Source organism: Arthrobacter sp. PsM3 (genome assembly GCF_030433895.1).
Lineage (GTDB): Bacteria > Actinomycetota > Actinomycetes > Actinomycetales > Micrococcaceae > Arthrobacter.
The window spans coordinates 1-56,362 of sequence record NZ_JARUXE010000031.1 but is presented as its reverse complement, the minus strand read 5'-3'; the positions used below and the strand labels follow the sequence as shown (position 1 = coordinate 56,362).

The window sequence follows — 56,362 nt, the reverse complement described above, 5'->3', positions numbered from 1 at the left end:
GGCCCGGGCGACCTGGGATATGCGGGGACCGCCGCGACATCCGAGCTGCGGGAGTTTTACCGCTGACCAGCGACGAGGTTCACCCAGCCAAGACTTAGCTGGCGGGGTCGTATTGGAAAGCGCGCACCTCCTGCGGGCAGCGGCAGGCGACCGCGATCTTCGCGGCCCACTCCAGTGCTGCATCGTACGAGGGCAATTCCAGCACTGAGTAGCCGCCTTCGAGCTGCGCCGTCTGCGGGTAGGTGCCCGGGCGCACAGTACCGTCGCCGTCGACTACGACGGGCGGGACGCTCTCATCGATGCCGCCGCCGAAAACCCAGACGCCGGCGTCCTTCGCCTCCTGAACAACCGCGTGCGCCGCATCCGAAACGGCCTGCAGGTCTTCTTCCGGGAAGACCATGGCGGCACTCGGAAACGAGATCAGATACTTGGTCATCGCGTCGACTCCTTCTTCGCAGCACGGGTTCATCAAGGCACGGGGATCGCATTATCCTCGCCGATGCCATCGTGCCGCGCAAGATCTCGGCGGTCCCGCCGATCACAGAACACCGCCACGAAACGCTGCACTCCGAACCACACTCCCCAGGCCCCCGGGAGCCTTTACGGGCCTTCCAGCAACCCTTGAACCTGTAGAAGGAACTTCCGTCCGCCGTCGGTCAGGTTCGCTGCTTCACCGAACGTACGCTCCGGGACTTTCAGCTGCAGGCAGTCCAACATCCAGCGCACGTCCGAATAGAGGGCCTGGGCGGCGTCCAGGGGCACAGGTTTGCCGCCCTCCACCCGGAAACCCGCCGCATTCAGCGTGTCCGCGATCACCCGTCGCCGCGGTTCCCAGTCCGGGGTGGACCCCTCAAACAGCCAGTGGATCACCATGCGGGTCACAACGGCTGTCGCCTGATCCGCCGGGAAGGCCACCGCTTTGGCGAGGTAGTCCCACAGGGGACGGCCGCCGTCGCACATCTTGCGTCCGGCCGGCGGTAGGCCCAGCCGAGTTCGCGGACGGCCTGGCTGACCAGGGCAGGCTTGAGGTAGCCGTCCTGGGTTAATTGCAGTCCGTCTGTGCCCGCCTGGTCCAGCAGCCACTGCACGTGTGCCCTGGATGCTGACGCGGAGGTCGTAGGCGGGGACGGTGGCGGCGGGTTGCATAGTGGCAATCTTGCCAGAAGCACCTCAACAGACGCTCGCGACACCGGGCCGACCACGGCCGGGGGGTCGGTGCGCTCGTTGCACCAGAACCGTTCCACTGACTAGGGTTCTTGCTAAGCATGCTTAGCATGTGCGCGGCGTGCAAGCACCCGCGCTAAGAGACAAGTTGCTGAGAACCCACCGTCCGGAGGAGCACCATGACTGACCAGTACACGTTCAAGAACCCGGTGACAGCGTACGAGAACATCACTCCGCCCAAGCAGAGCCAGCCGGAACCCGGGCTGGATACCGAGCTAACGCCGAAGGCGGACCTGGGCGAGAACACCTACCGAGGCACCGGCCGGCTGGAAGGCCGCAAGGCGCTCGTGACCGGAGCGGATTCCGGCATCGGCGCCGCCACGGCCATCGCATTCGCACGCGAGGGGGCCGACGTCGTCATGTCCTACCTGCCGGAAGAGGAGGAGGACGCCGCCCGGATCGCCAACCTGATCGAGAAGGCCGGCCGCAAGGCCGTCAAGGTTCCCGGGGATCTCAAGGACTCTGCAATGTGCCGCCAGCTAGTCGAGACCGCGGTACGGGAACTCAGCGGTCTGGACATCCTGGTGAACAACGCCGGCAAGCAGGTGGCGCAGGAGGCGCTCGGCGACATCACCGACATTGAGTTCGACCATTCATACAAGACCAACGTGTACGCCATGTTCTGGCTCACCAAGGAGGCCGTGCCGCACCTGCCGGCCGGGTCGAGCATCATCAACACCACCTCCATCCAGGCCTACAGCCCCTCGGCGACCCTGGTGGACTACGCCTCCACCAAGGGTGCGATCAACAACTTCACCAAGGGCCTGGCCCAGCAGCTCGCGCCCAAGGGCATCCGGGTCAACGCGGTGGCGCCCGGTCCCATCTGGACGCCGCTCCAGGCAAGCGGCGGCCAGCCCACCGAGGACCTGCCCGAGTTCGGCAAGGAGACGCCGCTGGGCCGGGCCGGCCAGCCGGCCGAGCTGGCTCCGGCGTACGTGTTCCTAGCCTCAGCCGAATCCAGCTACGTGATCGGTGAGACCCTCAACGTCAACGGCGGCATGCCGACGCCGTAGTCCAGTTTGCAGTCCGACTCCGGCGCAGATTTGACTCGAGCGGGCCCTTTCCCGGTACGGTCCTTTGCCCCGGGGAGGGGTCCGCTTTGCTGTCCGTTTCTTCCGCTCCCCTGCGGCTGTTCTCCTGGCGCGGCCGCACTGCTACCTTGGCTGGATGGAACGATCTCTGGTTAGGCCCACCAACGGCAAGATCATCGCGGGCGTGTGCGCAGGCCTCGCTGACCGCTTCGGTATCTCCCGGACGCTGGTCCGGATCGGCTTTGTGCTCTTCGGCCTGTTCGGCGTCGGCGAGCTCGTCTATATCGCGCTGTGGATCATCGTGCCCAAGGCCCGGTAGCGGGCAGCGCGGGTGCCCGCTGTGCCCGGGCTACCCGCCCACGTGGTGGATGGTGAACGCGCTGAGGAATCCGACGGCGGCCACCAGCCCGGTGAGGTTGTGGTGTTCCTCGAACGCCTCCGGAATCATGGTGTCGGCCAGCATGGCCAGGATCCCGCCGGCGGCCACAGCCGTAATGAACGCCACCGCTTCCTCGGGAGCGTTCTCCAACGCCGTGAAACCGAGGAGTGACGCCCCGCCGGAGAGCAGGGCAATGCCGCCCCAGACGCTGAAGACGTATGCGGCGCTGCGGCCGGCTTTCTTCATGCCGGCCGTGCTGGAAAGCCCCTCGGGGACGTTGGAGATGAACACGGCCGCGAGCATGGCGGGGCTGACTGACCCGGCGGTGAGGAGCCCCACCCCAAGGACCACCGATTCCGGGATGCCGTCCAGCAGGGCGCCGACGGCGATGGCCGTGCCGCTTCCGGGACTGTCCTTTTCGGAGGGCTGCTTGCCGCCGGACCGCTTCCGGTGTTTGGCTCCGGAGCGGGCCAGCAGGGCGTTGGCGCTGACGTAGACCACGGCACCGGCCAGGAACCCCGCGACGGTGGGCCACAGCCCGCCGCCTTTTACTGCCTCGTCCACCAGTTCGAAGGCGAGGGCGGAGATGAGCACGCCGGCGCCGAATGCCATGATCGAGGAGACCAGCTTCGCGGGGATGGTCCACGTCCAGGACAGCCAGGAGCCGAGCACCAGCGCCCCGCCCGCCAGCGTTCCCCAGAACATCGCCTGCGCCCACATCGGCATGAGTCTTACCTTCCGCGGCCGCGAAGCCTGCTAGCTGGAAACTGAGAGGGTGTCCGGCGCCAAGCTGCCGGGCACCCCAGAATTCTTGCAGACCCAGGCGGTGAAGTGCCGCAGGAGCACGGTGGGGCTCGGGGGTGAAACGTCACCGCAACGAACTCCCCAGCCGCCCGCCAGCCCGGGTGCCGGACCCGGTGCGGGCGCGGCAAAATCCCCTTGAAACCTGCCGGGCCGGGCGTATCGTTTTTTCCATGGAACGCACTGCCCCTCCCCCGGAGGTGCCCGCGGACACCACCACGGGCCTACCCGGGGACATCACCGGAGAGGTGCACACCCTCGTCGTCGGCGCCGGCCAGGCGGGACTGGCCATGAGCTACTGGCTGAACCAGGCCGGCGTCGAGCACCAGGTACTGGAACGCCGACCCACCCTCGGCGGGGCCTGGCTTGACCGCTGGGACGGGTTCTGCCTGAACACCCCGAACTTCACCCTGCAGCTGCCGGGGATGCCCTACGCCGGCCCGGACCCGGACGCCTTTATGCCGCGCGATGACCTCATCGGCCACGTCCGGCACTACGGGGAAAGCATCGGCGCGCCCGTCCTCCCCGGCACGGAAGTCACCCGCATCGCACCTACGGACGACGGCGGGTTCCGGCTCGAGACAACACGGGGCAGCTGGCGGGCGCGCAACGTCGTGCTCGCCACGGGCGCTTACCAGCAACCGAAATCCCCCGCACTGTCCGCACGTCTGCCGGGGAACATCGAGCAGCGGCACGCCAATGACTACCGCAACCCGGGCCAGCTGCCGGACGGCGCCGTCCTGGTCGTGGGGACCGGCCAGTCCGGCGGGCAGATCGCCGAGGAGCTGCTCGCCGCCGGCCGGGAGGTACACCTGGCCGTGTCCGCCTGCCCGGAGGCGCCGCGCCGGTACCGCGGCAAGGACGCGATCCACTGGATGATCGAGATCGGCCTGCACGGCCCGGAATACGGGCTCAACGGCCTCGCCGTGGAGCAGCTGCCCTCCCCCGCGGCCAGGTTCATGTGCAACCCCCTGCTGTCCGGCGCGGACGGCGGCCACGACATCCACCTCCGGGACCTCGGCCGCCGCGGCGTCCGGCTGCACGGCCACCTGGAAGCCGCCGACGACGGCGACCTCGTCTTCAGCGACGACCTCCCGGCGCGCCTGGCCCAGGTGGAGGCCGGGTTCGGCCAGCGCCTGCAGCCGATGTTCGATGCCTACATTGCCGCGGCGGGCATCCGGGCCCCGGCGGCGGACCCGCCCCGGCAGGACGACTGGCTGCCGGCCGAGGCCCCGCGGCTGAACCCCGGCGCGGAGAACATCACGTCCGTCATCTGGGCAACCGGCTACCGGCTGGACTTCGGCTTCCTGGACATCCCGGTCCTGGACGAATGGAACTACCCGCGCCACCGTCACGGCGTCACGGAACACCCGGGCCTGTACGTGGTGGGACTGCCGTGGCTCAACGGGCACTGGTCGGCCATCGTCGCCGGGGTGGGCCGCGACGCCGCTTTTATTGCCGGGCACATCGCGGGGCGGTGAGCCTCCGGCCCACCGCCCCGCAAAACGTTCGCCGCCCCGATGGTGTTCACCGCTCGGGCGGCTGGGCCGATCGAAATCGGCGATTGGATCAGCAAGCCAGCGGTTACTGGACCTTGGCGCCCGGCCGGTACCAGGTCAGGGCCGACGTGTAGGGTTCGCTGGGCAGGTTCCCGGCGTACCAGGACTCCGTGGACCGCACCTCGGGGGTGTGGCCGTGGCCGTCCTTGAGCAGGGCTCGGACCGTGGCGGTGCCGGCGGTGATGACGAGTCCGAACAGCAGGACTACGAACAGTTCCATTTTTGGGTTCCTCGGGTGGAGTGCGGATTGGATGACTCCAGTGTCGGCAGCCGCCGTGTGAGCAACCGTGTGAATCCCCCGCGGCCGAATACCCAGGGCTGATTTTCCCAGCACGCTGGAGTGGCCCGCGGCGTAAAATTACTCCTATGGCCGAGACCTGGATCCGGCTGCTCGGTCCGCCCAGGATCGAGTCCTCCGGCGCCGCTCCACCACAGCCCAAGGGCCGAAAAGCCTGGGCCGTGCTGGCCTACCTCGCCCTGCAGCCGGACGGCATCAGCCGTTCCCGCACGGCCACCCTGCTGTTCCCGGACGCCGCGGATCCGCTGGGCGCCCTGCGCTGGAACCTCTCCGAGCTGCGCCGGACCCTGGCCGGCGTCCCCATTAGCGGCGACCCCCTGCGGCTGGCCCTCCTGCCGCCCTGGCGCTGCGATGCGCTGGAGCTGGTCGGCTCGGCCAACGGCAACGGCAACGGCAACGGCAACGGCAAGGATCCGCGGCAGTTCACCGGCCAGCTGCTGGAAGGACTCGCCTTCGCGGACAGCCCCATCTTTGACTCCTGGCTCGCGGACCAGCGCTACCGGCTCGAGAACTGCGTCCAGTCACTGCTCTATGAGGCGGCCCTGGCCGCCCTCGCCGCCGGCACCCCGGCGGACGCCGTCGAACTGGCCACCCTGGCACTGCGCCGGGATCCTTTCCACGCGGACTGCACCGCCGTCCTGGTCAAAGCACTCGCGGCCCTGGGCGAGCACCGGCGGGCCCGGGAGGAGGTCACCAAATGCGCGGACCTCTACCACCGGGAGCTGGGCCTGCCGCTGCCGGCGGAAGTCCGGCGTGCCCTGTCCGACTCGGTTCCGTCGGCCGACCCCGGAATGCCCCCCACCGCCGCCACCGTCCGGTCCTATCTCGACGCCGGCAGCGCCTCCCTGTCGGCGGGCGCCGTGGACCGCGGCCTGGACCAGCTGCGGCTCGCCGTCGTCCTGGCCCAGCGCGCTGGTCAACCAAACCCCGACCGCCACCTGGTGGCCGAGTCGCTGGTGACACTCGCTGGGGCGCTGATCCACCAGGCCGGCGGCCGCGGGGCCGAGGTCGCGGACTTCCTGCACCGCGCGCTGTCAGCGGAAGCGCCCGACGGCGTCTCCCGGACGGCCGCCGCGGCCTTCCGCGAGCTGGGCTACCTGTCCGTCCAGCGCGGTGTCCCGGACCGGGCGGCCGGCTGGCTCGAACGGGCGATGCAGGCCGCGCACGGAATCCCCGACGAGCAGGCACGGATCCTCGCGATCCAGGGCATGCTGGCCTCGGACACCGCGCACTACGGGGACGCGGTGGTTGCCTTCACCGAATCCGGGCTCCTCGCCAAGGCAGTCCGGAACCGGCGGCAGCAGGCCTTCAGCGAGGCACTGCTCGGGCGCGTCCACCTGCTCCGCGGGGACCTCGGGCTGGCGGCCGCGTCCCTGGACCGGGCGCTGGAGTGGATCGCGGAGGAGCACTGGACGGCGTTCGAGCCGTTTGTCGCCGGAGTCCGCGGCGAAACCTATCTGGCTGCCGGCCGGCTGGAGGATGCCGCCGCCCTGATTGACCGGTCCTGGGTGATGGCGGACCTGGCCGGCGACCACTGCTACATGGCCCTGGCCGCAGGGGCCGAAGCCCGGCTGTTCCTGGCGCACGGGGACCTCGCCGCCGCCGAGCACTGGATCGGCCGGGGCCTGGAACCGACCCCGTGGTACCTCTGGTACACGGCCCGGCTGCTGGATGCTGCGGCGGAAGTCACCATCGCCACGGGCTCGCCGCGGGCCTCAGCTTTCGTGGACCGGCTGGCCGCGCTGGCCAGCCGCAGCGGGATGCGGGAGTTCGTGGTCCGGGCGCAGTCGCACCGGGCGGTGCTCGGCGACGAGGCAGCAGCGCAGTCCGTGCCCTGGCTGGCGAAGGAGATCGACAACCCCGCGCTGGCCGCGTTCCTGGCCCGGCGCCACGGCGTCACCCTGTGATCCAGCTCCGGTTGAGCGGGTCCACGGCGACCGCGACTCGCGGGAACCCTCCGGGGCGGCGCGGTTGAGGATGCGGTATCTCGTCCACGACGCGCAAATTTCCTGGCGCACAGGGAATTCCGGTAGCGACAGGACATCCGCGCATCGCCGACCGCCAAGGGCATCGCCAGGACATCCGCGCATCGCCGACCGCCAAGGGCATCGCCAGGACGTCCGCGCATCGCCGCCCGCCTGGAGCATCCCAGGACTTTAGCGCATCGTTAGGCGCCGGCGTCAGGGCTTTGCGCGGCAACGTGGGCCAACGAAGCACATCCGGGTTAAACAAAAGCAGGGCCCGTCAAAGACGGACCCTGCTCGAAACCTGTAAGGTTCCGGACTCAGAAGAGTTAGCTGAAAGCTAAGTCTTAGAGAGCCTGGATGTTTACGGCCTGGGGACCCTTGGGGCCCTGCTCGGTTTCGAAGGAGACCTTCTGGTTCTCTTCGAGTGAGCGGAAGCCGGAAGAGGCGATCGCGGAGTAGTGTGCGAAGACGTCCTGTGAGGAGTCATCGGGGGAAATGAAGCCGAAGCCCTTTTCAGCGTTAAACCATTTGACGGTACCAGTAGCCATTATTTTTTGTCCTTCGTGAAGGTGGAGGAAAAGTCCCGACTTTCGGGTCCTCCTGTGTGGGGTGCTCAAAACCGCTGCTTCAGAAGAACAAGGTCTTGCAACCTTGCGTACTGCCTGAACTACGAACTGCATAAACACAACAACAGGATCAACAATACAGGAGATTTCCGGGGCGGATGACCACGGCGGTTCGCAGGGTGCCTCCGGCAGCTCATTTGGGCCCCTCCGCCGGGACGTGAGCGGATCTAGAATGGCCGCATGACACCACAGGAGCTGGCTAACCTGGCACACCTCCGCCGGGCCCGGGACCTGATCGACCGGGACTACGCCCGGCCCCTCGATGTGCCCACCATGGCCGCCGGCGCCCTGATGTCCCCGGCGCACTTCTCCCGCCAGTTCAAGGCAGCCTACGGCGAGACGCCCTACAACTATCTGATGACCCGGCGGATCGAACGGGCCATGGCGCTGCTGCGGGCCGGCGCCAGCGTGACCGATGCATGCATGGAGGTCGGCTGTACCTCGCTGGGATCGTTCAGCTCACGGTTCACCGAGATCGTCGGCATGCCGCCCAGCGAGTACCGCTCCCGGGAGCACCACGCGGTGAAGGCGATGCCGCCGTGCATTGCCCGGCTGCGCACACGGCCCGCCCGCAAACCGAGCAGGATTGAAGAAGCGCCCCCGCGAGCGCAGCAATAGCGTGGAAGACATGAACATTTCACTGCAGTATTCACAAATCACCGTCAATGACCTCGACGAGTCACTCGCCTTCTACCGGGACGTGCTCGGCCTGGAAGTGCGCAACGACGTCGGCTCGGACGGGCAGCGCTGGGTCACGCTCGGCAGCAAGGCCCAGCCGGATCTGGAGCTGGTGCTCTCCGAACCGCACGCCGGCCGTTCCCAGGACGACGGCGACGCCCTCCAGCAGCTGCTCGTCAAGGGCGCCCTCCCCATCCTCGTGTTCCGCACGGACGATCTCGACGCCACATTCGAGACGGTCCGGGCCTCCGGTGCGGAGGTCCTCCAGGAACCCATCACCCAGCCGTGGGGCCCGCGCGACTGCGCCTTCCGCGACCCGTCCGGGAACATGGTCCGCTTTAACCAGGGCTGAGGAACGAAGGCGTAGAACCACGTTGCCGGGCAGCTTGGGACGGCCCCGGCACCGGCTTGAATCAAGCCCTGAGCGTCAGTCCGGGCCGCACATCGGGGCGCTCGTTCACTACAGGGAGTGCCGTGTCGACGGAATGCCCTGACGAGATCTGCCGCTTGACCTGCTCAAGCTCATCTTTGAGCAGGTCAACGGTGGCACGGTATCTTTCAAAGTCTGCCGTCCGGCGCCTGGCCGCGGCGAAGCTGAGGCCGGCGGCGAGAATGGCAAGCGGGAAGGTCACCAGCAGGGCCCAGCCGGACGCGGCCAGGAAGTCCAGCGCTACGGGAAGTGTCTGCTTGAAGGCCAGGAACTCGTTCACCCCGCCGACCACTCCGTTCAGCGCGGAGTCCAGGGGACCCAGAAACTGCCCGACGACAGGCGTTCCGGAAAACGACGGAGCGCTCAGGGGCGGCTCTCCCCCTACTGACCAGCGCGAATCACCGAAATGGTTCAGGACGTAGATCCCGGCACCCGCATTGAGGGCCGCGAAGAGCATGACGGAACCCAGCGCAGTCCAGTGAAGCCTGCGGGGACGCCAGACGCCGGCCACAAGCGCGAAGACAGTGGCAGCAACCCAGGAAAAGGTGCGGAGTTCATCGCGGCCCATGCCGCCCAGTAGATCCAAGGAAATTCCCTGCCGCCTTCAGTTGGAGTCAATGCTTGTTCCGGTCGCAGGCGAGCCTATCCCAGTCACGGCCGGGCATGCCGCGGCCGGAACCTCACTCACCAAACGGACTTTCTGCGTGATTCGCGCAAAATCCTTGCGCCAAACACGCAATGGCTCTACGCTTTGGAGATCACCGAAGCCGGGCGGCTCGGTCCTTCCCACAACAATGAGGTTGCTAAATGTCTGTTCCAATCAAGGCCACCATGGAAAAAGTCCCTGGCGGCATGATGCTGATCCCGCTGCTCATTGGTGCTCTTCTCGCCACCTTCGCACCGGATTCCGCCAAATTCTTCGGTTCGTTCACGGGCGCACTCTTCACCGGTGGCACCACGATCCTCGCCGTGTTCTACGTGTGCATGGGCGCAAGCATCGACATCAAGGCCACCCCGTACATCCTGAAAAAGGGCGGCGTCCTTTTCGGCAGCAAAGTCTTGTTCGCCATCATCATCGGCGTCGTCGCAGGCAGGTTCCTGGGCGAACTTCCCATCGACGGCGGGCTGCTGGGGGGCTTGTCTGTCCTGGCCATCCTGGCAGCGCTCAATGACACTAACGGCGGAATGTACATGGCGCTCATGGGCCAGTACGGCAAGCCCAAGGACGTGGCTGCCTACTCCGTCATGACGCTGGAATCCGGCCCCTTCCTGACCATGCTGACCCTGGGCGTTGCCGGCTTGTCGGCCTTTCCGTGGCAAGCCCTGGTCGGGGCCATCATTCCCTTGGTCCTCGGAGCCGTGCTGGGCGCACTTGACCCGGCCATGCGCAAGTTCCTTTCCGCTGCGGCGCCCGTTCTCATTCCGTTCTTCGCCCTCGCTCTTGGCTTCGGCCTGAACCTGGAAAAGGTACTCAGTGCAGGGCTGCTGGGTGTTGGGCTTGGCCTGTTCGTTCTTATCGCCGGCGGTGCGGTGCTTTTCTTCGCCGACAAGCTGACCGGAGGCTCAGGCATTGCCGGTCTCGCGGCAGCCACCACGGCGGGCAACGCCGCCACGGTTCCCATGCTGGTGGCCGCTGCCAACCCTGCATACCTTCCCGCAGCGGGTCCTGCCACCGTACTGGTCGCCGCTTCCGTCGTTGTCACCGCCATCGGTTGCCCCCTTATGGTTGCGTGGTACGCCAAGCGCCTCAAAGCCAAGGAGGCCGCGGCAGCACCCGAGGTGGCACACGCAGTATGAACACCGACGGAATCAGGCGCTGGGCCATTGTCGCCGATGACCTGACGGGAGCGGCAGATGCAGCCGCCGCCTATGGCCCCACGCACACCAGTTCTGTAGTCCTTGACCTCGACGGCGCTTGGCCCGATGCCGAGATCCTTTCGATCAACACCGAGAGCCGCTATCTGGCCGAGGAGGACGCCGCCTCGGCCGTCACGTCGGCCGTCGGCCGCGCCCTGGGGCAGCAGCGCTGGGTCTTCAAGAAGATTGATTCGTTGCTGCGAGGCAATGTGGGCGTGGAAGTCGCGGCAACTTTGGCGCGGTTCAGCCAGGGGCGCCGCGGGATAGGTCTTGCTGTGGTGGCTCCGGCCTTTCCGGCCACGGGAAGGACCACATACGGCGGCATGGTCCACGTGGACGGCGTTCAGAACATTGAAGGTAAATACGGTGGGGACGTCGCCCGAGCACTGGCCGCCGGTGGTCTCACCGTCGAAGTGGTTGCCGGACATTCCGGACGTACACCGAAGGAACTGGCGTCGCTCCTGAGGCAAGTGCAGGAACGCGGGATCGACGCCGTCGTACTGGACGCCTCCTCCGACGAACATCTCGGATGCGTCGCGGCCGCGGCGGAGCTGTTGGAGTTTCCGACGCTCCTGGTGGGCTCGGGCGGACTGGCGGGGCACATCGCCGCAGGCAGAGACGGAGTGCAGGCCCGTGATTCACAGCTGCGGCACGTAAACCGGACCTTGACCGTGATCGGCAGCTACTCCACCCTGGCACGGCGGCAGATCCGGGAACTCGTCACGGCCGGCGTCGAACACATCAAGCTGGACCACTCGAAACTGGACGATGCAGCCGTTCAGCGCCAGGTTGCAGAGGCTTTGTCCCGGACGGACGTGGTGTTGACACCGGATCCGATGGGCACGGTGGACAAGTCACAGGCACTGGTTGTAGCCCAGGCCCTGGCCCGGGCCACCGCCGCGGGCATCGGGCACTGTGACGCCCTCGTCCTGACGGGCGGGGAGACGGCCACCGCAGTCCTGGAGGCACTCGGCGCGGGTAGCTTCACGGTGCTCGGCGAGATTGAGCCGGGCGTCGTCATGAGCCTCCTGCCCGCCCCACTCCCCCTTCTGGTCACCAAGGCCGGCGCCTTCGGCGATGCCGGAACGCTGGCCCGGACCAAACAATTTCTTACTGGCACAACGAATGAAATGAGTATCAAATAATGGGACGTCCGATTGTTGCCATCACCATGGGCGATGCAGCTGGCATTGGCCCGGAAATCATCGTCAAGGCCTTGGCTGACGCGGAGCTCCGCTCGAAAGCCCGCATGCTCGTCGTCGGGGACCTTCGCCGGCTGCAGCTGGCCGCGGACATCGTCTCCAGCCCGCTGACCCTTCGCAGAGTCTCGGAACCGTCGGAGGCCTTGTTCGAGGAGGGCACCATCGACGTCCTCGACATCGACTGCATCCCCACCGACCTTGCCTGGGGTGAACTCTCCGCCGCGGCCGGACACGGTTCATACCTCTTCATTGAGAAAGCCGTTGCCCTGGCAATGGACCGCCAGGTGGATGCGATCTGCACCGGGCCCCTGAATAAGGCGGCACTGCACGCTGCCGGCCACAAGTTCCCCGGACACACCGAACTCCTCGCCGAACTGACCGGCACCGAGGAGGTCTCGATGATGCTGACCGCCCCGAAGATGCGCGTCATCCACGTCACCACCCACATTGGCCTGATCGATGCGATCGCCAAGATCAACGGCGACCTGGTCTACCGCACCATCAAACGCGGGCACGAACTTCTGCTCGCCTCCGGCATTGAAAACCCGCGGATCGCCGTGTGTGCCATCAACCCGCACGCAGGCGAGGGCGGACTGTTCGGCTATGGCGAAGAGGCGGAAAAGATCCAGCCGGGCATCGAGAAGGCCCAGGCTGAGGGTATTGACGCAATCGGTCCGCTCCCGGCCGACACGCTGTTCTTCCTTGCCGGCCGCGGCGATTTCGATCTCGTGGTGGCCCAGTACCACGATCAGGGCCACGGCCCGGTCAAGGTCCTTGGTCTGGAGAACGGCGTCAACATCACCGTAGGTCTGCCCGTGGTGCGCACTTCGGTTGACCACGGCACGGCCTTCGACATCGCGGGCAAGAACATCGCTGACCACGAGTCACTTCTTGAGGCATTGCGGCAGGCGGTGGACTTGGCGCCGTCGCGCGGCGAGAATCTCTAGGTGAACGCAAAAGATAGACGACTCGAAATCGGGTCAGTACTTTCCGAACGGCCGGTCAGCGTGGAAGAGCTGGCCGGCCGCTACGGTGTTTCCCTGTCGACCATCCGGCGCGACCTCGAGATGCTGGCCAAATCCGGCCAAATCCTGCGGACCTATGGCGGTGCTCGTACTGCCGACGCCGGCGAGAAAAGTCTGCGCCAACGCCAACAAATTGCGACAAGCCAGAAGGCCGCGATCGGCCGGGTCGCGGCAACTTTCGTGGCACCGGGCTCGGTGAACATCCTGGACGCCGGAACCACTGCCGGCGCGCTGGCTGCCCGGATCGCGGACCGGGAGGGCATAACCGTGGTGACTAACGGGCTCACCACGACGCAGCTCCTGGAGGCCAGCGAAGGCATTGAACTCATCGTCATTGGCGGAACCCTGCGTCACGTCAGCTCGGGCATGGTGGGACCGCTCGCGGAACGGGTCATGTCCTCCATCACCGCAGATGCCGCGTTCCTCAGTGCCGACGGCGTGACCGCGGCACGTGGACTGTCGGAAGGAACACCCGAGCAGGCTGCGCTTAAACGTCTTATGGTGGATAACTCCCACCTGGTCTACGTTGTCGCTGACTCGACCAAGCTGGGCCTGGAATCCTCACACTGGTGGACCCCGCTGGAGCGGCCCTGGCACCTGATCACCGACGACGGAGCAACGGAAGAACAGCTCAAGCCCTTCCGGGACCTCGGAAACGTAGAGATCCACCTGACAAGGGTTGTGTAGGGCTGGAAGTTACCGGACCGCGTTGTTGGCGTTCACGCGGCCGTGTGCCCAGTAGGTGCCAGTCCCGGAAATGTTGTCGGCGGTTGATTCGATGTTCGCGCGGACTGACGTGTTCGTGGCGCCGGCGTGGGAACTCCAGGCAAGCGCGGCAGTTGCCGCAACGATGGGTGAGGACATGGAGGTTCCGTTGCCGACGTCGTAACCGAAGGAGCGATTGTTCTGCGTCCCGAGGACAAATGTGTGGTTCGGGAAGGTTGAGTAGACGTTGACTCCGGGTGCTGCGACGTCCACCCAGCTGGCCCCGTACGTGGAGAACGATGCTTTGGCGTCGGTGTTGTCGGTGGCGGCGACGGCAATGACGTTGGGGTATGCGCCCGGGTAGATCTTGGTCTGGTTACTGCCGTTGCCTGCTGCGGCAACTAGCACCACGCCCTTACTCCAGGCGTTGTTGATGGCAGTTTCGAGGGTGCGTGATGCCCGCACGCCGAGGCTCATATTGATAACCTTCGCGCCGTTATTGACGGCCCAGTTGATGCCGTTCGCCAGGCTCGAGCTGGAGCCAACCCCGCTGTCGTTGAGGACCTTGCCGTCCAGGATGGTGCATCCCGGACACACACCGGCAACCCCAACCGTGTTGTCGGCGGTGGCGGCGACAATACCGGCCACGTGCGTGCCGTGCCCGTAGTTGTCCTCACCGGTTGCCCCATTCGTGAAGTTGGCGCGGGCACCCACCTTTGGTGTGATGTCGGCATTGTCGCTGGCGACACCGGAATCGAGAACGGCGACTTTGATACCGGTCCCTCTCGTGACACCCCATGCCTCGACGGCGTCGACGTCGGCGTCTGCTGTGCCCCCGGCTACCGACAAAGTGCCGGCAGTGTTGGTGAACGATTGGCCAATGTTTTGCAGAGCGTACTGGCGAGGGAAATACTCGTCAGCCGTAGTGGCCGTAACAGTCTCGTCCGGCTCCGCGTATTCAATTGCCGGGTTCCGGCTCAATTCTTCTATGAGCTGGGCTTCCCTGTCGGCGGGTACCTTGACGAGCTGGGCGCCAGTGCTGCCGATACCGGCACCCTCCGTGAGGCCCTGCTGGCGCAGTAAGCCGGCTGCCGAGCCATTGTCGCGGAATTTGACCATGATGTGCCCCGCGATCGGTGCTGACGGGGTCGCCGCGCTGCTCGTGGTCACTGCATTGCTTGGGGCTGCCATGGCGATTGTGCCGCAGCCAATGACTAACGCCGCGAAGCCGGCTATAACGGTTCTTTTCATGCGGAGTATCTTGCTTCACTCTGCGCTGGCTGGATAGAGCCTGCCGGCACATTACGTGCTGGCTTCTCAAAGGCGTGGCCGGACTCCAGCAGTCGGCGCAAATTCAGGCGCCTGGGTAGCTCTCTATCCGCGGCGTCCCGACCCCGCCTCGACGAGGTCCCGGACGGGCGGGCTGTCCAGCCTGTCGGGGGCGGCCGGGGCGCCGGGAATGTCGGAAGCGTCGCTGCGGCTCCTGCGCCCCACCGCGCGCCCCACGGCCATCGAAAGCCGGTGGGCGGGCTGTTCCACGTAGCGGTAGAACAGCTCGGCGATCACGAAAGCGGCGGCCACGGAGACGGCGAGCGCCAACGGAAGCGAGACGGATCGCAGCAAGGTGACGCCGGCCAGGATGATCGGGAGGTGCACCAGGTAGAGGCTGAAGGACACTCGTCCCAGCCATTGCGCGATGGCAGTGTCGCCGAGCCTCTTGGCCGAGCGGCAGGACACGAACAGCAGGACGATCAGCGTCGCGCCCGCCGTGACAACGGCCTCGACGCCGCGGATCGGCTGCTCGGGGCTGATCCATTCAGCGTTGGCCAGGAAGAGTCCCGCGGCGGCCACGAAGAACCAGACGAAGCGGGGCCAGGACTGCGTCAGTTCACGGATCCGCTCGCGTTCGGCGCCGAGGACGGCCCCGATGGCGAAAATCGGGAGATAGGACAGCCAGTCCAGGTGCTGCAAGGCCCCCACCACGGCGAGCAGCAGCGCAAGGCCAATTTTCACGTACCAAAGGCGCCGCCAGCGGAGGGCGATGAAGATGTAGACCGGGAGCAGGAGGGAGAACAGGACTTCCCATTTGAGGGACCACAGCGGGGTGTTGATCGTGCTCGCGTTCAGCAGGAGCAGCCCGTCCTTGAGAACCTGGGCCACGCTGGGGTTGGTCACGTACATGTCCGCCCACGGGCTCTGCAGCGGCGACGCCGACCGGGGTACAGCGGTCATCAATACAACGGCCACCGCCAGGGAAGCCCACGCCGGCAGGTAGAGGCGGAAAAAGCGCTTGGCGTAGTACTGGGCCCACTTCCCGGCCGCGCCCGGCCGGGTGAACGGCAGGACCAGCACGAAGCCGGAGAGCACAAAGAAGACGTGGACAGCCGGTGTGCCGTTCCAGAGGACGTGCAGCGGCGAGAACACCGCCCACTCCCCCGCCGTGGTGAGCCCAGCGGAGCGGTCGCCCTCAACGACGCTCCCGATTCCCGGGAGTGTGGAGAGGACGTGGCAGGCAACAACCACCAGGGCAGCGAGCCCCCTGAGGCCATCCAGCTGCGTGACTCGTGTTTGACCGGAGTTAGAGCGCATTGACCCTATGTTACCAGTTCGTTACATTTCACCCTCGTTGTCGGACCCCTATTTAGGCAGGTATACCAAGGCCGTGCCGGTCGCCGGGAGGCCATTCCCGCCCGCGTCCATGGTTGCTACACTTGCTACGGAGGCAGCCATGACAACCATCCCGCACCGCGAACTGCGCAACCAGAGCAGCAAGATTCTTGAGCGCGTCAAAAACGGCGAAACCATCGATGTCACAAACAACGGCGAGGTCGCCGCCACCCTGATCCCCCCGTCATCCTCCCCCTTCGAACGTCTGCTGTTGGCGGGTCAGGTGCGGCCGGCTGCCGGTGTCGTTGACTTTCAGGCACTGCCGCGCGTCCGCCAGGCCGGGGGCACGGCGGAAATCCTGGCCGACCTCCGCGGGGACCGTTGATCATCTACGTGGACACATTGGCTGTCCTCAAACTGGTCGTGGAGGAAGAGGAATCATCCGCTGCCGCCACGTACCTCTCAGCAGCGGCGGGGCGCGGTGACATGCTGGTGGCGTCCATGCTGCTCTACACGGAACTGCACTGCGCGGCGCACCGGCGCGGTTTCCCCGGTCAGCTGGTCAATTCCGTGCTCGGCGGGATTAACCTGGTGGATCTGGCGCGCTCGGACCTGATGTACGCGGCGGCCTTGCCCGGCGGTTTGCGGAGCGCTGATGCCATCCACCTCGCCGCCGCCATCCGGCTGCAGTCCGACGTTCTGGTGGCCTACGACGCCGAACTGCTGGCCGCAGCGGTCGACGCCGGGCTCAACGTTCTGTCCCCGGGCCGCGCGAATTGATGCTCACCCGCACCGAACCCTGAACGGGCCGTGCGAGGCCCCGGCTCAGTTCCCGCGCAGCGGCCAGTGGACCGGAAGCGGGTGGCGGGTGTTCCTTCAACCCTGCTGGGGTCGCGGACCGGGGTGGTTTCCTTTTACAAATGGATGTCAACAACGGTGATGCTGCCTTCTGTTTCGGAGACCGCAGGCCGGGCGCCCCCCGCGCCTGCGCGGACTCGAGCCGCCCAGGACCGGATCTCTTCCGGGCGCGGGGGATCAATGCTTCGCATCTCGGCAGTAGCCACCATCCGGCCGTAAATATCGTCGGAAGGGGTGCCGATTACATTGGCGAATTTTACGAGAGCTTCCGGATCGTCGATGTCTTCTTCGCCGAGCAGGTTGGTCCACAAAATGGACATGGCCCCGTCCGGGCAGGATTCTTCGAGCCTACAGAGTCCTTTAAACCATTTCACTGTCTCTTCGGAGACTTTCAAGGTCTTCGCCCAGTCTTGCGCGCTGTCGGAACCGAACCTCTTGAGGAGGTCTGCGGGCGAGTGGATGCCTTGGGCTTCCAGCGCGGATGCATGAACTTTGAGAGCGTCCAAAGATTTGAGGCGTGGCCTCCTTGAAGCCATGGCAATAAAGGCTGGATTCGAGCGGAGGGTCCTAAACGACGGATCGGAAGCAGCGGACTCCTTCAGATCTTCTAAGCCGAACGCGATCTCGAGGTCGTGTAGAGCCCCCGAATGATCGCTCTGGTTCTCTTCAAGGGCGTTGCAGGCACGGCTGTAGAGGTAGCGGAGGGACCTGGTTTGGATGTCTCCGGTGTCCCATTCCCTGGCGAGGGAACTCAGGTCCTGGGCGTGTGCCACCAAGGGACCTTCCACCGCGTCCTGGAGCCGGTGTACGTGCAGGTAAAGCTGTGCAGCTACCGGCTGCATCCGAACGGCGAAATCGCTCACGCGAGTTCCGGCAAGGGATTGGTCTGAGCCCGCTTGTTGGACGGCTTGCATCAAGGCCGTAGCCGCTTCAAGCCCTTGATGGATCACCGCCGCCTGCATATCTCTACTTACCTTGAGCCTGAGGTTGTTATAGCCGGTTGTCAGGACTTTCAGGAGCCGGATGCGCAGTGCCATATCGAGGGACGTGTCGGCTTCTCCGTCGAGCGAATTCCTGAGTTCTTCCAGGGCGGCGGTCAAGGACTTCAGTGACTTTTCCGAGCCTCCGAATCGCCCGTTGACCAGGTATCCGAGCCATGCCGCCTTATTGCCAGGGTCTTCGTCCACCGCGTTGGCGAGGAGAGAGCGGCGACAGGCCGAATCGTTGGTCCATGGCGGCAACGAGGCCAAGACTTGACGTGTCACGCTCCGCCAACTCGTGGCCCCGGCGAGTCCGTCCCTTAGATCCGGATATGCACGCGTCAGCGTCATAAGCGTGAACGCGGCAACGCCGCTGAGCAGTACGCGCTTGGCATCTGCGCCCGTGGGCTCCTTCGGAGACGACGGGAGAAACGACGCGTAGTTAATGAGTTCCGTGTCAGCCTTACGCCCGTTTCTGGTGATGCGGACAGCGGCGGTGGCAGTGTTCGGCAGGGACACCTCAATCTGCCAAGGCGGCGGAAAGATCAATAGTCCGCGCGCTGCGTTCAAGATTGCGGAAAGCCACTTCGGCGCGTCGCTGGTCGCGCCGCTCGTGAGGACAGCGTCGACAAATGCGGAAGCGTCAGAACCATGCGGGTAGGACAGGCCACGCGGGCGGCCGGCGCCAATCTGCTCAATGGATGCAAGGACGTACTGGGAAGCGGCAGCATCGGAGTTGCCGTCAGACCCCCTAACTGTGACCTCAATCCGGAGCTGGCTGCCCAGCCCGAATGCCAGAAGGAGCGCACCCAGGACAGCCAACATCAGCGCGGACGGGGCGACCCAAGTACCAATATTGTCGCCGCCGGGAATACCGCCCCACGCCCACCACCCAGCGGAAAAAGCGGCAAAAGCTAGGCCCACCGCCCAGATCGCGGTGCTTTCTCGCCGAGCGGCCGGGTTCAGGACGAATTTGGGCCTAATGATCCAGTAGGCCAGCAATCGACTGACCCCAAGGATGATGGCAAAGGCAATGAAAAAGGCGACGATGCCGCGAAAGTCATTGAGCGACGAGAATAGATTCCCGAAATTCCGCATCGCGTTGGAAAAAAATTCAATCATGATCCCGAACAAAGATCCGATCAATTCCACCTTGACCCCCAAAGAACGAGAACTTAATTCTTCTTAGTAGGCGCGCTGCAGGCCGTCCCTTACAGGGGACTAAGCCCCTAATCGGGCACCCCGTCGAGAGGATGGAGATCAGCAGAGTCCGGCCCAATGGTTATAACCCGTCGTCCGGACCCCAGCGCCGAGTTTCAGGACTTTGGCGTGCACGACGCAGCGATGATGTAACTTGCCGGCATCCATACCTGCCCAGAGGCGCACCGCCTCCCCTGGGCCGCCGCGATCCTAATCCGCCCCCGGCACACCCCGCACTAAATAGGAAAGTCGACTTCTCCTCCACAGCATGTCTGTGGTCGCATGTACCTTAGGCCTTAACCTCAGCACGCACGCCGCATCAAGGACACGATGGACTACTACGCAATCAGTTCGCTGCGTGAAAACCACGCCGGATGGTCGCTGCTGCGCGCGCAGAACGCCCCGCTGGCGGTCTCCTTCTTCATCAAAGCCTTCACCGGGCCCAACCAGCGCGACATCGGCCGCCAGGAGCTGATCGACCACCTCGACGACGTCCTGTTCGGCCTGCGCGACGTCTTCGGCGAGGACAAGTTCCCCCGCCCGGCGTCGGAGTACCTCGACGACTGGGCGGCCCCGGAGCGGGCCTGGCTGCGCAAATACTACGTGCCCGGCCAGGACGAGCCCCGCTACGATCTCACCGCCGCGGCGGAGGACGTGGTGCACTGGGTCGAGAGCCTGCGCGGCCGGGACTTCGTGGCCACCCAGTCGCGGCTGACCAGCATCTTCGCCGTCCTCAAGGCCCTGGTCCAGCAGTCCGAAACAGACCCCGAAGTGCGGCTGGCCGAGCTCCAGCGCCAGCGCGACGGCATCGACGCGGAGATGCAGCGGATCCGGGACGGCAGCATCAGGGTCATGACCGCCCCGGAAGCCCTGGACCACTTCCAGCAGCTGACGTCGCTGGCCAAGGACCTGCTCTCCGACTTCCGCGAGGTCGAGCAGAACTTCCGGAAACTGGACCGCCAGGTCCGCGAACAGATCGCCACGTGGGACGGCAGCCAGGGCGAGCTCCTGGAAACCATCTTCGCCAACCAGCAGGACATCAGCAGCTCCCTGCAGGGCCGGACATTCCAGGGCTTTTGGGACTACCTGATGTCCCCGCAGCTGCGCACCGAGCTGAAGGACCTGCTGCAGCGCGCCACCCGGATCGAGACGCTGGCCGGCGCCGAGAACCTCCAGACCGTCACCAACCTCCACCAGGACTGGCTGCCCGCCGTCGAGCAGACCCAGGCGACGGTCCGCCAGCTGTCCCAGCAGATGCGCCGGCTCCTCGATGACAAGGTCTTCCTGGAGAACAAGCGGATCATGCGGCTGATCCGGAGCATCGAAACCGGGGCGCTGGGCACCCGGGACGCGCCGCCGTCGGGCGTCTTCATGGAGATCGCCGCGCCGTCCGTGGACGTGGCCGCGGCCCTGCCGTTCGAGCGGCCCCTCTATGAGCCCAGCCGGAAGGTGATGGTGGACGACGACGTCGTGGCCGCCGACGACGCGGATGTGGACGCCGGCGCCCTGTTCAGCCAGTTCCACGTGGACACGGAGCGGCTCAAATCCAGCGTCGACGACGTCCTGGCCGGCACCGAACAGGCCACCCTCGCCGAGATCACGGACGCCCATCCGCTGCAGCAGGGCCTCGCCGAGATCGTGGCCTACTACCAGCTGGCCAGCGAATCCGAGTGGGCCAGCATCCACCCCGAAACCACCCAGCAGCTCTCCTGGTCCCTGCCGGACGGCAGCATCCGCGAAGCGACCATCGACCAGATCATCTTTGTGAGGCCCGCATGAACCCCGCCGCATCCCCCGCCACGCACCCGGCGGAAACCCGGACACCCGAGGAACTTCCCGGCGTCGTGACCCGCCTGTTCCGGGGTGTGGTGTACGCCGAAGCGGACGAGAAGATCTGGCAGTCACTGACGGCGCTGGAGTCCCAGGCCCGCGACTACGTGGCCGTGCTGGGGCTGGACCTGATCCTGGATGAGTCGGAGGGCTATGCGTTCCTCAGGTCGCGGGAGGACCCGGAGGGCAACCTCCCCCGGCTCATCCAGCGGCGCCGGCTGACCTTCGACGTCAGCCTCCTGCTGGCCCTGCTGCGCGGCCGCATGCTCGAATTCGACACCAACAGCAGCGATCCCCGCCTCATCATGACCGAGCAGGAGATCATGGACATGGTGGCCGTTTTCCTGCCCGAATCCAGCAACCAGGCCAGGATCCTGGACAAGCTGGGCGCCAACATCAAGAAGGTGGTGGAGCTGGGCTTCCTCCGCCAGCTGCGCGGACAGCCCGGGACGTACGAGGTGGCCCGGATCCTGAAGGCCTACGTGGACGCCCAGTGGCTGGAGGAGTTCGACGCGCGGCTGGCGGACTACCGGGCCACCTTGGACGGTTCCCCGGGCCCCGCCACGGGCACCAGCCCGGACGAACCGGCCGCACGGGACATTAGCGAACAGGACAGCAGCGACGGGGAGCCCGCATGACCGCCGACCTGCAGGACAGCCTCTTCAGCCTGGACGAACCTCTCGAACAGACCACGGACGACGCCGGCACTCCCCCGGGTTACCGGCTGCACCGTCTGGAACTGCTCAACTGGGGCACCTTCCACCAGGGCGTCCGGACCTTCCGGCTGGACGGTGCCAACAGCCTGCTCACCGGCGACATCGGCTCCGGAAAGTCCACCGTGGTGGACGCGATCACCACCCTGCTGCTGCCGGCCAACAAGATCGAATACAACAAGGCCGCCGGGGCGCAGAAGAAGGAACGCACCCTGATGTCCTACGTGCGGGGCTTCCACAAGAGCACCCGCAGCACCGGCGGTGAATACTCCAAGCCGGTCTCGCTCCGCGGCACCGGCACCCTCACGGTGGTGCTGGCGGTCTTCCACAACGCGATGCTGGGAAAGTCGGTGACGCTCGCCATCACCCTCTGGGCGGTGCAGGAGGCCGGGCAGCCCAACCGTTTCTACTCGCTGGCGGAAACGGACCAGACCATTGCCGGGGACTTCTCTAACTTCGGCCAGGACCCCGCCAAGCTGAAGAAGAAGCTGAAAGCTGCGGGTGCAACTGTCCATGACACGTTCGAGCCCTACGCGGCTGCGTTCAAGCGGCAGTTCGGCATCAGCGGGAACCAGGCCATGGAGCTCTTCCACCGCACGGTCTCCATGAAGCAGGTGGAGAACATCACCCACTTTGTCCGCACCAACATGCTGGACGAGGACGATGTTGCCGCCCGGATCACCAACCTGATCCACCACTTCGATGACCTCAAGAAGGCCCACGGCGCCGTGCTGCGGGCCAAGGACCAGATCGCCCTGCTGGCACCCATCCGGGAGGGAGCCGCCCGGCACGCCGCTCTCACGGTGGAGGACGAGCTGGCCAGGGCCCAGCGGGACCAGCTGCACCCGTGGTTCACCAACCAGCGCCTCATCCTGAGCCTGGAACACGCGGCGGAGCTGGAGAGCACCGGGGTCCGGCTGCGCGAGGACAGCGCGTCGCTGACTACCAAGATCGCCGGACTCCGGCACGAGATCTCTGCGGTGGCCGAGGACATCCGCACCAACGGCGGCGGCCGTCTGGCAGCCATCGACGCCGACGTCGCGCGACTGGGCGCCGATGCGCACGCACAGCGGACCCGCTACCAGAGCTACGCCGCAGCGGCGGCGGAGCTCGGCCTGCGCGCCCCGGAGGACCGGGTGCTGTTCGACGCCAACCGGGACCGGCTGGCCGCCGTCGAATCCGGGCTGGCGGAGCAGCACAGCGAGCTGCAGGAACGCCGCACCGGGCTGACCGTCCAGCGCAAGGAGCTCACCGAAAGCTCCGCCGCGATCAAGGCCGAGCTGACCAGCCTCCAGTCCCGGCGCAACCTGCTGCCGCTGCGGCAGCTGGAGATCCGGCGTCGGCTGTGTGAGGGAACCGGTGTGGAGGAGAAGGAGCTGCCGTTCGCCGGGGAGCTGCTGCGCGTCCGCGAGGGCGAGGCCGCCTGGGAAGGCGCGGCGGAACGGACGCTGCACGGCTTCGCCGTGTCGCTGCTGGTCCCGTCGGAGCACTACGCGGCGGTCAGCAGCTGGGTGGACGCGAACAATCTCCGCGGCCGGCTGGTCTACCTGAAGGTCGGCGACGCGCACTCCCCCAGGGCCGCGGAGCCCGGGACGCTGGCCGCCAAGATCGCGATCAAGCAGGGCACCCCGTTCCGCGATTTCCTGCTGGATGAGCTCGCCAGCCGCTTCGACTACGTCTGCTGCGACTCGCTGGAGGACTTCCGCCGCTTCCCCAAGGCGCTCACCGCCAACGGCCAGCTCAAGGGCGGACGCGGCAGGCATGAGAAGGATGACCGGAACGAGCTGACGGACCGCCGGAACTACGTGCTGGGCTGGGACAACCAGGACAAGATCAACCGGTTCCTCGCCGAGCTGGACGAGGTCAAGGGCCAGCTCCAGGTCGCGGAGACGCAGCTGGCGAAGGTCGACGGGCAGCTCGGCGACATCGGGCGCCGGAACCAGCAGCTGGGCACCGTCCGTTCCGTGTCCGATTTCGGCGAGATCAGCTGGGAGCTCACGGCCCGGCGGATCCAGGAGATCAAGGAGGAGCGCCGGGCGCTGGAATCCGCCAGCGACATCCTGCAGGAGCTGGCAGCCCGGGAAGCCGCGCTGAACGCCGACCTCGACCGGCAGGTGAGCAAGGCGGACAAGATCCGCGAGCGGCTCGGCGGCAACAACGAAGAGGCGGAGAACCTGGCGGAGGCGGTCGACGAATGCCGGGCGCTGCTGCAGGAGCAGCCGCTGACGGACGACGCCGGCCTGCTGGCCTCCGTCGCCGGCCTCGCCGCGGCGGCGCCCGGGGAGAAGGTCCTCACCTACAAGAACACGGTGGCGGTGGAAAGCCTGGTGCGGTCCGAGCTGACCAAGTCCATTGATGCCCTGTCCAAGCGGCTGGCGACGGCGGAGGCCGGCACGGTGCGGCTGATGGCCGACTTCCGGAACAAATACCCGAACGAGACCACGGAAATCGACGCATCCCTGGACGCCGCCGGTGACTACGAACGGCTCCTGGACCAGCTGGAGAAGAACGACCTGCCCAAGTTCGAGGCGCACTTCAAGGAGTCCCTGAACCAGAACACCATCCACGAGGTGGTGGCCTTCAACGCGTTCCTGGACAGCCGCCGGCAGGACATCGTGAACCGGATCACCGAGATCAACCTGTCCCTGGCCACCATCGAGTACAACCGCGGCCGGCATATCCAGCTGGAACACCAGAACAGCAGCGACCAGGACATCCGCCAGTTCATGGCGGACCTCCGCGCCTGTTCGGAGGGCACCATCGGGGACGACGAGCAGTACTCCGAGCAGAAGTACCTGCAGGTGGAGAGCCTGATCGAGCGGTTCCGCGGCAGGGAGGGCCTGACCACCCTGGATGAGCGGTGGACGGCGAAGGTCACGGACGTGCGGAACTGGTTCACCTTCTCCGCCTCGGAGAAGTGGACCGAGACCGGCGAGGAGTTCGAGCACTTCACCGACTCGGGCGGCAAGTCCGGCGGGCAGAAGGAGAAGCTGGCGTACACCATCCTCGCCGCGGCGCTGGCGTTCCAGTTCGGGCTCGGGGCCGGGCAGGGCAGCACCGGGAGTGGAAGCGGCAGCGGCCGGAACGCCGGCAAGGGCCGCAGCTTCCGGTTCGTGGTGATCGACGAGGCCTTCGGCCGCGGCTCGGACGAGTCCGCGCGGTACGGCCTGGAACTGTTCCAGCGGATGAAGCTCCAACTGCTGATCGTCACGCCCCTGCAGAAGATCCATGTGATCGAACCGTTTGTGGCCCACGTGGGCTTCGTGGCCAACACCAACGGCAACGATTCGCAGCTGCGGAACATGACCATCCAGGAATACCGGGACGAGCGGGACCGCCGTGCCTAAGCGGCGTCCCGAGGGCCCCGAACCGAGCTTGCGAGGTTTGGGAAGGGACCTCCGCGCTGAGGCCTCCGCTGTGCGGGCCCAGGGCTGGACCACACTGGCGATGCTCCGCGCCCAGTCGCAGAAGGCCTGGGACAGCGGGACGCTGCTGCGCGAGCTGATGGACCCCAGTGGCGTCTATCCGCGACGCCGCCCGCTAAAACGCCCGACGGCGGCCACGCTCCGGAGTGACTACGCCGCGGCCCGGGCGTGGGCGGCGGAGTTGTTTGCTGCCGTAGGTCACTTCACCTTGGAGACCGCGGAGGTGGGCCGCAGCACCATCGGGTCCAACCTGCTGCCTGCCGCGGCGGTGTTTGGTTCTGCTGAGGATGAGATTGCGTTCGTGGGGAAGTCCAGGGACGCGGCGCGGTTCCGCGGGCTCGCCGACGAGTTGTCAGCGCTGGACCCTGCCTTCCGTACGTGGGCGCTGAGGCGGCCGCTTCGCCTGCTGGAACTCGGCGACGACGCGCTGACCGCCGCGCGGGTGGCCCTCTGGCTGCGGGACAACCCGGAACCCGGCGTCTACGTGCGGCAACTCAGCCTGCCCGGAGTGCACACCAAGTTCATCGAGAGCCACAGAGAAGTTATTGAGAAGATGGCCGCGGAGCTACAGGTCGGCCTGCCGGTTCCCGGGGACGCTGGGGACGACGATGCCGTTCCGGAGGCGCCTTCGGAGCCGGGGTCGTTGCTGGGGCAGGCGACGGTCCGGACGTCAGCGGCACGCTTCGCCGCGAGGCATGGTTTTCTGCATCCGCCCGAGCTCGTCAGGTTCCGGGCGCTGGATCCCGGCATGCCACTGCTGGGCGAGGCACGGGACCTGACCGTCACGGCAGAGGCGTTCAGCACGCTGAACCTCCCCGTCCAGAGTGTGATCATTACCGAGAACCTGGTGAACTTCCTCGCCCTGCCGAAGGCCCCCGGCACGCTGGCCCTGTTCGGCGGCGGATACGGTTTTTCGTCGCTGAGAGATGCCCGCTGGCTCCGCGACTGCGGGGTCCGGTACTGGGGCGATCAGGACACTCACGGCTTCCGCATCCTCGACCAGCTCCGGGCCGTGCACCCGCACGTGGTCAGCGTGCTGATGGACGAGGCAACGCTGCTGGCGCACCGTGACGCGTGGAGCAGCGAGCCGACGCCGTCCCGGGCTGCGCTGAGCAGGCTGACCACGGAAGAGTCTGCGCTCTATGAAGCCCTCGGCAATGACCAGTTCGGAAAATCCGTCAGACTGGAACAGGAGCTGATCCGCTGGGACTGGGCCTCGGAGAGACTGCCGGACGGATGCCGTCGGATTGCCCCGTCCCCCGTTCGCGACGCCGGTGGACCCAAAGTTGCCGGGAGGCGCCAAGATAATGACCAGCATCCAAGGTGAGATTGTCATCGGTCGACCACTGAGTGAAGTCTTCGACTTCGTCGCCGACGAACGGAACGAGCCCAGATACAACCCCCGCATCCTGCATGTCGAGAAAGTCACCGGCGGATCCATGAGAAACGGGACGCAGTTCAAAGTGACCACAAAGTCCAGGGGACGGCCACTGACCATGCTCCTGAAAACCACGGAGTACCAGCGCCCTACGCGGCTCGCGAACACGACAAGCATGTCCTCGGCCACTATCCGAGGGGTCCTCACCTTCGAGCCCGCTGCTGGGGGCACACTCCTGCGCTGGTCATGGGACATCCAGCCCCGAGGCGCGCTCAAGTTCCTCTCCCCGATCATCGGCCGAATCGGCAAACGCCAGGAAGCCGCCAACTGGGCAAGCCTGAAGCGCTATCTGGAATCACTGCCGGCAGCAGAAACGCCGGGAAGCGGGCCGGCGCTGACGTGAATCCCCGGGGTGCTGACGTTAGCGGCGGATCCCCGGACGTTGTGATCTCGGCGAGGCGCTTGAGACCCAAGGAAATCACCGAACAGTCAGCCGCCTAGTTCCCGTTGGTACCATCCAGCTCGAAGAATCCGTGCTGATGTCGTCAAAAAATCCTATCCGATGGTGACGGTTGCTGCCGCCCTGCCGCTATTGACGGTGGCGCCAATCTTGTCTTTTTTCTTGACCACGTAGTTGCTTGCCCCCCGTTCTGATGCCCGCCAATAGACGATGCCAAGAACAGCTGCGGCGGCCAAGGCCAAGATGAAAGCCACATTGCTGGCCCAGGGAACGACCGCAGTGGCAATGCTCATCAGCGAGGAGGCCGGCTTCGAACCCGGTTCGTTTGCCTTGTCGGCCGCGAGAATCAGCGGGACGCCGACGAGAGATGCCATGAGGCCTGCGAAGGTGACGCCTCCAGCGAACATGATCCAGCGCCGGACAGACCGGTAGAGCCAATGGCTAACTTCGTGTTGGCCAGGAACTGACATATATCCCAGGTAGCCAGTGGCCAGGGCGAGAAAGAATGACGCACCTTGAAAGTATGGGCCTGTCACCTCGCCAGGATCCGTAAAGGTCTGCAACTGTGATACGACGATCGCGTTGCCGCCCAGTATCAGGGCCGAGTTCAGCGCGGTCAGCATTGGCCCGAGTAAGACGTTCTGTGGGTCCAGCCCGAGCCAGAGTGCGTATCTAAGATGGGATCTCAGCCGTTCGGGAGGGTGATGCCCCTCGTAGCGGATGTAGATGTTGGCAACCCGAGGTGTTTTCCATCGTCGATCCGCGAGGCCGCCGTGCCTTTGCAATTCTGCGGCCCCAGGGGGCTTGCCAGGCGTCTCGGACCCCCGTGTATCGAGGCACGTGTCATGGATAATGCTGCCTTGAGGCGCCTGAATCTCGAAGTGGTAGGTTTCTGGGGTCTCTGCGCCAAGTAGGTCTAAACAGAACTTGATCGGTCTTCCCGCAGTCCAGAATCTCTCCAAGGCGTGGCGGGGGTCAGTGATCTGAAAGGGAGCCAGGTAGCTGTATCGGAGATCATGTCGCTCCAGGTATTCGCGCGGAAGTATCAGCAGCCTCAACGAATTCGGCAACTGTGACGCCAAGTGTGACCACGGGAGAGCGAGCTCTTCCAGGTCGGCTACCGCATCGATGATTTGTTTCGTCTGCTCGGTGGTGAGGATGCTGATATGTCGGTCTTCGAAATCCACGGCGTGTAGCCCTGCATAGGAGACGTTCTTAAGTCCGATAGGAATAAGAAGTGCTGGAAGGTGCCCGGTGAAAACCTCCTGCACGTAGTCGCCGTGATTTTCTGCGGTCAGGTCAATGTCAAGGCTCACATTTACGCGGGCGGTTTCGGCGTCGATGAATTCCATGTCGACGACCCGCCGTTTCAACCATCGTCTGGTGTTTTGTAAGAGTCCTATCAGATGGTGGCCATATTGCATGGCAAGTATTTCGGGAGGAGTGTTTTGCAGCATGATTCCACCACGATTCTAGAATTCCGATGTCGGGACACCCGTATTCGGCTTGGCGTCTCAAGTCTTGAGGGCCGTAACAGCCTATTTTTCCTGGGCGCACGATAGCAGGGCCAAAGTGCCCCTGCAGGCCTCTAAGCGGTTGATTCCCCAGAAGATTACGGCGAATCGCGTGGTGAATCAAGGCGATAAAGCCCGTCTGGCAATGGTTAGCTATCGGTTATGGGGAAAAATTAGGGGCTGTAACGCAGCGTTGGCTGAAGGCGGAAGGGCCGGCGACTAGGCCGTGCCGTGGATGTAGGCCCCTTGTGGGACTAAATGAGCGAATTCCTGCGCGATTCTGGAATTTCGCGGTATGAAATTCAGGATCCAATGGATATTCTGACAGATGGGTCGACATGGAACTGTCCTCCAGACCCCCAGCTACCTGACCGGAATGACCGGGCAGCAAAACAAAGCGTTCAACCCGACGCTTATCGCAGGCAGTACATAGTTCGCTTCCCCCGGGGTCACCGCCCTGGCAGAAAGCCTGGGTGAGGCAGAGTTCGGCGTCGAAGACCCCGCGCCGTACCAATGTGCCCGCCATTATCCAGTCCGCCATCGCGCGCGCTCAGTTCGAGACCATCCACCCGTTCAACGACGGCTACGGCCGCACCGTGCGGGAACTGCTGCACGTCATGCCGTTCTGCAGGCCGCGCACGCGATCGCACCGTGGCTGGTGGTGTGGGATGACCATGAGGTGGACAACAACTGGGCGGACGAGATCCCGGAGAACACCGACGCCGGGCAGCTGAACGACACCACCGAGCATTTCCGGCAGCGCCGCGCCGCCGCGTTCCAGGCGTACTACGAGAACATGCCGCTGCGGCCCTCGTCCGTGCCGGCCGGGTTCGACATGAAGATCTACCGCACCATCCAGTGGGGCCAGCTGGCCAACTTCCACATGATGGACACCCGGCAGTACCGGGACGACCAGCTGGCCGGCGACGGCTGGAAGAAGAACGTGGCCGAGCGCCTGGCCGAGGACCGCACCATCACCGGCGCGGAGCAGGAGAGGTGGCTGCTGGACGGCTTCAGGAACTCCACGCAGCGCTGGGACATCCTGGGCCAGCAGGTGTTCTTCGCCGAGCGCGACCGGAACCAGGCACCGGAGATCGACGACGTCTCGATGGACGGGTGGGACGGCTACGCCGCATCGCGCCGCCGCATCACGCAGGGCTGGGTGGACGCGAACGTGCGCAACGCCGTGGTCCTCACCGGCGACGTGCACCGCAACTGGGCAAACGACGTGAAGGTGGACTACAAGGATCCTGCGTCACCCGTGGTGGGGTCGGAGCTGGTGTGCACGTCGATCTCGTCCACCGGCAACGGCACAAGCTCCACGACGGACGCGGCCATGGCCTGGAACCCGCACCTGAAGTTCTACAACGACAACCGCGGCTACGTGAAAACGAAGATCACCAAGGACGCGATGACCGCTGACTTCCGGACGCTGGACTACGTCACGACGCCGGGTTCCGCGGTCAGCACGAAGGCGTCGTTCGCGATCCAGGACGGGGAGCCGGGGCTGCAGTAGCGGGGGTAGACGTCACTTAGGGAAAGCGGACGACGGCGGGCAGGCGCCCGCCGTCGTCGGCTTTCCCCTTCCGTAGGGCCCCGCGGCGCCACGGCGTCTAATCGTCTGCGAGGTACTTGACGATGTCTTCGAGCAGTTCCGCAGGACGCGGCTTTGGTCCAGGCGGCGCTGGCACTCCGCCACGCTGCTGTGGAGGAGCGGCTAGCCGGAATCAGCAAGCCCTAAGCTGGGTGCCATGGCCACTGCCCCGGTGAAACGCAACCCCCTCGGCTCCCGCGTCTCACAAGCGGTGCAGACGCTCACGCCGGGGTACTTCGCACTCACTTATGGCCAGCGGGATCATCTCGGTGGGTCTTGAGCTGGAAGGCTTCGACGCACTCTCGGCAGCACTCCTTGTGGTCTGTGCGGTCTCTTACGCCGTGATCCTGGTTCTCAGCCTGGTGCGGCTGGCCAGGTTCCGCGCCGACATGCGCCGCGACTTCCTGGACCCCGGCCGGGCGTTCGGATTCTTCACCTTCATCGCCGGTACGAATGTGCTCGGCGTGCGCCTGGGGATGGCGGGGTGGCCGGGGACGACGGCGGCGCTTTTCGCCGTCGCGGTACTCGCCTGGGTGGTGCTTGGCTACGTTGTGCCGTGGACCGCCGTGCTGGGCCGGGACGAACGCCCCGTGCTGAAGGACGCCAACGGCAGCTGGTTCATCTGGTGTGTGGCCAGCCAGTCCGTGGCGGTCGCGGCGGCGTCGCTGGAACCCCTCGCCGGGCCGGACCTGCGCGCGGTCCTGGCGCTGGCCGCCGTCGTCGCCTGGTCGGTGGGGCTCATCCTGTACGCCGCCGTGGGGATCTTCGTCTCGCTGCGGCTCATGACCTATCCCATCCGGGCCGAGGACCTGCGCCCGCCGTACTTCGTGGCCATGGGTGCCATGGCGATCAGTGTCCTCGCCGGCGCGCGGATCGTCGAAATGGCCGGCGCGCCGATGGTGGATGCGACACGGGGGCTCGTGGCCGGTTCCTCCGTCGTGTTCTGGGCCTTCGCCTCGTGGCTCTTCCCGGTCCTCCTCGCGGCCGGATGGTGGAGGCACGTGATCCACCGGGTGCCCCTGTCCTACGAACCGGGCCTCTGGAGCGTCATCTTCCCCCTGGGCATGTACGCCGTGGCCGGGATCTACCTGGGGCGCGCTGACCACCTTCCCCTGGTGGCGCTGATTGGCCGCACGGAGCTGTGGCTGGCTGTCGCCGCATTCCTCGCCACCCTCGCTGCGATGCTGTGGCACCTGTGGGCCACGCTCGTGCGCCCGGGCAGGCGAAGCCAGGGCTGACGCGGCCCTCTCGCCGGCCTGCCTCCGCCGGCCCGTCTCCTAAGAACGCACCAGCACCTTCACCGCAACGCTGTCAGTTCTCTTCCAGTTCGCCCCGGACGAGCCGCCGCGTGACGTCGGTGAGCAGCTCTACGCCGCGCAGTGCGTCCTCGTCGCGGGTGTATTCGGCCTCGTTGTGTGAGATGCCCTCCACGCTGGGAACGAAGAGCATCACGGTCGGAACCACATCCTTCATATTGGTCGAATCGTGCCCGGCGACGGTCATGACCTCCTTGTGGGTATAGCCCAGGCCGTCCGCGCTGGCTTTGCCCAGCGCCACTCCGTTGGGCTGGTAGGACAGCACCCCCCAGTTGTGCGTGAGGTCGAGGCGGATCTCCGTGCGGGAATCGTGCTCGGCGTCGACAATCCGCTTGCCCAGCCGCTCCATGGCGAGGGCCAGCACGGACTCGTCCGGGGAGCGGAGGTCCAGGTTCATCAGCACTTGCCGCGCGATCGTCACCGGCGAGTTCGGCAGGACGAGCAGCTCGGATACCGAGGTATGCAGTAATCCGGGTTCAAATTCCGCGGTCAGTTCACGTGCGGCGGCGATGACCAGTGCGGCGCCGTAAAGGGCGTCACGGCGGTCCCCCATGCGGGTCGCGCCTGTGTGGGACTGGGCTCCGTCCACGCTCACGCGGTACTTGCTGGCGGCCCAGGTGCGGTCCACGATCCCCACGTGGGTGCCGCTCTCCTCCAGGTCCCGGCCCTGCTCGATGTGGATTTCGGCGTAGCGGGCCACCTGGGCGAGGACCGGGGCCCTCCCGTCCGCGGCGCGGTGCCCTGTGGCCAGGGCTTCGGCTACGGTCGTGCCCGCCGGATCGGCCGTTGCCAGGGCGACGTCCAGCTCCAGCTTCCCGGTGAAGACCCCGCTTCCCATCATGCTGGGGCCGAAGCGGCTGCCTTCCTCGTTGAACCAGTTCACGACGGCCAGATTGTAGATGGGGTCCAGGTTCCCGGCCCGGGCCTCCGCCGCAAGGCGGGTGCCCGCGTGGGCCGCGGCGAGCACGCCGTAGGCCCCGTCGTAGCGGCCGGCCAGCGGCTGGGAGTCCAGGTGCGAGCCGACCAGCACGTACGGGGCGCCGGGCACCAGTTCCATGGTGCCGAACTGGTTGCCTGCCTCGTCTACGGTTTCGGTGTACCCGTGCTGTGCCAGCCACTGGCTGAACCACGTCCGGGTGGCATGGTCGGCCGCCGTGCCGGCCTGCCGTTCAACGCCGCCGCCGGGCGTCGCGCCGAAGCTGGACATCGTCGCGAAATCCGCGAGGAACTGCTCGTGTGTGGTGCTCATGGGGTTTCCTTCCCTATCAGTACTGCCTCAAGGTCTTCGCCGCGAACCCGCGACGGGAGATTTTCTTCGCCGAAACGGATCCGGCCGCCCACCATGGTGGCCAGGACGCGGGTGGCCCCGATCGCTGAGGGGCCGACGGCGGTCGGGTCCTGGTCGAGGAACACCAGGTCCGCCAGGTAGCCCGGCGCCAGACGCCCCTTGACGTGGCCGGTTCCCGTGGCGGCGGCCGAACCCGTGGTGTAGGCCGCCAGCGCCTCGGCTGCCGTGATCCTTTCCGCCGGGCCGTAGACCTCGCCGGACGGGGTCAGCCGCTCCACGAAGGACTGCATGACATCCAGCGGCCGGCCGTTGGAGACGGGACGGTCCGAGCTTCCCGGCAGCACCACGCCGCGGTTCAGCAGGGTCTTGGCCGGATAGGACCACGCCGTGCGCTTCGGCCCCAGCAGGCGGGCCATGCCGTCGCCGAATTCGGTGATGAAGTGCGGCTGCGGGACCAGCACGATGCCGGCCTCGGCAATCCGGTCCAGCTGGTCGGGGCGGACCACGCCGCCATGCTCGATCCGGTTGGGCTGTGAATTGGGACCGTAGCTTTCCTGCGCCTCGGTGATGATGTCGATCGCATGGTCAACGGCGTGGTCACCGATGGCGTGCATCGCAATCGCCCACCCTGCCCGGTACGCGCCAAGCGCCGATTCACGCAGCTTGTCTGCGTCCATTTGGAGGTAGCCGTGGTTGTGGGAGCAGCCGACATAGTCCTCGGTCATGTAGGCCGTACTGCCCAGGAGCGAGCCGTCACTGAAGATCTTCACCGGGCCCAGGCGGAGCCAGTCATCCCCCAGCCCGGTGCGGATTCCGGCGTCGAGACCTGCGAAGGCCCGGTCGTCCGCGTGGCCGGCCACGTCGTGGAGCGAGTCGATGACCATCATCGGCTGCATTCTGACGCTGAGCAGGCCTTTATCAGCCGCGTTCTGGTAAGCCGCGAATTCGCGGGGCGAGTAGCCGATCCAGCCCCCTGCAATGCCGGCATCGGTGACGCTTGTGATGCCTTCGGAGAGGTAGTGCGACGTGGCCAAATCCAGTGCGCGTTCGATCGTCTCCAGCGGGTAGGGAAGCAGGATGTCCTGCACCAGGCGCATGGCGTTTTCCTCCAGCAGCCCCGTGGGAGCGCCGTCATCACCCACGACGACGGCGCCGCCGTCGATCGGGGCGGTGAGGTCGGCGTTGGCGGCAACAAGGTCCAACGCCACGCCGTTGAGCGTGCATGCGTGGCCCGAGGAGTGTTTGATCCACACCGGGCGCCCCCCGGCGGCTGCATCCAGGCGGTCGCGGTCCGGCTGCTGCCCGCCGATCAGGAGCGGGCTGTAACCGGACGCCACCACCCATTCGCCCTCGGCCAGCCCGGCCGCGGCCCCGGCGATGATCTGGTACACCTCGTCCAGGCTTGCCACGGCCCCCAGGCTGGCCTCCATCAGCCCGAGGCCGAACCACACGCTGTGCGCATGGACGTCGTTGAACCCGGGAACGATCGTGGTTCCCGCAGCGTCGATGGTCCGGACGCCATGGCGGGCGAATTCTGGGTCCGGGTCCACGTCAAGGATTTTGCCGTCGTGGATGAGCAAGCTTGTCGCTGCGGGGCGGGATGCGTCCTGGGTCAGGATGCGGGCGTTGCGGATCAGCAAATCGACGGGCATAAATCCTCTTTGATGTGGTTCCGGGACCGTTCTGAGGCGCCGGGTTGGGCCTGGGAGTGGAGCTCCCCGTCCCATTCAACTCTGTAATATTGCTGCCTTCAATGGACATCCAACGCCGTTTCGTGGCTGAAATTTAGGCTTTTGCATAAAATCGGCTCATGACATCACCTGACGGCCGTACTGCCCGTTCCGCCGGGGCGCCTCCCCGGGAATTCCGTCCGGGCCGGCACGCCGAGCCAGAATGGACCGAGCTTCTGGAAAGCCTCTGGAAGGACCGCGACCAGCTGGTCAAAGACTTTCTGGAACGGTTCTCCGCCATTTCCTACGGTGAAGCACTCGTCCCCAAGGAAGACATCTACCAAACCGCCGCCGACACCATGGACATGTTCCTGTTTCAGATGGCGGGGCTGGAGCTTCCCCCTGATCTGCGGGCCCTTCCCCGCGAGGTGGCCGCGCGCCGGGCCCGCCAGGGGGTCCCCCTGGATGCGTTCCTCGAAGCGATCCGCAACGACTTTCGCGTCCTCTGGAAGGGGCTGGAGCGGGTCGCGCGGGACAAAGGAATCGGAGTCCTGGTGGCCAACATGGACCGGGTCCTCGACGCCGTCGAAGGCTATGTGAGCAGCATCCAGCAGGCGTATGCCGAGGAAGAGGCGCGGCTGGCCCGCAACAAGCAGCTCTACCGTCAGCGGCTGCTGTCCAGGCTCTTCAACGCGGAACTGGGCGCGCCCGGGGATGTCCAGGACCTTGCCGCGGCCCTCGGCGTGCAGGCCGCCGGGACCTTCGAAGTGCTGGCCGTTACCTCGGACGCCGTGGCGCAGGCCCAGCGGCAGGTCGAGTCCGAGCACCGCACCTATGCCTACGAGAACGCCGGTGTGCTGTACCTCTTCCGCCAACAGCGCAAGGGGCGGACCTGGTCCCAGGAAGGGCCGCCCTTCCCGGCCGGATATGTCCCCGGCGTCGAGGGGCTGGCTGCCGTCCCCGCGGCGGCCGCCTCGGCGCTTGCGCTGGCGCGGCACAAGCGCCGCGGCGCGGGCCTCGCTACGATGGAGGACACTTGGATGGGAATCGCCGGGGATCTCCTGGAGCAGAAATTCCCGGACTTTTCGGCCCCGCTTCGGCAGGCACTGGACAACTGCACGCCGCTTGAGCGCCAGCGCCTGCTGCAAGTGGCACGCAGCTACGGGCGTACCGGATCCATCAAGGAGACCTCGGAAGAGCTGTTCTGCCACCGCAATACCGTGGTGAACCGCCTGCACAGCCTGCACGAGGTCATCGGCCTGGACCTCACAGTGCCGGCCGAGGCCGCGAGGGCACTGGTCGCCCTCAGCAACTACAGCGACCCCGATGAGTAGTTTGTGAAAATGCCCAACCCGCGGGCGAAAACTGGGTGGATATTGTCATTGTTCAGGGCTTTATCACTCGCTTAGTCTCGAATAACCACCGCAGCTGCGCAGGCCTTCGCCTTCCGACTGCCGCGGGACCCGAGATGCACCCCTCCACCCGCTCGAAAGGGCCCACGCAGTGACGACCTCAAATTCGATCTCCCCCGCCACAGGTGCCCCTCCGGTCATCTCCGGCAAGGACGCGGGAAAAATTGCCCGCGCCGCCTTCGTCGGAACGGCACTGGAGTGGTACGACTACTACCTCTTCGGCACCGCCGCAGCCCTGGTGTTCAACCGGCTCTTCTTCACCAACATGGACCCCACCGCGGCCCTGCTGGCCTCCTTCGCCACCTTCGGCGTCGGCTTCGCTGCCCGTCCGATCGGCGCCGTCATCTTCGGCTATATCGGCGACCGTTACGGCCGCCGGCCGGCCCTGCTGATCACCATCGTCATGATCGGCGTAGCCACCGCCCTCATCGGCCTGCTGCCGGACTTCGGCAACATCGGATTGGCCGCGCCAATCATGCTCGCCGTACTGCGCCTGGTCCAGGGCCTGGCCGTCGGCGGCGAGTGGGGTGGCGCCGTGACCATGGCCGTGGAACATGCTCCGGTGGAAAAGCGGGGCCGGTACGCGGCAATGGTCCAGCTCGGTTCGCCGGTCGCGACGCTATTGGCCTCCGGCGCCTTCTCCTTGGTGCTGCTCTTCCCGTCCGAAGCCTTTGATGCCTGGGGCTGGCGAATACCGTTCCTCTTGGCCTTCCCGATGCTGGGCATCGCGCTCTGGATCCGCCTCAAGGTGGAGGAATCCCCCATCTTCAAAGACCTGCTCGCCCAGGGCGAAACCTCCAAGGTCCCGGCCCTGGACGTGTTCCGCCACGCCGGCGGCCGCCTGCTGGTGGCAGTCCTCGCCGCCCTGCTCGGCGTCGGCGGTTTCTACATGATCACCACCTTCGTGGTGAGCTACGGCGCCAACACCCTGAAGGTAGACCGGAACGTCATGGTCAACGCGACGCTGATTGCCGCCGTGGCGCAGATCGGTGTCACGTTCTTCATGGGCCGACTGGCCGAGAAGATCGGCCCGGGCAAGGTCACCATGTGGGGCGGCATCATCAGCGCCATCACGGCTTTCCCCCTCTTCGCGATGATCGACACCAAGTCCCCGCTCATGATCACGCTGGCCATCACCGTCGGGATCATGCTCATAGCAGTGGCCTACGCCGTCAACGGCGCTCTGCTGACCGAACTGTTCCCGCCGAAGCTGCGCTATTCCGGCGTGGCACTCGGGTACAACATTGCCGGCGCAACCAGCGGCTTCATGCCGCTGCTGGCCACGGCCATGCTGGGCATCTCCGGCAACCAGTCGTGGGGCGCCGCCCTGATCCTGGCGATCATCTCGCTGCTCACCGCCGTGGGAGGGTTCTTCGGCGAGCGCCTCCGGGTCCAGGACAAGAAACTCGTCGCCAGCAGCTAAGACGGACCGCTGCGGACCAGAGCCTCCGCCGCAATCCCATCGAATGCCCAACCACCCACAAGGGGGAGCCGTCCGCCGGACGGCTCCCCCTTTCGTTAGGAGACCACCATGCTCAGTGACGACCAAACCCGTCGCATCCTGGACGCCGTCGACGCCGGCTTCGACGCGCAGCTTTCCTTCACGCAGGACCTGGTCAAGCACCCGTCGCTGCGGACCCGGGAGGGCAGCGCCCAGGACCTGATGTTCGGGGCGATGTCCGGCCGCGGCCTGGAAATGGACCGCTGGGAGCTGGATGCCGAGGAGCTGTCCGCCCATGAGGGCTTCGGGCCGGTGACGGTGTCCTATGAAGGGATGACCAACGTGGTTGGCACGTACCGCCCGGGCACCGAACGCGGCCGTTCACTCATCCTCAACGGTCATATCGACGTCGTCCCCGAAGGCCCGTCCGAGGACTGGTCCCGCCACCCCTGGGACGCCCCCGTCATCGACGGGTGGATGTACGGCCGCGGCGCCGGCGACATGAAGGCCGGGCTCGCGGCCAACCTTTTTGCCTTCGACGCCGTGCGCGCCGCCGGGTTCGAGCCGGCCGGCCGCATCCACTTCCAGTCCGTCGTCGAGGAGGAATGCACCGGCAACGGCTCACTTTCCGCCCTGATGCGGAACTACCGCGCGGACGCCGTCATCATTCCCGAACCGGAGGAGGACATGCTGGTGCGCGCCAATGTGGGCGTGCTCTGGTTCAAGGTCAGGGTCACCGGCAACCCGACGCATCCGCGCGAGATGGGCACCGGCTTCAACGCCATCGACGCCGCCTACACGGCGATGTCAGCGCTGCGCGAGGTCGAGGAAAAGTGGAACGCGGACCGGGGACAGCACCGCTACTTCGAAGACCTGGACCACCCCATCAACTTCAACTTCGGCGGGATCGCCGGCGGGGACTGGCCCTCCAGCGTTCCGGCCTGGTGCGAGTTCGATGTGCGGGCGGCAATCTATCCGGGCATTACCGCCGAACATGCCTGGGCCGAACTCCAGGAGTGCCTCGCGCACCTGGGCCGCGGGCCGGCCCCCATCAAGGCTGTCGGCGTCAAGACCGGTTTCTTCTCGGAAGGCTACGTGCTGGAACCGGGCAGCGATGCTGAAGCCATGCTTGAGCGCACCCATGCCCAGGTGTTCGGCCGCAAGCTGGAAAGCTTCACCACACCCGGCTACCTCGACGGCCGGGTCTTCGCCCTGTACGCCGACACGCCGGCGCTGGTGTACGGCCCCGTCTCGGAGTCGATCCACGGGTTCGACGAGCGGGTCTCGGTCGAATCCATCCGCCGGATCACCAAGAGCATCGCCCTGTTTATCGCCGGCTGGTGCGGCATCGACGACCGGCCCGAGAACCCTGCGCAGGGTTAGCCGGACGACGGCGGCACGCGGCCGCCGTCGTCCGCCCGCTTTCCCGGGGTTGTTCTGCCCATGGCCGGACGCGGCGCAGGTGTGACAGCATTCCCAAGTGGGCCCGTCACCGGAGCCCGTCATCAGAACTGGGGGAAAATGAACGGCCGAACGCAACTGCACCTGCCCTCCAGTGTCCGGACGGTTCTCCTGATCCTTGGAACAACCCTGATGGCTGGCTGCGCGGCACCGCAGCAGCCCGCCGCGGTGACCAGCAGCGCCCCGCCGGTCACCCAGGCCCCCGCGCCGGTGGCGGAAAGCTTCGCCAGGTACGAGGCGTTGCGTGCAGAGATGATTGCGGCGCTGGAAGCGAAGATGCCGGAGATCAGCTGGACCGTGGACAAGCCGGCCACCCTGGCCGCGTCGAAGGACGGCAGATGCCTGCTCAGCCCGCAGACCATGAAGAGTAGCGCCGACGTGGTGGAGCCCTCCAGCCACTTCGCCGACATTTTCTCGGCCGGCGACCCGGTCCTGGCGCGGCACGGATTCCCTGCCTTCGGTGGAACGGATGCAGTTCCCGGCGGCTGGGTGGTGGCCCGCAGCACGGACGCCGCCGGCGCCACCCTGACGATCGAATCAAAGAGCCCGGCGTACCTGCGCATCAGCGTCCCGGTCGACTCCCCCACCTGCACCGCGGACGAGATCCCGCCGAAATGACGGTGTCGTAACTCCCGGGCGGGAGAACCGCGGCAGACAGAGAACCACCACAGCCTGACGTTATCGCAATGCGGACCAGCAGGGCCGGGCCAGCAAGGGAAGTCTCTGAGTCTGCAAGTTCAGGAAAGCCGGACTCTAATCCTCCCGGTGATCCGGGACCGCTGGACCCGGACGCCCCGAGGTAGGCTAGCCCGGGCAGAGCCCGCCCCACGTGACCCGAAAGGCACACAGTGACCAGCCCCGCCCCGTGGAACGAGCCCGACGGCTACTCTTACGCCGAGCCCCTCTCCCCCAACATGCTGCCCGTCTGGGCGAAGACATACCGGACCGTCCTTCTGGTGTTGGGCGGGATCGGGGTTGCGGCCCTCATCGGGATTACTGTCAGCTTTGCTCTCCCGGCCAGCATGTACGAACCGGGAGGGCTTCGTGGCGTCGGTTTTGGCATCATGCTGTCGCTGTTCTACGCGGTTGGGTCGATTCCCTATTTGATCGCCAACGTCGTCTACGCCATTCGCTGGGCGACCTCGCTGCGCGGCCACGGCTACAGCGTCTCCAGGCTCAGCTCCGCTTTCCTCGTAGCTGCACCGGCACTGGTCACCATCAGCATGGTCCGCGGCATTGCTTTGCTCTGGTGGACATAGCGGGCACGGCAGCGCACGCGTCCGCACACACGAGCTGCGTGGATGCCTACGAGCTCCCTGCCTTCGACATCAACCACCACGACAGCCCCTGGAGCAAACGGCTGCTCTAACACCGGTCGTAGGTGCGGGAGGAGCCGGGAAAAACACAGGAAGTGATAGCGGTTCAGCGTTCTGGCCCGGTGCTGGACGAATGGCACACCTCGCCAACTCGCGGCATTACCGAACACCCGGGCCTGTACGCGGTCGGGTTGCCGTGGCTGACCGCGCACGGCTCGTCCATCGCGGCGAGGCGTGGGCCGCGATGCCGAGTACATTGCGCAGCACATCGCCGGGAACATCGCGGCCCGGTGAAGGCGACCTTCCAGTGGCCGGACAGCTTGGCGGGTCTGGCCGCCATCCGCCGCGGCTACATCGTAGGTCCCCTCTCCAATGGCAACACCTCGCTGCTGGTGGACATGGCCAAAAACGCCGGCCTTCCGTGGGACGTGATCATCGGCTCGGACATGACGCGCACGTACAAACCGCTGCCGGCGGCCTACCTTCGGACCGCGGAGTTCCTCGACCTCAGGCCCGGTGCAGTGATGCTCGCGGCCGCCCACAACAACGACCTGCATGCTGCCCGGGAGGCCGGTCTGGCGACGGCGTTCATCGCCCGCCCCACCGAATACGGCCCGGACCAGATCGCGGACCTGACGCCGGAGAGCGATTGGGACCTCTCGGCGTCCAGCATCACCGAACTCGCTCAGGAGGTCGGAGCCTAAGCTGCTGCCCCCAGCGCTTCCGGGAGTTCCGCCAAGGACGCGACGGTGTAGTCGGGAGCGACGAAATAGTCCGGGTAGTGCGCCCCGGTCCGGTTGATCCACGCCGTGCCCAGACCGGCCCTGGCTGCGCCGTGGATGTCCCAGGGATGGACGGCCACCAGCAGCATCTCTCCGGGTTCCACGCCGCAGGCCCCGGAGGCGAAGTGGTAAGCGGTCCCTGCCGGCTTCCACCCTGGGGCATCCTCCACAGAAAGCAACCGTTCGAACTGGTCCCGGATCCCGGCAGGTGTGAGCAGTTTCTCCGCGACCTGGGTGGAGCCGTTGGACAGCGTGACCAGCCGGTATCCAGTTGCTCGCAGGGCCCGTACGCCCTCAGGGACGTCGGGATGCAGGCCGAGTCCTGCCATTCCCGCCATCACATGCACCACTGCGTGGTCAAGGTCCATCCCTATGTCCGAGGCGGCAAGCAGCCCGCGCAGGACCTCCGCGCCGATCTCGGCAAAGGCGCCGTTGCCGCCGGCCGCGGTGAGCGCGAAGCCGTCCCGCAGCAGCGTGGCAAACCAAAGTTTCGCCAACTGGGCCGGGGCGCCGACCTCGGCGAACCTCTCGCCCATCGGCGACATGTCCGAAAGTGTTTCGTTGACGTCGAAAACGATGACTGACCGTGCGGTGTTCATGGGTTCCCCTTCGTCGTCACGACCTTGTGGTTTACGAGGCGGAGCACGAGGGCCGCGAGATATCCGTACTTTAGGTCTGCCCGGATATTCCCAGCCCCTTCCGTCATGGTCCAGTATGGCGCCCCCAGGTGGGCCACCGGTCCACGCTCAGGCCTCCTTCCACGATATAGAAGTCCGGGCATATCCTGCAGGAAGACCTGTCTTGGTTATTAGTTCCGGAGGAGACCCATGGAAATGCCGAAAGCGTCCGACGCCGACAAGGAACACTTCCGCTCTGTGCTGCCCGACCATCCGGAGGTGATCGTCAAGCCGATGTTCGGAAACCTCGGCGCGTTCGTGAACGGCAACATGTTCGCCGGCCTGTTCGGACCCACCATCGGGGTAAAGCTGGCCGACGCGGACAAGGAGATGCTCGAGAGCACTGAGCGGACCGTTCCGTTCGGGCCGGCTGAGCGTCCCATGGGCGGCTACACCGGGCTTCCGAAGATCTGGAATGCCGAGGGCGACGGCGATGAGGCGCGGGCCAAGGCGTGGGTGGAGAAGGCATTCGAGCACGTGGCCGGGCTGCCGGCGAAGGAACCGAAGGCGCGCGCAAAGAAGAGCTGACTCCGCGCCGCCCTGGCCGTTCTCCTGACCCGCGCTGCCCGGGGCCGGACGCAGGCCTCAGCCCGGCAACGGACACTACATGCCAGCCCCATACTGCGGCCGCGATTCCAGCTCTCGCTGGAGTCGAGGCCGCAGTTGTACTCCACACCGGAAGGCGGGACAATCAGGGCCGCGCCACCGGCTACAGGTCAGGCGGAGGCAGTGGCGGAGCGGACCGCTTCGGCCAGGGACGTCGCGGGGCGTCCGATCAGTGTCCGCAGGTCTCCGGTGCTGACCAGGAGGTTACCCCGAGCAATCCCCAGGTCAGAGTCGGCCAGGATGTCCGCGAAGGCCTCCGGCACTCCAACGCCCGCCAGCATTCCGGCGTACTCCTGCGCGGGGAGGTCCTGGTAGGAGATTTCCCGCCCGGTCGCGGCGCTGATCTCCGCCGCGAGTTCAGCCATGGTGAACGGTTCGTCGCCGCCCAGCTCATAGATCTTGCCGCCCTGGTCCTCGGCAACCAGCACAGCAGCGGCAGCGTGGGCGTAGTCAGCTCGGGAAGCTGCGCTGACCCGGCCCTCCCCTGCGCTTCCGGCGATCCCGCCCTGCGCGAGCGTGCCGGGCAGCTGATCGGTGTAGTTCTCCAGGTACCAGCTATTGCGAAGCAGAACGAAAGGAACGCCCGCTTCCCGCAGGATGGCCTCGGTTTCCTGGTGCTCCCCTGCCAGCTTCATCTTCGTGGTGTCCGCGTTGGCGATGCTCGTGTAGGCGAGCAGTTCTACACCTGCTGCCTTCGCGGCCTCGATGACGGTTCGGTGCTGCTCCACACGCTGCCCCACCTCGCTGCCCGAAATGAGGAGCACTTTCTGCGCCCCTTCCAATGCCTCCGCCACGGAGGCGGGATCGGTGTAGTCCATGGCCTTAACCTGGACGCCGCGCGCGGCGAAGTCTGCGAGCTTTTCGATGGAGCGGCCCGTGGCCACAATGTCCTCTGCAGGAACGTTGCGCTCCAGCAGGGCCTCGACTACATGGCGGCCCAGCTGGCCGGTTGCGCCTGTGATTACGATGCTCATGGAATTCCTTTCGATTTGGGTTTCTCACCGATCACAACCAAGGAATCCTCGACTTACTTCCCGAAAGAGAGTACGCACTTTCGGGTAAGGTACTGGCATGGAAGTTAGTACCGCCGATGTAGCCCCCGCCATGCGCCTTCCCGTCGGCCTAGCCGGCGGCGTTTTCCCGGCGGGCTGCCCCAGCCGCACCGTGCTCGACCACATCACCAGCAAGTGGGGCGTGCTGATTCTGCTTGCTTTGTCCGAGGGCGAACAGCGCTGGAGTGAACTGCGACGGCGCGCCGAGGGTGTCAGCGAGAAGATGCTGGCCCAGACCCTGAAGACCCTTGAGCGCGACGGCTTGGTCAGCCGGAAAGCTCAGCCGGTCATTCCGCCGCGCGTGGACTACAGCCTCACGGAGCGCGGGTATGAGTTGAGCGCCCTGCTGGTTCCGCTGGTGGCCTGGGCGTTCGAGAACGCTGACGACATCATCAACGGGCAGCGCACCGACTAATTTAACAGGCATCAGCGGGCGCCTCAGCGAACCAGTACGCGCGGCTCGAAGGAGCGGGCAATGACTGCCGGCACAGCCTCCGCCTGCGACACCTGAGCCGCCGGGGCGTCCGGCCGCAGCGCAGCACCGGGGAAGATAGGACGACGGCATCTCCCGCCTTCGGCGGCGACCTCCCGGTCCGTCTGGCGCAGGCGGAGGCAGGGTTCGGACAGCGGATGAAGGTGATGCTGGATGCCCGCAAAGGCATGCGTGGCTAGGGCAACCGGTCCAGCCTTAGGAGTGCCTGCGGGGTGTGCCAGAGGACATTTTTCATCCATTGGCTTCCGAGTCCCCAGCCTTCGAGTACCTGAATCTGGTGGCTGCAGGAATAGGGAATCGAAGGAAGATCCGTGGCGACGACGACTTTGCACCGCGACTAAAGAGGGAGCGGAGCACCTGCTAGTATCCCCCGCATGACCCCATCCGAGCTCTTGCCGCAAGTCGAAGAGGCCATCTCCGCTCTCTCGGGCGAGCGTTGGCCCGTCGCACGGGCGAAGGGCCGCGTGCGACCCGTTCCCGGCCTGTACGCCATTTATGGCGACGCCGAGGCGTGGGCCGCCCTGGGCCTCGACCCAAAGCCGGGCTCCGCACTGTACATCGGCAAGAGCGAGGACGACCTTGTGAGTCGGGAACTCGACACCCACTTCGCGGCCAGCCCGACCAAGAAGCCACGTACGGGCAGTTCGACGGTACGGCGGTCGTTCGCCGCCCTGCTGCGCGACGCGCTCGACCTGCACGCGGTTCCCCGCAACCCCGATAAGCCAAGCCACTTTTCGAACTACGGGCTCACGCCGGTTGGAGATGTCCGGCTCACGGCCTGGATGCACGAGCGCCTGTCGCTCGCAGTGTGGGAGCGACCGCCGTTGCTCGCGCAGGCGCTCGGACAGGTTGAGGTCGCAGTCATCCACCGCTGGATGCCGCCGCTGAACATTATGCACAACCCCCGGCCGCTCCCTCGGCTGCGCCGGGCGCGCGAGGTGATGACCCGGGAGGCATCAGGCGCGCAAGTCGGGGAGGCGTCCGCGGTCGTGGCCTCCGTCCCCTCGCCCCGCCAGTCTGCCCCGGCCCCCGCCGCAGAAGCAGGCGGACTCACGCCGGCCGAGCTAGCATGCGAGGTCGGCAAGAGCCCCAAGACCATCCGGCAGGCACTGCGAGATAAGTACGGCAAGCTGCCGTTTGAGGGCGACCGCTGGGGCGCTCTCACACCCGAGCAAGAGGGTTACCTTCGCTCCCGCTTCCATTGATTGGAGCAGTGCTGGTCCCACTGCGTTAGGGCAACGGCAGTTGCCCTAACGGCGCTGGCGAGTCAAGAAACGGCAGCCAGTGCCCGCCGGATCTGGCCGGGCTTCGATATCAGACCGCTGCGAGGTAACTGATCGTGATTCTCACACACCGAACTTCTCGCTCGCGCTGGCCGGCATGCCGTATGACGGCCCCGCTCCGGAAGCATTCATGCTGCGGGATGACCTCATCGGCTATTTCCGTCACTATGCGGAGAGCATCGACGCTCCTGTCCGAACGGGTGCGAATGTCACGCGCATAGCGCCCGCGGAGGGCGGCGGCTTCAACGTGGCCACCACCCAGGGCAGCTGGCGGGCCCGGAACGTCGTGCTCGCTACCGGCGGCTACCAGGAGCCGAAAATCCCTGCACTGTCGGCGCAACTGCCCAGCCACATCCTCCAACTTCACACCGACAGCTACCGCAACCCGGGCCAACTGCCCGACGGTGCCGTGCTCATCGTGGGCACCAGCCAGTCCGGCGGCCAGATCGCCGAGGAACTGCTCGCCGCCGGCTGCGACATCCACCTGGCGGTGTCCACCTGCCCGGAAGCACCGCGCCGGTACCGCGGCCGGGACCTCCTCTATTGGATGATGCAGATTGCACAGTTCGGCCCCGGCTACGGACTGAACGGTCTCACCGTGGGGCAGCTGCCCTCCCCCGCGGCGGGGTTCGCCTTCAACCCGCTGGTGTCCGGCGCCGGCGGCGGCCACGACATCAACCTGCGGGACCTCGGTCGGCGCGGCGTCCGGCTGCACGGCCCTTGGAAGCAGCCGACGACGGCGACCTCGTCTTCAGCGATGACCTTCCGGAACGCCTGGGCCAGGTGGAGGAAGCGTTCTACCATCGGATGAAGCCGAAGTTCGACAGCTATATTGCCGCTACCGGCATGTCGGCACCGGAGCCGGAACCGCCGCGGAAAGACGATTGGCTTCCTACGGAGCCGGCACGGCTGAACCTCGACGCCGCCAACATCACCTCGGTCCTCTGGGCCACGGGCTACCGGCTGGACTTCAGCATCCTGGACATCCCGGTGCTGGACGAATGGAACTACCCCCGACACCATCGCGGCGTCACCGAACACCCGAGCCTGTACGCGGTCGGGTTGCCGTGGCTGACCGGCCACGGCTCGTCCATCGTGGCGGGCGTGGACCGCGATGCCGAATACATTGCGCAGCACATCGCGGCGAAAAATGCACAGGACATCGCTGGCCGGTGAAGACAGCGGTCCAGAAGGGTAGTTACACGGCGCAAGTACCGTCGAAGTCCGCTGGCTCGGCGAGGCCGGCCGAGCAGAACCATTCCCTGGCCCAGGCCTGGACCGAGGGTATGGCAAGTTGCTCGGCAACAAGCTCGGGCGGCCCGTCGAACACGGATTTGCCCTCCTCCAGGAGGTCCCCGGTGCCGATGCCGGCGAGGAGCCCGAAGAGGGCCGGCTGGTCGAGGAAGGGAAGCTTCCCGCCGTCGCCGTCAGTCAGCACGCCCCAGCGCGAGGCGAACAGCGGGAACTCCTCCGGACGTTCGCCGTGGTCCGCCACGAGCGGGCATCGTCCTGTTCACGAACTCGGCCACGGACAAGCCCGAGGCCCGCCGAGTGAAGCGCCCCACGTCCGCCAATGCAGCAGCCCGAGCAATGGGGCTGTAACCGTCTATAACCCGCGATGCCCCGTATCTCTCGCCCGGTACGGGGTTTCGTGGTGGATAGCCGCCATCACTATGCAATCGATCATCACGAGCGGGAACACTCCGACAGCGCCTGTAGATGTGCCAGCAGACGCCAACAGCTGCGCTCGCGTGTGATTGCTCGTAGGGGCGATCGTTGGACGCTCACAGACTCGCCTGGGCGATTCTGTCTCCCGAACGCACCGTCTCCGGTTTCGTTCCTAGTGTCGCTGCATGGGAACGATTGCATGGGAGAAGTGCCGGAGGTATATAGGCCACGGCGTGCGGCTGCTCAAGAGGCCCCGCTGCGAGCCAGCACGTCTGGTGGCCAAGTCATGAAGTGCCAGTTTTGCGGCGATCAGCTGTCCGGTACACAGATCAAATCCTGCTCAGCGCGGGCATGTGTTCTCGCCGCAAAACGGGCTCGTGGGCGGGCGCGGCTTGCGGCAGATCCAAGCATACGACTGAAACGTAAGCGGCATGACGATGACCGTTCCTGGGACTTTCCACCCGAGCTTGAGTACCTTGACCAAGACCCGGGCATCACCGTTGAGCAGATGGCCGCTGCCCGACGCGACCCAGTGTTGCGTCAGCACATCGTGCTTGGTCGTCTGGCGCGACAGGCGAGATTACGCGCAAGGTTGGGATGCGTGAAGTGGAGCTAATCCGCTGCCCAATGCTTACGGAACCGGGAGTCGGTGGGACCAACCAGAAGATAACTCAGCTCGAGCCCCAAGTCTTCGAAGTACTCCTTCGGGGCCTGATTCTTTTCGAGCCCGTTTCTCAGCTTAAGCATTTCGGGTTTTTCATCCCATTGTGCGGTCCACAATGGATGCTGAACCAACCTCTCGAAACTCGTTGTGAGCGACGTCCACTGCTCATCTTCGAACGTGTCGTCCATGAGATTCTTATCCCCGGAACGCTTGGCAGTATAGAACCAGAGTTCTCGGGTAAGTTTCGCTATGTAAGACAGAGAGGCCTGATACACCATACGGCGCGCACGCTCAGACTCCTGAGGCGTCCGCTCGACCATACCTTCCGGCACTTCGAAAGCAAGATCGCTGAGCAAGTTTAGGCAGGCGACGATGTTGGCAGCCTCCCGGTCGCGTGCTGCCTGCGCTGAGTCCCCTTTCCCACTTTGCGGGTCCTTGACCAGGAGAGTCTCAATTAGCTTCGCTTTCAAAGCTTGCTCGGTGACGTCAAATGCTTCGCGAGGTCCTGAGGGTTTTTTGACGTACTTCTTGATACGCAAGTTCTCGTCGCCGAGGATGCCCTGAATCAACGCCCCTGATAGCGCCTGCTTTCCTCGGGTCCGCTCCGTGTTAGGGAGCCATTCGATGAAGCCTTTTTCAGATATGTCAGCAGACCCGACGGCCTCCTCATATTCCCGAAACTTGTTCTGCCACTCGTCGGACATCTTTCCAGCAAGCTCAAATGGGGACAGTGGGAGCTTTTTAATTTTCGCCTGAATTGAGTTGACGAGTTCGTTCGCTCGGGCTGCAGACAAATTTAGGTATACCTTGGCAATCACCGTTTCACGGCCCATCATCCAAGTAGCCACGGTCTTGTGCTGACCGTCGAACATCAGCAAACGGGTTGGTTCGTCCACTTGCTCGCTGTCCGTCCGACAGCTCGGGGGCTCATGAAGAGGATTGCGCTGGAGGTCCCCATAGATGGCCCATGCATGCTCTGGGCGGATGGCCCTCGGCTGGCAGTCATCGTCGTTGAAGATTGCTTGGCGAGGGAGCTCGACAAAAATGTACTCGAAAGTGTGGTGTGAAGTCGTCTCTGAAAACACACGGCAGGTACGAACTTCACCGTTGGGCAGCTCCACCTTTACGTCGTCGCCGTCTCGGGACAGGACAACGGAGGCGGGCTTGATCTTGAAATGATCCAGGAAACCGTCGTACTTGAGCCGGCGTTTGGCGGCGAACGCTACCAAACGCAGATATGGCCGGACGTCTGTTGTTTTAGCGGCCTTCTTGGCACTGTTGCATTCAGAGTGGGCTAGGTTGAGGTTGCTGTAGGCTGTGATCCCACCTTCGGACTCCGGGACATCATGGTCTGCGACAATATGATCCGCCGCTCGGTTCAGACTCGCTTGGCAGAGCCAACATGTTCCACCACTCTTGTGCCAAAGTCGATCCTGAATGCCGTCCTGTTCATCGGCCGGCATCTTGTTTTTCATGGCTTTAGAAATGACTATGCCTACGGCCATTTTTGATGTCCCCTCGCTTCGACTGTTGCACTTAGGGCCATTCTAGGGCTTAGCCAAGGGCTCCACGGCGCGGACTCCCATGCTGAGTAACCGTCAGGAGCAAGGGAGAGGGCTGAACGTCAGAGGGGCATGCAACGCTATTACGCGTAGTCCTTCAACGCGTAAGACCGTGTGTCGAAGCCCTCGGGATCGCCTCGGCGCGTCGAATTGCTTCCAAACATCCCATGGGGAATATTTAGAGACAGATTGACCCCGAACCTTCCCCACCCGACGGAGACCCTAGTGACCCTGGCACCCCCCGCACGACCCACCTCCCGAGAGCTACTCCAGGAACTCAGGAAGACCAACAGCCAGGCTAAAATTGCATCTCTCTTGAATGTGGCTCCCAAGACCGTCGCGAGATGGGAAGCAGCCGAGACCGAGTGCCCCACGTACGTCTCTGCTGCCCTTCTGGAAATTCGTCGTGAGCAGCTTACGAGTACCGTGCGTCCCCCGGAGTCAGAGCCGAAGTTCAAGTTCGCTGACCTTTTCGCGGGAATCGGCGGCATCCGTCTGGGCTTCGAGTCAATCGGGGGGCAATGCGTATTCACGTCAGAGTGGAACAAGTTTGCGCAGCAGACATACGCCCATAACTTTGGTCACGACCTTGGCGGTTTTGTCGATGCCCTACATGAAGAAGAAAATGGCCACGTCTTTGCCGGAGATATCACCCAAGTAGAAGCCCCGCTCATCCCTGATCACGACGTCCTGTTGGCGGGGTTCCCCTGCCAGCCGTTCTCGATCGCTGGAGTTTCCAAGAAGAACTCCCTAGGTCGGGATCACGGCTTCTTGGATGCGACGCAGGGAACCCTTTTCTTCGACGTAGCCCGAATCATTGAAAGTAAGCAGCCGCAAGCCTTCCTGCTAGAGAATGTCAAGAACCTGCTTTCCCACGACAAGGGGAGGACGTTCAAGGTCATTCAGGAGACTCTAACCGACGAGCTGGGCTACAACATTCGGTTCAAGGTGGTGAACGGGGCCGCTTATGTGCCGCAGGGGAGACAGCGCATCATCATTGTCGGTTTCAAGGACGGATCGGCCTTCGAAGGCGACGACGCTTTCAGCTTTGACAACCTTGCCTTGCAGAGAGGCCCTGACGGATCGTCCAAAATCAAGCTGCCAACGATGGTCTCCGTCCTGCACCCGGAGGATGGGTCAGAACAACCAGAGCCGCCCTATACCGAGGGTCCGGACGCCAGAGTAGCTGCTAAGTACACACTTACCCCGAACCTTTGGACTTACTTGAAGGACTATGCGGCCAAGCATCGTGCTGCCGGGAACGGCTTCGGATACGGATTGGTCGGCCCTGAGGACGTCGCTCGTACCCTGTCTGCCCGGTACCACAAGGACGGATCCGAGATTCTTGTCTCCCGCGGCCTAGGAGAGAGACCGCGTCGACTCACGCCTCGGGAGTGCGCACGGCTTATGGGGTTCCCGGAGTCCTATGAAATACCTGTATCGGATACCCAGGCGTACCGCCAGTTCGGGAACAGCGTAGTTGTTCCCGCCATTACAGCGGTGGCGGAGGAAATGCGACGATTCATACGCTGAGCAGGTCGACTTCCTCATACTTCTCGTAGAGACTGCCCAGACGACGGTGACGGATACGGAATTGGCTCCGCGCGTGCTTCTCCCAAGAACCATCCGTGGTCGGCCACGCTGATCCACCGGGATCGAGGAAGACGTCCTGCCGCGCCAGCGCATCTAGGAACTTGAAGAAATCTGTCCCGGTACCGAGCTTCACTTTGCTGTCGTACGCGAACTGATCACCAAACTGGGCGTCAACCCTTTTCTTGGAACTGAGGTACGCAGCTTGGGCGTGCTTCCGCTGCCAATGCTCAACGAGTCCGGAGAAGGACCATCCTGCGGCAATCTCCCCTGCACTATTCACGAGCGCAATCATTGCATCCAGTTCAGGGACCTTCATACCGGGTTCGTAACCGATAATTTCCATTCGCAATCCGGTTGACTTAGCCGGGCTGCCGGAGACCTTGTGTTGGCCGCTGAAATGCATCCCCCCGGGTTTCTTGGGATTGGGATTCTTAGCAAGGTGCCCATACCGGCGAACAAACCAGATCATCCCCTGCGTTTTGTACTCTCCGATATTGGGTTCGGGTGTCATGAGGGTCACCGGCGATTTGGGTGATCTACCCCACTCGACGACACTATGCTGCTTGATCTCCCAGCCCGCGAAGTCAGGCTCTGCACGGCCGTTCGCGAGAATCCCCAGCTGCGCTTCAAGCGTATGTCCGCCGCACCTGGGGCCTTCGCAGGGATTCATCGACCCATCCTTCTGCAATTGGCTGCTGTTCACCCATCCACTTTCGTGAATCCGGCGAAGCTCTGCGAGCAGGAGATCGCGTCCTTGAGGCAGGGGCCGCGTTTTTTTCAACTCATAGGGGATGAGCAGCTCCGTTGCGTCACGATTCTGCTTGCGGAGTTCAGCCGCAGCAGGACTTTGCCCGCTAACCATGACGCCAAAAAGCTTCTTGCCTTGCACACCGAAGATGAGAATTCGACCTGGCTCTTTTCCCCTCTTGTGTATGTTCATAAACTCGCTGGGGGCATGGCGGCTATGTAGAAGCAGTCCGGAAAGCCGCACTTCCGGGTACTGGGGATAATAGATGAGTTGCGCATGGGAAGCGGGTGAGCGCCCCTCCGGTGTCACCCATGTCCAGTCGACTGGGGCACGATAGATGGGCACCTTTATGCCACCGAGCTTTTTGGAAGTCCCAACGTGCTCGGTGAACGTGCCCGCCGGGATGGACGGAACTTCACTAAAGTCCGGTCCGACGTAGATCTGATTCTTGGAATTGTTGTTGGGTTTCAAAAATTTCAAAAAGGCCTGATCGCACCCATGATCTAGCAGCATCTGACGGCAAGCCGCAAGCGTCACCGTGTCTTGCCAGACGGTCATATCCCCCATGGGGACCACTCTAAACCGGAGAATGGCGGATGCATTCATTTGGACCGCCCATGTCACGGACGAGTCGAGGGCTGTTCTGCGCGAATAGCGCAACTGAGATTCGATTCGCCTCGTTCGCCTGCGGGAAAGGATCCTTGGGACTGGGGAGCAAAGTCTCTTAATGTCATCTCGTCGATCCGCCAGGAACGACGAAACGACAAACCAAGGACTGATCAACATGACCGCACGACGTATCCCCGCCAACCGCAAGGCCACCCCCGCTATCAACCTGACCGGTGAAACGGTCGAGGTGTCGGCCGAAGCAGCCGCCGCCAAGTCGACCACCCAGGACGTTGAAGCACCCGCCGATGAAGTCGCCGACGCCATCGCCGAGCTTGAGGCCGAAGCGAACGGCACCCGCAAGGCAGCACCAGCGAAGAAGGCCGCGAAAGCCGCAGCCGCCAAGAAGGCTCCCGCGCCGACTGCGCACACTGACTGCACGCACGCCAAGTCCGGCCCCGAAGGCAAGAAGGCCCGGGCCGCGTGCCGCCGTGAGAAGGCCGCCGAAGCCGCGAAGGCTGCGAAGGCATGACCCGCGATCAAATGATCGCCGCGGCGGACTTCGTCTGTGAATCGTTCGGACCTGACGCCGACCTCGACATCGAAGACGATGGCTCCGCATTCATCACGACGCCGCACGCCACCCTTGAAGGCTTCTTCGCCTTCGACCACGAAAGTGTCGCCCGCCTGACGCTGATTCCGTAACCGACCCACACCCCCGGCCACATACCGGGGGTCAGTGGTGGATGCGCTGGATGATCGCGCCCACCGCCTCGGCTCTAACTCAGGGCCCGCATCGGGACACACGAGCCATTCGAAGATCCGGACCGCCCCCTCGGATAGATTCTGCGGGACGCTCACGTAGGCTTGTGATGCTTTCTCCCGCAGGCCTTTGCTGACGTAAAATCGGAGTACTTCAATGGAATTGACCAAGATCTTTTCCCGACTCGCAGAGCGAACCGACACCTGGGTCGACCTTGGGTATGGGTCCTTCCTTTACAAGAAGCCGATCCGGATCAGAACGATTGACGACATCAGTCTCATAGGGCGGCAACTCGCCCGGTACGCAGGAAGTGCACCCCACCTTGAGTATCTCTACGAGGGCGAGCTGAAAACACCTGAAGAAATAGGAAAGCTGCCCAATAATCCTCAGGCCAGCCTTGACATCTCCGCCTACACCAAGAATCCGAATGTCGCTTCCAACGGTTTTGGGCCCATGGACTACATCGTTCGTTGCACCTTCGGCTCTTACGAAGCGAAGGGGCGCATCGGCCCGGCATGTTCTGCGCGGATCCATGTCCGGGCAGAGCAGCGGCCTGCGTCTGGCGATCTGACCGTTGAGGCAGTCAAGAATATTGTCGAGTCTTCTACAGAAATCGTCGGCCCGAGCGAACGACAAAGGCCTTACAGCGTTGTTAAACGGATATCTCAAGCGACCGAAGAGCAACGCCGTCATGATCGGAAGATTCGTTGGGAAGCCGCCCGGATAAGCTTCGGTGTCAGCCTTGGCGTAGCCGTACTCTCGGCCGTTCTCACCCTTCTCTTGACGTTCGGCACCTGATTCCCGCAGGCGCGTCGGCAATGAACGGTTCATGCTGTTGCCTCCAGTGTTGCGATGAGTAAGTGTTTGCGAAGCCTTTGCGGACGTCCTCGCCAGTTATCGGGCAGTTCGGGTTGGTGTAGGTTTCGACGGTCCAGGGGTGGATGCGCCCACTATGCAATCGTGTGTCTTCGCACTGACAGCTGTCTGTCGCTGAGGCGTCCGTAAAGCGCTCCCTAACGATCCACCGACGTCGTTCACTCGCTTACACGCTCGATTGCATTTGATGTGTTGTCGACGATGCCGTGCCGCCTGTCGCTGCGTCCCGTGGATGACGCTGAGCCGCTCCCCGCCGCATGCCTACGCCGCTCGATCATCGGACGCTGTGCCTGCGCTGACGTGCTCTGTCATCGCCTGTCGTCGCAACGACGCGTGATCATGCACAACTCGTGAACGCCCGTCTGCCGTGTGCTGCTGAACGTCTGCCGCGTGCTGTTGACCGCCGCCTGTGACGCGATCATGCCCGACGGCACGACTGCTCGGGTCGGCACCCCCTCCCCGGGGCAGCTAATTCCACCCGGAGCGTTCGGGTGCTCGCATTATGTACGGGTCTGGGAAATGCGAATGATTCGCAATATAGACCCTGAGCGGGACTTTTTGAGTATCCAACGATTCCCGTGCACAGGGGTCATGGAGACAAAGCGACCAAGCTGCCTCATGAAAAATGTTTTGTTCCTGTACTCTTCTGGTCATGAAAATAGAACCGACCAATAAGCTCGTGTGCTCACAATGCGACTCCAACGAACCGGTCACCGTCTACTGGACGGGCATCTTCCCCGAAGGGACTGAAGCTGGGAAGTGAGAGGACTGGAAGGGATTTTGCGCCAGTGGTCATTCTTTCCCAGCTTCGAAACACCCCTGAGTTGCTTGCACTCAGCCGCCGACTGCAAATCACTTTGGCATCTATTTTTCTTGGGTCGTTGAGTGAGTGAAATGAGCGCCCATAAATGGGGCACTCAAATCACTCGAATCACTCACATCGGCGGGTGGTTCAAATCACCGGCAAACTACCTCAAATCACCCCAATCACTTCGGAGCTGCCGAACGCCTGTCGTGCTGCTGAGTAGGCGCATCACCATACAATCGTTCCCGGGCGCCGCGATCGTGTCCTAGACAGGTCATGTCACAGCATGATGAGCACGATTTGAGCGCATTTCATTGTGATCAGCAGACATTCCTAGGCATCCACAGATACCCATGAAGCGCGTCAGATCAACGATTTTGCTCTGCCGCCTGACGTACTGCGAAAGTTCAAATCCCACCGTCACCGCAAACGAAAACCCCCGGGAAACCGGGGGTTTCTGCATGTTCAGGAGCTTCGTGGTGCATTTTGGTGCACATTTCGAAGAATGGCTCCCACATCGAGGTGCTCCCGCACCCGCCAGGTGTGCGGACCAATGATCCGAGTGCGGCGCCCATCGTCTTCACCCGAGTGGCGGAAGCTCTCTCTTGGCCGGTCCATTCACGGCGTCGGGAGTCGGCCGGCCCCGCTGCTCGTCGAGGGCGACCCTCAACTGCGCGGCCCGGATCCCACGGCGCAAGTACAGTGCCATTTCACGCCGTGACGCCGGATCCCTCCGGACCTTCCGAACCTGTGGCAGTGGGAGTCTCCGCCGATACGGCATGGCCAGGCCGGTCCTTCCGGCACCCGCTCCGCCTGCTCCGGGCACGGCCGGAACTGTCCGCGGCAGATGTAGGCCTTCCGCCGACGCTCGGGCCCTCCACCGAAGAAGATGCCATGGTTTTTGTCAGAGACCCCTGCCAAACTTGCTGTCAGGATTACCTGACAGAAGGATGTGAGTCAGGGGCTGGGTATCGAACGACAACGAACATGAGGGATGGGCGGCCGCCGTCGTACCCGACGGGCGCTTGTCCTCATCATCATCCGGCGAAGGGATGCTCGTGGAAGGCATCACCGGCCGCTACAAGCCGGACAAGATGTTGCCCGACCACGAAGTGGTCCCGGACAGCGAGATCATCGGCTGGCGCGGAGCCTGCAGCTGCGGCTGACGAAGGCAGATGTGGGAACGGATCACCTCCCTGGCCGCCGCCGACCTCACAGACCGGCGGGACTACGTTCCCCCACACAATTTCGCCGACGCATCCATCAAGGTCGAAGGCGCCATCCACGACGAGTGGAAAGCCCACATCGCACCGTCGGAAGCCGTCCTCGGTGTGGAAGCAGCTGCCCGCGAATACACCCAGGCCGGGCACCGGCTGGATAAGACCGTCGCGGCCGCGAAGGCCGCAGGGGCATCCTGGGCCGATATCGGCCGCGCAGCAGGCATCAGCCGGAAGTCCGCACACGAACGATGGGCCGACAAACAGTGAACCCGGCAGGACCACCCTGTGGGTGGTCCTGGTTCAAGCCTCCACACCGGTCGGACTGACACTCCTCCATTCGCTTTTAACCTGTCCACCAAAGGGGACGAGGCACCCCGGTAGCGAGCCGAGGATATAGGCAAGGGCGGCGTCTAAGTTCCGCGGACTACCGCCCAGCTCTCTGCACCCGGCTAGTATTTCCGAACAACAAAACCGGAAGGTCCTTATGCCCCCAGATGCCCAGCGCCGGGACGCAGACACCACCTAGGGAGACTTCGACTCCAACCCAACAAAACCGAAAAAAACGCCAGGACGGCGACCGGCATGCCAGGGCGCCCCCGGGGTCCGCAGGGCACCTACCATTGAGCTACAGCCGCAGGGCAGCCAGCGCCTCTTCCGGCGGGTATGGGGGGGGGGGGGGGGGGGGGGGGGGGGGGGGGGGGGGGGGGGGGGGGGGGGGG

Annotated in this window: 53 protein-coding genes and 1 pseudogene (1 of these 54 cut by a window edge); 37 read left to right on the top strand and 17 right to left on the bottom strand. The window is 64.8% G+C overall.

Features of this window, described 5'->3' with window-relative positions; genetic code table 11:
• On the top strand, positions 1-66 hold the end of the coding sequence (locus QCD75_RS16270; protein ID WP_301230336.1) for a hypothetical protein. 144 nt of this gene lie to the left of the window's left edge; 66 of the gene's 210 nt are visible here — the last part of the coding sequence; its start codon lies beyond the left edge, outside the window; its stop codon occupies positions 64-66.
• 28 nt (positions 67-94) lie between these two features.
• Here the strand turns inward: QCD75_RS16270 and QCD75_RS16265 are convergent, their stop codons facing one another.
• Both QCD75_RS16265 and QCD75_RS16260 read right to left on the bottom strand, forming a co-directional pair.
• Positions 95-436, bottom strand: a complete 342-nt coding sequence (locus tag QCD75_RS16265) for a YciI family protein (protein WP_301230335.1) — start codon at positions 434-436, stop codon at positions 95-97.
• 164 nt (positions 437-600) lie between these two features.
• Complete coding sequence (locus QCD75_RS16260) at positions 601-960, bottom strand: hypothetical protein (protein ID WP_301230334.1); 360 nt, start codon at positions 958-960, stop codon at positions 601-603.
• A gap of 383 nt (positions 961-1,343) precedes the next feature.
• Between QCD75_RS16260 and QCD75_RS16255 the strand changes: the two genes are divergently transcribed.
• Both QCD75_RS16255 and QCD75_RS16250 read left to right on the top strand, forming a co-directional pair.
• The gene (locus QCD75_RS16255) at positions 1,344-2,237 is read left to right on the top strand and encodes a glucose 1-dehydrogenase (RefSeq protein WP_301230333.1); all 894 of its coding nucleotides are present in this window, start codon (positions 1,344-1,346) and stop codon (positions 2,235-2,237) included.
• Between the two features lie 154 nt (positions 2,238-2,391).
• Entirely contained in the window at positions 2,392-2,574 is a 183-nt protein-coding gene (locus QCD75_RS16250; RefSeq protein WP_301230332.1) for a PspC domain-containing protein, read from the top strand.
• A gap of 30 nt (positions 2,575-2,604) precedes the next feature.
• Here QCD75_RS16250 and QCD75_RS16245 read toward each other — a convergent pair whose 3' ends face one another.
• On the bottom strand, positions 2,605-3,360 hold the full coding sequence (locus QCD75_RS16245) for a ZIP family metal transporter (protein ID WP_301230331.1): 756 nt from the start codon (positions 3,358-3,360) through the stop codon (positions 2,605-2,607).
• Between the two features lie 248 nt (positions 3,361-3,608).
• Between QCD75_RS16245 and QCD75_RS16240 the strand changes: the two genes are divergently transcribed.
• Positions 3,609-4,916, top strand: coding sequence for a flavin-containing monooxygenase (locus tag QCD75_RS16240; RefSeq protein ID WP_301230330.1), 1,308 nt, complete (start codon positions 3,609-3,611; stop codon positions 4,914-4,916).
• Between the two features lie 103 nt (positions 4,917-5,019).
• On the opposite strand, the gene QCD75_RS16235 is transcribed toward QCD75_RS16240, so the two are convergent.
• Entirely contained in the window at positions 5,020-5,214 is a 195-nt protein-coding gene (locus QCD75_RS16235) for a hypothetical protein (RefSeq protein WP_301230329.1), read from the bottom strand.
• Positions 5,215-5,360: 146 nt separating this feature from the next.
• On the opposite strand from QCD75_RS16235, the gene QCD75_RS16230 reads away from it, so the two are divergent.
• Positions 5,361-7,199, top strand: coding sequence for an SARP family transcriptional regulator (locus QCD75_RS16230; RefSeq protein ID WP_301230328.1), 1,839 nt, complete (start codon positions 5,361-5,363; stop codon positions 7,197-7,199).
• Between the two features lie 404 nt (positions 7,200-7,603).
• Here QCD75_RS16230 and QCD75_RS16225 read toward each other — a convergent pair whose 3' ends face one another.
• Positions 7,604-7,807 (bottom strand): cold-shock protein, encoded by a 204-nt coding sequence (locus QCD75_RS16225; RefSeq protein WP_024365339.1) that lies wholly within the window; start codon positions 7,805-7,807, stop codon positions 7,604-7,606.
• Positions 7,808-8,065: 258 nt separating this feature from the next.
• Between QCD75_RS16225 and QCD75_RS16220 the strand changes: the two genes are divergently transcribed.
• A complete protein-coding gene (locus QCD75_RS16220; protein WP_301230327.1) occupies positions 8,066-8,503 on the top strand; it encodes a helix-turn-helix transcriptional regulator in 438 nt (145 codons plus the stop codon).
• Positions 8,504-8,513: 10 nt separating this feature from the next.
• Entirely contained in the window at positions 8,514-8,915 is a 402-nt protein-coding gene (locus QCD75_RS16215) for a VOC family protein (RefSeq protein WP_301230326.1), read from the top strand.
• Between the two features lie 61 nt (positions 8,916-8,976).
• Here the strand turns inward: QCD75_RS16215 and QCD75_RS16210 are convergent, their stop codons facing one another.
• Positions 8,977-9,579: a hypothetical protein gene (locus QCD75_RS16210; protein WP_301230325.1), complete on the bottom strand. Its 603-nt coding sequence runs from the start codon at positions 9,577-9,579 to the stop codon at positions 8,977-8,979.
• A 221-nt stretch (positions 9,580-9,800) separates the two neighbouring features.
• Here QCD75_RS16210 and QCD75_RS16205 point away from each other — a divergent pair, with 221 nt between their 5' ends.
• From QCD75_RS16205 to QCD75_RS16190, 4 genes are read left to right on the top strand one after another with little or no spacing between them, the layout of a single operon-like run.
• Positions 9,801-10,790: a 2-keto-3-deoxygluconate permease gene (locus QCD75_RS16205; protein ID WP_301230324.1), complete on the top strand. Its 990-nt coding sequence runs from the start codon at positions 9,801-9,803 to the stop codon at positions 10,788-10,790.
• Complete coding sequence (locus QCD75_RS16200) at positions 10,787-11,995, top strand: four-carbon acid sugar kinase family protein (RefSeq protein ID WP_301230323.1); 1,209 nt, start codon at positions 10,787-10,789, stop codon at positions 11,993-11,995. The genes QCD75_RS16205 and QCD75_RS16200 overlap by 4 nt, the downstream gene beginning before the upstream one ends.
• On the top strand, positions 11,995-12,999 hold the full coding sequence (gene pdxA / locus QCD75_RS16195) for a 4-hydroxythreonine-4-phosphate dehydrogenase PdxA (protein ID WP_301230322.1): 1,005 nt from the start codon (positions 11,995-11,997) through the stop codon (positions 12,997-12,999). Before QCD75_RS16200 ends, pdxA begins: the two co-directional genes overlap by 1 nt.
• On the top strand, positions 13,000-13,764 hold the full coding sequence (locus tag QCD75_RS16190; RefSeq protein ID WP_301230321.1) for a DeoR/GlpR family DNA-binding transcription regulator: 765 nt from the start codon (positions 13,000-13,002) through the stop codon (positions 13,762-13,764).
• Between the two features lie 9 nt (positions 13,765-13,773).
• Here QCD75_RS16190 and QCD75_RS16185 read toward each other — a convergent pair whose 3' ends face one another.
• Positions 13,774-15,033, bottom strand: a complete 1,260-nt coding sequence (locus tag QCD75_RS16185) for a S8 family serine peptidase (protein WP_301230320.1) — start codon at positions 15,031-15,033, stop codon at positions 13,774-13,776.
• 123 nt (positions 15,034-15,156) lie between these two features.
• Positions 15,157-16,371 carry an acyltransferase family protein gene (locus tag QCD75_RS16180; protein WP_301230319.1) on the bottom strand — a complete coding sequence of 405 codons (1,215 nt, stop codon included), beginning with the start codon at positions 16,369-16,371 and terminating at the stop codon, positions 15,157-15,159.
• A gap of 139 nt (positions 16,372-16,510) precedes the next feature.
• Between QCD75_RS16180 and QCD75_RS16175 the strand changes: the two genes are divergently transcribed.
• Together QCD75_RS16175 and QCD75_RS16170 are read left to right on the top strand one after the other, a co-directional pair.
• Positions 16,511-16,774 (top strand): type II toxin-antitoxin system Phd/YefM family antitoxin, encoded by a 264-nt coding sequence (locus QCD75_RS16175; protein ID WP_301230318.1) that lies wholly within the window; start codon positions 16,511-16,513, stop codon positions 16,772-16,774.
• Positions 16,775-16,782: 8 nt separating this feature from the next.
• Complete coding sequence (locus tag QCD75_RS16170) at positions 16,783-17,169, top strand: type II toxin-antitoxin system VapC family toxin (RefSeq protein WP_301230317.1); 387 nt, start codon at positions 16,783-16,785, stop codon at positions 17,167-17,169.
• A gap of 134 nt (positions 17,170-17,303) precedes the next feature.
• Here QCD75_RS16170 and QCD75_RS16165 read toward each other — a convergent pair whose 3' ends face one another.
• Positions 17,304-19,379 (bottom strand): hypothetical protein, encoded by a 2,076-nt coding sequence (locus QCD75_RS16165; protein ID WP_301230316.1) that lies wholly within the window; start codon positions 19,377-19,379, stop codon positions 17,304-17,306.
• A gap of 378 nt (positions 19,380-19,757) precedes the next feature.
• Between QCD75_RS16165 and QCD75_RS16160 the strand changes: the two genes are divergently transcribed.
• Genes QCD75_RS16160 through QCD75_RS16140 form a run of 5 tightly spaced genes read left to right on the top strand, consistent with a single transcriptional unit; the run spans position 19,758 to position 27,176 of the window.
• Positions 19,758-21,206 carry a DUF3375 domain-containing protein gene (locus QCD75_RS16160; protein ID WP_301230315.1) on the top strand — a complete coding sequence of 483 codons (1,449 nt, stop codon included), beginning with the start codon at positions 19,758-19,760 and terminating at the stop codon, positions 21,204-21,206.
• On the top strand, positions 21,203-21,895 hold the full coding sequence (locus tag QCD75_RS16155; protein ID WP_301230314.1) for a DUF4194 domain-containing protein: 693 nt from the start codon (positions 21,203-21,205) through the stop codon (positions 21,893-21,895). Before QCD75_RS16160 ends, QCD75_RS16155 begins: the two co-directional genes overlap by 4 nt.
• Positions 21,892-25,317: an ATP-binding protein gene (locus QCD75_RS16150; protein WP_301230313.1), complete on the top strand. Its 3,426-nt coding sequence runs from the start codon at positions 21,892-21,894 to the stop codon at positions 25,315-25,317. Before QCD75_RS16155 ends, QCD75_RS16150 begins: the two co-directional genes overlap by 4 nt.
• Before the next feature lie 37 nt (positions 25,318-25,354).
• Positions 25,355-26,722: a Wadjet anti-phage system protein JetD domain-containing protein gene (locus QCD75_RS16145; protein ID WP_301230312.1), complete on the top strand. Its 1,368-nt coding sequence runs from the start codon at positions 25,355-25,357 to the stop codon at positions 26,720-26,722.
• Positions 26,703-27,176, top strand: coding sequence for an SRPBCC family protein (locus QCD75_RS16140; RefSeq protein WP_301230311.1), 474 nt, complete (start codon positions 26,703-26,705; stop codon positions 27,174-27,176). Before QCD75_RS16145 ends, QCD75_RS16140 begins: the two co-directional genes overlap by 20 nt.
• 152 nt (positions 27,177-27,328) lie before the next feature.
• On the opposite strand, the gene QCD75_RS16135 is transcribed toward QCD75_RS16140, so the two are convergent.
• A complete protein-coding gene (locus tag QCD75_RS16135) occupies positions 27,329-28,690 on the bottom strand; it encodes a hypothetical protein (protein ID WP_301230310.1) in 1,362 nt (453 codons plus the stop codon).
• Between the two features lie 530 nt (positions 28,691-29,220).
• Here QCD75_RS16135 and QCD75_RS22240 point away from each other — a divergent pair.
• The 3 genes and pseudogenes from QCD75_RS22240 to QCD75_RS16125 all read left to right on the top strand — a co-directional run bounded on the left by QCD75_RS22240 (position 29,221) and on the right by QCD75_RS16125 (position 31,579).
• Complete coding sequence (locus QCD75_RS22240; RefSeq protein ID WP_367400664.1) at positions 29,221-29,481, top strand: Fic family protein; 261 nt, start codon at positions 29,221-29,223, stop codon at positions 29,479-29,481.
• Positions 29,370-30,263, top strand: a pseudogene (locus QCD75_RS16130) (alkaline phosphatase D family protein); the annotation flags it as partial. The gene QCD75_RS22240 and the pseudogene QCD75_RS16130, both read left to right, overlap by 112 nt.
• Before the next feature lie 326 nt (positions 30,264-30,589).
• Positions 30,590-31,579, top strand: coding sequence for a tellurite resistance/C4-dicarboxylate transporter family protein (locus QCD75_RS16125; protein ID WP_301230309.1), 990 nt, complete (start codon positions 30,590-30,592; stop codon positions 31,577-31,579).
• A gap of 73 nt (positions 31,580-31,652) precedes the next feature.
• Here QCD75_RS16125 and QCD75_RS16120 read toward each other — a convergent pair whose 3' ends face one another.
• Together QCD75_RS16120 and QCD75_RS16115 are read right to left on the bottom strand one after the other, a co-directional pair.
• Positions 31,653-32,906 carry a M20 family metallo-hydrolase gene (locus tag QCD75_RS16120; RefSeq protein ID WP_301230308.1) on the bottom strand — a complete coding sequence of 418 codons (1,254 nt, stop codon included), beginning with the start codon at positions 32,904-32,906 and terminating at the stop codon, positions 31,653-31,655.
• Positions 32,903-34,597 (bottom strand): amidohydrolase, encoded by a 1,695-nt coding sequence (locus QCD75_RS16115; RefSeq protein ID WP_301230307.1) that lies wholly within the window; start codon positions 34,595-34,597, stop codon positions 32,903-32,905. The genes QCD75_RS16120 and QCD75_RS16115 overlap by 4 nt, the downstream gene beginning before the upstream one ends.
• A gap of 158 nt (positions 34,598-34,755) precedes the next feature.
• On the opposite strand from QCD75_RS16115, the gene QCD75_RS16110 reads away from it, so the two are divergent.
• From QCD75_RS16110 to QCD75_RS16085, 6 genes are all read left to right on the top strand, one after another.
• Positions 34,756-35,949, top strand: coding sequence for a helix-turn-helix domain-containing protein (locus QCD75_RS16110; protein ID WP_301230306.1), 1,194 nt, complete (start codon positions 34,756-34,758; stop codon positions 35,947-35,949).
• A gap of 169 nt (positions 35,950-36,118) precedes the next feature.
• Positions 36,119-37,450 carry an MFS transporter gene (locus QCD75_RS16105; protein ID WP_301230305.1) on the top strand — a complete coding sequence of 444 codons (1,332 nt, stop codon included), beginning with the start codon at positions 36,119-36,121 and terminating at the stop codon, positions 37,448-37,450.
• Between the two features lie 108 nt (positions 37,451-37,558).
• Positions 37,559-38,851, top strand: a complete 1,293-nt coding sequence (locus tag QCD75_RS16100; RefSeq protein ID WP_301230304.1) for an ArgE/DapE family deacylase — start codon at positions 37,559-37,561, stop codon at positions 38,849-38,851.
• A gap of 138 nt (positions 38,852-38,989) precedes the next feature.
• A complete protein-coding gene (locus tag QCD75_RS16095; protein ID WP_301230303.1) occupies positions 38,990-39,547 on the top strand; it encodes a hypothetical protein in 558 nt (185 codons plus the stop codon).
• A 230-nt stretch (positions 39,548-39,777) separates the two neighbouring features.
• The gene (locus tag QCD75_RS16090) at positions 39,778-40,188 is read left to right on the top strand and encodes a hypothetical protein (protein WP_301230302.1); all 411 of its coding nucleotides are present in this window, start codon (positions 39,778-39,780) and stop codon (positions 40,186-40,188) included.
• A 347-nt stretch (positions 40,189-40,535) separates the two neighbouring features.
• Entirely contained in the window at positions 40,536-40,949 is a 414-nt protein-coding gene (locus tag QCD75_RS16085) for an HAD-IA family hydrolase (RefSeq protein ID WP_301230301.1), read from the top strand.
• On the opposite strand, the gene QCD75_RS16080 is transcribed toward QCD75_RS16085, so the two are convergent.
• Entirely contained in the window at positions 40,946-41,626 is a 681-nt protein-coding gene (locus QCD75_RS16080) for a haloacid dehalogenase type II (RefSeq protein WP_301230300.1), read from the bottom strand. The genes QCD75_RS16085 and QCD75_RS16080 overlap by 4 nt on opposite strands.
• Positions 41,627-41,854: 228 nt before the next feature.
• Here QCD75_RS16080 and QCD75_RS16075 point away from each other — a divergent pair, with 228 nt between their 5' ends.
• A complete protein-coding gene (locus tag QCD75_RS16075) occupies positions 41,855-42,232 on the top strand; it encodes a TfoX/Sxy family protein (protein ID WP_301230299.1) in 378 nt (125 codons plus the stop codon).
• 188 nt (positions 42,233-42,420) lie between these two features.
• Here QCD75_RS16075 and QCD75_RS16070 read toward each other — a convergent pair whose 3' ends face one another.
• The gene (locus QCD75_RS16070) at positions 42,421-43,284 is read right to left on the bottom strand and encodes an SDR family oxidoreductase (RefSeq protein ID WP_301230298.1); all 864 of its coding nucleotides are present in this window, start codon (positions 43,282-43,284) and stop codon (positions 42,421-42,423) included.
• Positions 43,285-43,381: 97 nt separating this feature from the next.
• Between QCD75_RS16070 and QCD75_RS16065 the strand changes: the two genes are divergently transcribed.
• The 4 genes from QCD75_RS16065 (at position 43,382) to QCD75_RS16050 (ending at position 46,314) form a co-directional block, all read left to right on the top strand.
• A complete protein-coding gene (locus QCD75_RS16065; RefSeq protein ID WP_301230297.1) occupies positions 43,382-43,777 on the top strand; it encodes a winged helix-turn-helix transcriptional regulator in 396 nt (131 codons plus the stop codon).
• 452 nt (positions 43,778-44,229) lie between these two features.
• Positions 44,230-45,060, top strand: coding sequence for a GIY-YIG nuclease family protein (locus QCD75_RS16060; RefSeq protein WP_301230296.1), 831 nt, complete (start codon positions 44,230-44,232; stop codon positions 45,058-45,060).
• Positions 45,061-45,268: 208 nt separating this feature from the next.
• The gene (locus tag QCD75_RS16055; protein WP_301230295.1) at positions 45,269-45,949 is read left to right on the top strand and encodes an NAD(P)-binding domain-containing protein; all 681 of its coding nucleotides are present in this window, start codon (positions 45,269-45,271) and stop codon (positions 45,947-45,949) included.
• On the top strand, positions 45,946-46,314 hold the full coding sequence (locus QCD75_RS16050) for a hypothetical protein (RefSeq protein ID WP_301230294.1): 369 nt from the start codon (positions 45,946-45,948) through the stop codon (positions 46,312-46,314). The genes QCD75_RS16055 and QCD75_RS16050 overlap by 4 nt, the downstream gene beginning before the upstream one ends.
• A 22-nt stretch (positions 46,315-46,336) precedes the next feature.
• Here the strand turns inward: QCD75_RS16050 and QCD75_RS16045 are convergent, their stop codons facing one another.
• Positions 46,337-46,633 (bottom strand): hypothetical protein, encoded by a 297-nt coding sequence (locus QCD75_RS16045; RefSeq protein ID WP_301230293.1) that lies wholly within the window; start codon positions 46,631-46,633, stop codon positions 46,337-46,339.
• Between the two features lie 785 nt (positions 46,634-47,418).
• Entirely contained in the window at positions 47,419-48,945 is a 1,527-nt protein-coding gene (locus tag QCD75_RS16040; RefSeq protein ID WP_301230292.1) for an HNH endonuclease, read from the bottom strand.
• 312 nt (positions 48,946-49,257) lie between these two features.
• Between QCD75_RS16040 and dcm the strand changes: the two genes are divergently transcribed.
• Positions 49,258-50,565 carry a DNA (cytosine-5-)-methyltransferase gene (gene dcm, locus QCD75_RS16035; RefSeq protein WP_301230291.1) on the top strand — a complete coding sequence of 436 codons (1,308 nt, stop codon included), beginning with the start codon at positions 49,258-49,260 and terminating at the stop codon, positions 50,563-50,565.
• Here dcm and QCD75_RS16030 read toward each other — a convergent pair.
• Positions 50,555-51,940 (bottom strand): MvaI/BcnI family restriction endonuclease, encoded by a 1,386-nt coding sequence (locus QCD75_RS16030; RefSeq protein ID WP_301230290.1) that lies wholly within the window; start codon positions 51,938-51,940, stop codon positions 50,555-50,557. The genes dcm and QCD75_RS16030 overlap by 11 nt on opposite strands.
• A 217-nt stretch (positions 51,941-52,157) precedes the next feature.
• On the opposite strand from QCD75_RS16030, the gene QCD75_RS16025 reads away from it, so the two are divergent.
• The 4 genes from QCD75_RS16025 to QCD75_RS16010 all read left to right on the top strand — a co-directional run bounded on the left by QCD75_RS16025 (position 52,158) and on the right by QCD75_RS16010 (position 55,910).
• Positions 52,158-52,511: a hypothetical protein gene (locus tag QCD75_RS16025; protein ID WP_301230289.1), complete on the top strand. Its 354-nt coding sequence runs from the start codon at positions 52,158-52,160 to the stop codon at positions 52,509-52,511.
• The gene (locus QCD75_RS16020) at positions 52,508-52,684 is read left to right on the top strand and encodes a hypothetical protein (protein WP_301230288.1); all 177 of its coding nucleotides are present in this window, start codon (positions 52,508-52,510) and stop codon (positions 52,682-52,684) included. The genes QCD75_RS16025 and QCD75_RS16020 overlap by 4 nt, the downstream gene beginning before the upstream one ends.
• A 214-nt stretch (positions 52,685-52,898) precedes the next feature.
• The gene (locus tag QCD75_RS16015) at positions 52,899-53,540 is read left to right on the top strand and encodes a hypothetical protein (RefSeq protein WP_301230287.1); all 642 of its coding nucleotides are present in this window, start codon (positions 52,899-52,901) and stop codon (positions 53,538-53,540) included.
• Positions 53,541-55,598: 2,058 nt separating this feature from the next.
• Positions 55,599-55,910, top strand: coding sequence for a hypothetical protein (locus tag QCD75_RS16010; protein ID WP_301230286.1), 312 nt, complete (start codon positions 55,599-55,601; stop codon positions 55,908-55,910).
• Positions 55,911-56,362: the final 452 nt, after the last annotated feature.

Bases quoted from the DNA above. Each gene is read 5' to 3' on its own strand.
- QCD75_RS16265 (WP_301230335.1), bottom strand. From the start codon at position 436: ATGACCAAGTATCTGATCTCGTTTCCGAGTGCCGCCATGGTCTTCCCG.
- QCD75_RS16260 (WP_301230334.1), bottom strand. From the start codon at position 960: ATGTGCGACGGCGGCCGTCCCCTGTGGGACTACCTCGCCAAAGCGGTG.
- QCD75_RS16255 (WP_301230333.1), top strand. From the start codon at position 1,344: ATGACTGACCAGTACACGTTCAAGAACCCGGTGACAGCGTACGAGAAC.
- QCD75_RS16250 (WP_301230332.1), top strand. From the start codon at position 2,392: ATGGAACGATCTCTGGTTAGGCCCACCAACGGCAAGATCATCGCGGGC.
- QCD75_RS16245 (WP_301230331.1), bottom strand. From the start codon at position 3,360: ATGCCGATGTGGGCGCAGGCGATGTTCTGGGGAACGCTGGCGGGCGGG.
- QCD75_RS16240 (WP_301230330.1), top strand. From the start codon at position 3,609: ATGGAACGCACTGCCCCTCCCCCGGAGGTGCCCGCGGACACCACCACG.
- QCD75_RS16235 (WP_301230329.1), bottom strand. From the start codon at position 5,214: ATGGAACTGTTCGTAGTCCTGCTGTTCGGACTCGTCATCACCGCCGGC.
- QCD75_RS16230 (WP_301230328.1), top strand. From the start codon at position 5,361: ATGGCCGAGACCTGGATCCGGCTGCTCGGTCCGCCCAGGATCGAGTCC.
- QCD75_RS16225 (WP_024365339.1), bottom strand. From the start codon at position 7,807: ATGGCTACTGGTACCGTCAAATGGTTTAACGCTGAAAAGGGCTTCGGC.
- QCD75_RS16220 (WP_301230327.1), top strand. From the start codon at position 8,066: ATGACACCACAGGAGCTGGCTAACCTGGCACACCTCCGCCGGGCCCGG.
- QCD75_RS16215 (WP_301230326.1), top strand. From the start codon at position 8,514: ATGAACATTTCACTGCAGTATTCACAAATCACCGTCAATGACCTCGAC.
- QCD75_RS16205 (WP_301230324.1), top strand. From the start codon at position 9,801: ATGTCTGTTCCAATCAAGGCCACCATGGAAAAAGTCCCTGGCGGCATG.
- QCD75_RS16200 (WP_301230323.1), top strand. From the start codon at position 10,787: ATGAACACCGACGGAATCAGGCGCTGGGCCATTGTCGCCGATGACCTG.
- pdxA (WP_301230322.1), top strand. From the start codon at position 11,995: ATGGGACGTCCGATTGTTGCCATCACCATGGGCGATGCAGCTGGCATT.
- QCD75_RS16185 (WP_301230320.1), bottom strand. From the start codon at position 15,033: ATGAAAAGAACCGTTATAGCCGGCTTCGCGGCGTTAGTCATTGGCTGC.
- QCD75_RS16180 (WP_301230319.1), bottom strand. From the start codon at position 16,371: ATGCGCTCTAACTCCGGTCAAACACGAGTCACGCAGCTGGATGGCCTC.
- QCD75_RS16175 (WP_301230318.1), top strand. From the start codon at position 16,511: ATGACAACCATCCCGCACCGCGAACTGCGCAACCAGAGCAGCAAGATT.
- QCD75_RS16160 (WP_301230315.1), top strand. From the start codon at position 19,758: ATGGACTACTACGCAATCAGTTCGCTGCGTGAAAACCACGCCGGATGG.
- QCD75_RS16155 (WP_301230314.1), top strand. From the start codon at position 21,203: ATGAACCCCGCCGCATCCCCCGCCACGCACCCGGCGGAAACCCGGACA.
- QCD75_RS16150 (WP_301230313.1), top strand. From the start codon at position 21,892: ATGACCGCCGACCTGCAGGACAGCCTCTTCAGCCTGGACGAACCTCTC.
- QCD75_RS16140 (WP_301230311.1), top strand. From the start codon at position 26,703: ATGACCAGCATCCAAGGTGAGATTGTCATCGGTCGACCACTGAGTGAA.
- QCD75_RS16135 (WP_301230310.1), bottom strand. From the start codon at position 28,690: ATGCTGCAAAACACTCCTCCCGAAATACTTGCCATGCAATATGGCCAC.
- QCD75_RS16125 (WP_301230309.1), top strand. From the start codon at position 30,590: ATGGCCAGCGGGATCATCTCGGTGGGTCTTGAGCTGGAAGGCTTCGAC.
- QCD75_RS16120 (WP_301230308.1), bottom strand. From the start codon at position 32,906: ATGAGCACCACACACGAGCAGTTCCTCGCGGATTTCGCGACGATGTCC.
- QCD75_RS16115 (WP_301230307.1), bottom strand. From the start codon at position 34,597: ATGCCCGTCGATTTGCTGATCCGCAACGCCCGCATCCTGACCCAGGAC.
- QCD75_RS16110 (WP_301230306.1), top strand. From the start codon at position 34,756: ATGACATCACCTGACGGCCGTACTGCCCGTTCCGCCGGGGCGCCTCCC.
- QCD75_RS16100 (WP_301230304.1), top strand. From the start codon at position 37,559: ATGCTCAGTGACGACCAAACCCGTCGCATCCTGGACGCCGTCGACGCC.
- QCD75_RS16095 (WP_301230303.1), top strand. From the start codon at position 38,990: ATGAACGGCCGAACGCAACTGCACCTGCCCTCCAGTGTCCGGACGGTT.
- QCD75_RS16080 (WP_301230300.1), bottom strand. From the start codon at position 41,626: ATGAACACCGCACGGTCAGTCATCGTTTTCGACGTCAACGAAACACTT.
- QCD75_RS16075 (WP_301230299.1), top strand. From the start codon at position 41,855: ATGGAAATGCCGAAAGCGTCCGACGCCGACAAGGAACACTTCCGCTCT.
- QCD75_RS16070 (WP_301230298.1), bottom strand. From the start codon at position 43,284: ATGAGCATCGTAATCACAGGCGCAACCGGCCAGCTGGGCCGCCATGTA.
- QCD75_RS16065 (WP_301230297.1), top strand. From the start codon at position 43,382: ATGGAAGTTAGTACCGCCGATGTAGCCCCCGCCATGCGCCTTCCCGTC.
- QCD75_RS16060 (WP_301230296.1), top strand. From the start codon at position 44,230: ATGACCCCATCCGAGCTCTTGCCGCAAGTCGAAGAGGCCATCTCCGCT.
- QCD75_RS16055 (WP_301230295.1), top strand. From the start codon at position 45,269: ATGCTGCGGGATGACCTCATCGGCTATTTCCGTCACTATGCGGAGAGC.
- QCD75_RS16050 (WP_301230294.1), top strand. From the start codon at position 45,946: ATGAAGCCGAAGTTCGACAGCTATATTGCCGCTACCGGCATGTCGGCA.
- QCD75_RS16040 (WP_301230292.1), bottom strand. From the start codon at position 48,945: ATGAAAAACAAGATGCCGGCCGATGAACAGGACGGCATTCAGGATCGA.
- QCD75_RS16030 (WP_301230290.1), bottom strand. From the start codon at position 51,940: ATGGGGGATATGACCGTCTGGCAAGACACGGTGACGCTTGCGGCTTGC.
- QCD75_RS16025 (WP_301230289.1), top strand. From the start codon at position 52,158: ATGACCGCACGACGTATCCCCGCCAACCGCAAGGCCACCCCCGCTATC.
- QCD75_RS16020 (WP_301230288.1), top strand. From the start codon at position 52,508: ATGACCCGCGATCAAATGATCGCCGCGGCGGACTTCGTCTGTGAATCG.
- QCD75_RS16015 (WP_301230287.1), top strand. From the start codon at position 52,899: ATGGAATTGACCAAGATCTTTTCCCGACTCGCAGAGCGAACCGACACC.
- QCD75_RS16010 (WP_301230286.1), top strand. From the start codon at position 55,599: ATGTGGGAACGGATCACCTCCCTGGCCGCCGCCGACCTCACAGACCGG.